We start from the raw sequence: 57,671 nt of genomic DNA on the forward strand, positions 1-57,671 counted from the left end.
AGTTCGGAATCTACGCTAATCTGATATTGAGTCATACCAAAATCCCTCCAATGAATGTTGTCTCGACAACTCCATTCTAAACGAGGATTCTGGCTATGGCTCCCTTTTTTTGAGATCCTAGCTTTTTACACAAGTATACGGACTCAACTCCAACCTTACTCAAGATGAGCAAAGTTAGTGCAGAAATCCAATATAGCTCATATCAAAAAGGCCGGAACCGCAGCAAGCGCGATTTCCGGCCTTCGTTTCGACCTATTCTTCGATCATTGGCATCGGCAATGTCTCCGGGCCGCCCGGATAAGCCGTATTCGGATAGGATGACTTCGGATAGGTTAAGCTTCCGCGCTCCTTTAAGCTGTCGAGGTTGTTCGCCTTCAGCATGCTGTCCGACAACGTGTACAGGGTGTCGCCTGCATAAAGGATGCGTTTGACCGCTTTGCTGTAATCAAAGCCGTATTGACCGCTCTTAAGCAGATCTTCATCGGACAGATGCGTGATGGTTCCGCGAAGGGTGAAGCCTTGCTTCAAGTCAACCTTATACACGTATGCGCCTTGATAAGTGAACTCGCCATAAGCCGGGAATTGGCCGGGCGCGAGATTTTCTTTGTTCTTAATCTCATGAAGCTGTACCGGGAAAGCCATAAACCCTTTATCCTTGGCAAATAGCAACGCTTTATGGTCGCTCAGCAGCTCGGAGTCTGTACCTCGATCGCCGATGATTTCCTTGAACTGCTCGATAGGCTTATTGACGTTGGTAACGTCGAACATGGCGATCTTCATCCCTTGGTAGAAGGCGGTCGCTGAATCCGGACTCATACCTTCGCCGGTTGTTACGAGAACGGTCTCCTTGCCGAAGCCGATCAAATGATTCTCGTCGTACGGGTGTAAATAATTGCTGTAGCCCGGTATTTTCAACTGGCCGAGCACGGCAGGTTTGGCTGGATTGCGCAGGTCGATAGCGAAGAGCGGATCGACGTTGCGGAACGTCACCATATAGGCGCGATTGCCCATGAAGCGAACGGAATAGATACGCTCGCCGGGAGCGAGTCCTTCCAGCTTGCCGGCTATCGTCAAATTTTCATCCAGCACATATAGATTGTTCGTTGCCGTGTCCGCACCGCTAGCCCACATATTTCCTTTCGTGACGGCGACTCGGAAATAACCGTTATGCTCATCCATGGAATATTGGTTAAGCAAGGTGCCCGGTACTGAACCGTTGCCGATATAGACAATATGGCCTTGATCCAAGCGGAACTTGTAAATTTGCGTCTGCTCCGTGCCCAAATTGCCTGATTGTTGTACATACTTCGTCGTCGTGACATAGAGATGTTTCTCCGAAGCGTATACCGTCTGGCCAGCCCCAAGATAAGCCGATAACTGCAGCTTCTGTTCGGGTTGATCCAGATCGAGCGAGCCGATGAGAAGCATGCTGCTGTCCTGCGAGCCAGGGAAATAACGAATGTCTGATAACGGCAGCGACTGCTGCTTATCGGATATTACGGAGTCCCCGTATACAGGCTCGAAGGATTGAACGGCCTCAGGACTGACTGTGTTGCGGTCATCGAGTACCGGGTAATAATAACTGAATTTATTGCTTATAACATAGAGCGAGCTGCCGACCTTGCGAGAGTCGACATAGCTGCCTTCTTGTTCAATCCTTCTTACTTGCTTTGGCATGCCGGAATCATCCATCTCGTAAACGAATGTTTGGACGAGGCTGCGAGTAGGAATAGAAGGCATAATCGCTCTCTTGTCTACCAACGAAGGGGAATCTTTGGTGTCGATAGCTTCGTTGCTGGCCTCGGCCACGGGGTCAGCTGTATCGACAAGCCCTTTATCATACAAATAGTAGCCATACGTACTCTTCCCGCCTATGACGATGAGTCTCTTGCCGTCCGCATATAGCTCCTGCGGAACGAAGCCTTTCTCGGACGTATAATCAAGCTGTGTAATCAGCTTAGGCTTAGCCGGGTCGGCGATGGATATGACAAGCACCTGCGAGCCGCTGATCTGATAAATGAACCGTCCGTCAGTCTTGGCATAATCGGCCTCATCGACGCCTGCGACTTGCACGTTCGTCTGAGAGTAGTCATTACTTGCGCTTCCCTCTGCTTCAGGGGCGGCCGAGCCTCCGTCCGCCTGCGCTGAATCCTTGGAATCTTCTAGTACTCCACCTTCCAAGTAATAAATGTTGTCGTTCGGGGAGACGGACTGCATAATCTCCTTCAACTTCTCCGCTGTTCCGATAACCGGAAGCTCTTCGGGCTCGTTAATCGTAACGAGCTTGTTCCGAGCGTCCCACGCGACGACAGTTCCGAGCGCTTCCGATAGCGCGCGCAGCGGTACGATCGTTACCTTGCCCAGCAGACGGGGGGCAACGGCTAGCTTAACCGATTTGCCATTCGCAATCATCGTTGTCGAGCCAATCGTTAATGCAGCCGTCTGTTCACCTCGTATAAGCGTTGCTTCCTTTGCTCCGTTATCGCTCGTCCTGTAACCAACGTCAGCTCCGAGCGCCTCGGCGATCTCCCGAAGCGGGACGAGCACGCTGCCGTTCTCAATGAATGCAGCTGTCGACAAGCTTAGAGGGACTCCGTTCACTTTAATGGCAATCTCCGCCTGTGCTGCAGCTTCGCTGCTCCATAATCCTGCGCCTCCCGGCGAAATCAGCAGCAGGATGGCGAGCAACGCGGCTAATAAGCCTTTTCTTCGCATCTTTATGACCCTCCTCTTATATAGCAACCAATAGCAGCAATCAAGTAAGTCCAGTTACTTCCATAAACGAGTCAAGAGGCGCATTGGTTGCGCCTCTTGAAGCGAGTTAAGGAAATAATTTCTTATTCTTCGTCTAGCAATTGGAGGTCTTGTATGGCGAGCAGAGCTTGTGTTCTTGAGGATACGCCAAGCTTGCCGTAAATACGGGAGAGATACACCTTAACCGTTCCCTCGGAAAGAGTGAGAGCGGCGGCAATCTGCTTATTGGAGGCCCCTTTCCGAAGCAGCAACAGAAGCTGAAGCTCGCCGCGGCTTAGCGGTTCGGGCAGAGCGGAGGCAGCATCGTGCTCTTGGGGCTTCGTTGGGAAAGCCGCAAGCAACGCGGTCATATACTCGTCCGATACACCGGTTATGAGCGCAGGCTCCAGCTTATTCGCCTCCCGCTGCTTCGCGTAGGCGCGGATCAAGGAGGCGAGCTTGTCGCCTTCATCGAGATAGCTGCGCATATAACCGAACGGCGCTGTCATAACAAGCGCCGCATGGAGCGAGTGGAGCGCTTTGACCCGTTGCCCGCGCTGCTCTTCGATGCACGCTGTCAGTATGGATATTTCTACAAGGCTTACTAAACAAGCCTCTCGTTCTGCCTGCGGTCTCAGCAAGCGAAGCAATCGCAGCGCGTCTAGCTCCTTGCGCTGGGCAGCAAGCACACGGACATAGGTCGTATATTTGTAAAAGCTGCTGAATAGCGGACGATCCTTAGGTGCGACACCTAGCCCCGGCAATTCCTTCTTCGCAGATGCAAGCTTGCCTTCACTCAAGTACAGGCGGATTTTGCAAGCGATTAAGGTATGGCGCCAGTGCATATCAAAGCCTGTCCAACTGCTGGATAACTGCAAAGCTTCGTCGATCGTGAGATGAGCAAGCTCCGGATCTTCTTCAGCCATATGGATATACGCCTGCGTAATTCGATTAGGGATGAACAGGCCGAGCGTTCTCTTGGCGCGGGCTGCGCGGTCGATGGCGGGGATCTGCGCTGTTGCACGATCAAGTCGATTCCATTCGTAATAGCCTTCGCATAATGACTGCATGACATAAAGGTTAATAAGCGATTCATTCCAGTTGTGGGCTGCGAGCAGGCCGGTGAATAAGTGCGCGATACTTTCCGTATCAGCGGTAAGGACGCCTTTCATGCCGAAGGAGGTGCGTCTGACGAGCGGCTCCGATAAATTGTAATTGAAATTGTAGTAGATCGAGTCCTGCGGCAGCATCAGCATCGAATCTGTCTTGGCGAAGGATAGCCACTGCTCGAACAATCCGCTCGTGAAGAGCAGATTGGACTTCACGAACAGCAAGCCGCTATGCAGCTGGCCGCGTCGTTCACCAGCTTCTATATTAGCGAATTGGCTCTCAATGTGGCCCATCATCGCTTCAGCGCGTGGTGCTTGTCCTGTCACGATTAGTATGAAAGCATTCAGCAAACCCATCTCGGGCGTACGTCGCTCGGATTCGGCGGGAAAGCTGTCGAACCACCTAGCCAGCGTAGCGAATTCGCCTTTCTGCAGCATTATCGGCGCTTGCTTCTCCAGCAGTTGTTCCGTCAGCAGGAAATCGCCTGAAGCTACCGCATAATCGATTGCTTCCTCCATGAACCCTCGCGCTGCGAAGCTTATGCTTGCATTACGGTTATGGGCGAGCCAATGGTCCATATGAAGCTTCTTCGATTGGTTCTGAAGAAATTCGGCGAACAAGTGATGATAACGGAACCAAACGTTATTCTCATCGAGCGGAACGAGAAACAGGTTGCGGGCTTTCAGCTCTTCGAGCATCTTGCTGCCGCCGAACGTTCCAGCTAAAGCGTCGCATAGCTCGGCATCCATTCGAGTCAGCATTGACGTCCTGTATAGAAACTGAGCAACGGGTTCGGGAAGACGCGCAAGCACCTCTTGGAACAAATAATTGCCAATCATACGATGCTCGCCTGAGAAGCTATCGATAATCGATTCGATAACAGAGGCACCTTCAAGCGAGATCGATATGAGCTGCAAGGCGGTGATCCAACCTTCCGTTCGCTGATGCAGCGATTCTACATGCAGTCGTGTCAGCGCTACAGCGGTGCTCGTTGCATAATAGGATTCAGCCTCATCCAGCGAAAATTGCAATTGACGGGCATCGACCTCGGTATGCTCACCGCGCGACGTCCACTTGGCCACCCGGAACGGCAGCTCGCTGCGGCTGGCGAGAAGCACATGGACATGCTTAGGCAGCCAGTCGATGAAGTAGACGACGCTCGTATGTATATCCTCAAGGTGAATGAACTGATAGTCATCCCAGACGAGCGCAAGCGGCTCAAGGGCAAGGAACAGCTCATTGATAAGCACATCGATAAACATCGTTATAGACAGATTGGGCAGATGAAGCAGCAGCTCTGTTAGCCGCTCCGCTTGGACGGCATCTGCCGCTTCAATTAATGACTGAGTCACATATCGCCAAAATCGTATCGTATCGTTGTCGTATTCATCCAGCGCGACCCAAGCTACGGAATAATCGCATTGGCTAATCCATTGGCTGAGCAGCGTCGTCTTACCGTATCCGGCAGGGGCGCATACCGCCGTTAGCCGACCTTGCATGCTGCGGTTTATTCCGGCAACCAATCTTTCACGCGAAATGAGCCCGCTTTTGACGGCGGGCGGCGTAGTTTTCGTTTTTAACAGGATGTATCCAGCTGTTGGAATCATAGCTCCTCCGCATCATTCGACAGACTTCTAATTTCTTTCTATTATATAAGACTTTTTATTTGAAAATCGATAGATGATTAACTTTTGTTAATCGTTTTTCGACTTTTTTCGAGGTATCCTTATACCCACCTAATAGAGTTGTAACGAAAGGGAAGTGATTATCGTGAAATCATACTTACGACACACATTGGTTCAACGATTTGGGAAGCTTATGTTTGCCGCTGCTGTTGTCGGCTCGACCGTGCTTGCAGGGACGTCTGGAACGGCAAACGCCGCCGGGGGGAACGATGATTACGTATTTGAGCGGAGGGCGCCGGAGTCCAATATCTACTTTAATGGGGCGACTGACGTTGCCGTGAACGGAGAAGGTACGGTATTCGTTGCCGATTCCGGCAACGAGCAGATTCGTGTGTTTGATCCAACGGGGCAGGAGCTTGCTGAGTGGGATTGGGTTGGGGATGGGAATCCCGAGTTAGTTACGATAAGCGCTGACGGGTACTTGTATGTTGTGTATGACAATCATAGGGTACACAAGGTATCCGTTGACGAGGAATACAATTTCACTGTAGTCAATGAATGGGATGGGGCGGAACAGTTCGACAGCATAAGCGGGATTGCCGTGCATGATGAAAGCGGCGACGTACTGCTGACGGATTCTTCATTGAACCGTATTTGGGTGCTCCTTGATGTAGAGGTGGACGATCCTAACCGGATTCAGTTCACAAGCAGTTATTTGGGCTCGGATGGGGCGCAAAGCTTTGAATCACCAGAGGATATCGTTTTTGGCAATGGCGGACAATTATACATAGCAGAGAGCAACAGCCGTATTCTCGTCATCGATATGGATGGTATGTTAGTCGACGAGTGGGAGAACGGGCAGGAGGGCAGTACGGTCGAGATCGATTCTATAAAAAATATAGCGTTCGGTCGAGAAGGTCATCTGTATGTGACCGACGAGGATGGGGACCAGCTTATTCGTTTCGGTGAGGATTGGGAAAGCATTGCGGTCGGTTCGGAAGGAGTAGCGAGCGGTCAATTTGACAGCCCAAGGGGGGTTGCCGTATCGAGCGATGGACTTGTATATGTCGTCGACAGCTATAATGCCCGTATTCAACAATTCAATGCTGAGCTTGAGTCCCTTGACAGCTGGGGAAGCTTCGGAGACGAGCTTGGCAAGTTCTATTATCCAGATCATGTCGCTATCGACAAGGACGGGTTTGTTTATGTAGCCGACATTGGCAATCAGCGGGTTCAGAAGTTTGATTCCGATCTGAACTTTGTTCAAGCTCAAGGCGGGGGGAACAATTTCTATCCTACGGGAGTTGCCGTGGATTCCGATAGCAACGTATATATATCGGACTTTTACAATCTTTATAAATACGCCGCCGCTAGCGGTGATCTGCTTCCCTTCTATACGTATCTTAACGATCCTAGAGATATCGAGATAGACAGGAATAACAACGTATACGTGGCGGACAATGTAGGTCATAGAGTCCTCGTGCTGGATCCAAGCGGGAATGAGCTTCGCGAATTCGAGGGGATTGCAGTAGATTCCTATTATTTCAATCCAACTGCTATTGCCGTAGACAATGAAAGAGAGCTTGTGTATGCTTCTACCTCCAGTGTTATTCAAGTTTTTTCATTCGAAGGGGAACAGGTGTCGGTGGATTGGCTTGAGGGTGATTGGAGTATAGGCTCTATTAATGATATTGACGTAGACGAAGCGGGAAATGTGTATGTGGCGGATTCAAGCAGCGGATCTATTCTCAAATTCAGTCCCGAAGGGTTGTTGGTGGATGAAATTTGGGGAACGGACGAAGGATCATTCCATGGTTTGGGCAAAGTTGGCGTAGACGGCAACGGTGACGTCTACGCAACCGACTTCTATGGCAGCACGCTGAATAAGTTTGCTTTTACGGCTAACCGTCTTGCTGGATTAACTTCATCCAAAGGGACATGGAATACGCCGTTCGAATCAGGTACGCAGGTGTATTCGATTACGCTTGGCGCGGGCGACAGCAAGTTCACGTTAACGCCGGAGGCATTTGATGAGGATGCTCAGATTATCGTTAACGGCGCCGTTGTCGATAGCGGGGAGGCCTCGGCTGCCATCTCCATCGCGGCTGGCGCATCAAAAACGATCTTGGTCGAGGTAACGTCCGAAGATAGTGTGAAGCGGGAATATACGTTGTCCGTAAGCCGTTCAGGCTCAGGCGGCAATAATAGCGGACCTGAAGAGGCAGTGACGGAACCGGAAGCAGCGCCTCCGATTAACGTTGTAGTTGACGGTCAGGAGGATGAAGCGGCGCAAGGTCTTCTGAAGGATGCTATAGTTACAGCTGGCGCAGGCGGAGTTAATGTTGACATTAGCGAGGCGGGCGTGGAACAGCTGCTAGGCAGCGAGGATGCTCCGGATTCCATCGTATTGCGTTTCGACGCGAACAGCAATTGGATCGACCTCGGTCTTCCGCAGTCGCTTATCCAGCTGGCATTAACGAGTCCCAATGCCGTTATCGAGCTGCGGACGGGCTTCGGCACGCTGAAGCTGAAGCTTGCCGATCTATTGCGAGAATTGGACGGAGATGTTGCATCGATACGGATTCGTGTGTCCAAGGAAACACTCATTCCGTCAAGCGACGGTGGAGCTGTTCAGCCAATCGGGGCTTCGACTGTACGGTTCGGACTTACAGCAATATCGAAGTCAGGCCAAAGTAAGCCGGTCGTATTCAAGCGTGGTTATGCGCAATTCTTGTTGCCTGTATCGAATGTTTCCGGCAATCCAATCGGCCGCGAACATATGGGCGTAGCGCTTGACTCTAGCGGTGCGGTATCGTATCCGTTGCCTACGTTGTTCGGCGTCAATCAGACTGCAGTTCTCCATTTGAAGGGCGATGCTGTGTTTACAGTGATTCGTCATACGAATACATTCTCGGACGGAACGGCAGCTCCATATGCAGCKAATGCGATCGGAGTGCTTAGCAACAAATTTATCGTAAATGGTATGACGGACGAGCTGTTCCAGCCATTCGGAGAGCTGAACCGGGCACAGTTCGCGACGTTGATCTTAAGGTCGCTGGGCATTCAGGAAGCTTCCTCTGCATCCAGCCAGTCGCCAAGCTTCACGGATGTGGCGGCAGAGCAGTGGTATGGCGGAGCGATTGCAACGGCAAGCGAGCTCGGCATCATAAGCGGATTCACCGACGGTTCGTTCAGACCAAACCAAAAGGTGAACCGTCAGGAGCTCTTAACCATCGTCTATAATGCGCTTAAGCTTACAGGTGCGGCAGTCGAGCTGTCGGATGAGGAAACGACGCAGCTATTGGCCTCGTTCACAGACAAGGACAACATTGCACCGTGGGCGAAGAAGGCAATAGCCTACGCGGTGAAGCACGGTATCGTGCAAGGACAACCGAACGGCAGCTTCGCTCCAACGGCAGCGGCTAACCGCGCGCAAGGCACAGTCGTGATATACAATATGCTGCAAGCAGCAGGCTTGTTGGATAAATAACAAAAGAGGCAGGCAAGGACTCTAGCAATAGATGTCCTTGCCTGCCTTTGTTTTGCTTCGGTGTGCCCTTCGACCTTGGTCAAATAGGTATTGAACGAAATAACTGGAATTTCTCCTTTTATTGCTGACCTTCCTGTCAACTTTTATCAAATAGATGGAATTTCTCCCGTTAAGAATTCTGTTTCTCAGTCGAATGGGTGATATTGGTGAAATTAACATGAGGAAATCCCGTTATTCTATACTTCCTGCGGTATTTGCCAATAAATAACTGGAGGAATTCCCTTTATTTCAAATGCTATTCAAACCACTCCGAATAATGCGCTCGAACGAACGCCAGCTTTTTCTCCAAATGACCTGAGCCGCCGCCCTCGTGACCGTTGAAAGGATAGAGGACGATTTCTTTCTCGCTAGTGATTCGGTTATAAGTGGCAAAGTACATTTGCGCAGGACATACCTCGTCTTTCAGCGCTGCCGAGGCGAAGACGCGGCATTTAATCCGGTCCGCCATATTCATCGTGTCAAAATAGCTCAGGTTATCGAATACGAGATCGGTTTGCTCTGGGTGTCTCTTCAAATAATCGGTAACGCTCGCGAACGCGCCGTGATTGCCTTCGACGCGGCTTACGATATTGCTGTTGCTTGGCACGTCGACGAGCGCCAGAACGGGTCTGTCGTCCAGCGCGCATACCGCCATGCCGAGCGCGCCGCCTTGGCTGCCGCCTTCGATGACGATCCGGGCCGGATCCACTTCCGGTTGCTGGCAAGCAAAGTCGATCGCCTTCAAGCAGTCCATGTAGGCGTGACGGAAATAATATTCGTCTTTGTTATGTACGCCTTTGCAGATCACGTTCGTCATGTGTCCGCTCGTATAGACGGCGCTGTCGCCCGTGCTGCCGCCTTGGTCTCGGACATCAATTGATAGAACGGCGAAGCCCATCGTTATCCAGTGCATAAAGTTTGATGGCGTGCCGCGGCTGCCGGTGAATCCATGATAATGAATGATGCATGGATAGTTGTCTTTACCTAAGAACGTAGGCACGATAAACCAACCATTGATCCTCGTCTCGTCCATTCCGCAATAGGAAATATCGTACACGCTGACAAGCGGGCTCGGATAATCGATTTGCTGTTTTGCGGATTGAAGCGGTACCGATTTTGCCTGACGGAGGGTGTCCGACCAAAATTGGTCGAAATCTTCTTTTTTCGTTAAAGCGGGAGAATAGTCGTACAATTGCCTCGATACCTCGGAAACATACCCCATACTCTATAATCCTCCTAATCACTTTCTAGTCGTTATTATAAATCCATTTACAAACTTTTCATAGAACGTTAACGCCTCTCATACATAAGGTCTGTAAAATGCACTACTGAGCCTACGTGCGAACTAACCTAGAAAATAGAATGGAAGAGGTGCTTTACGTTTTGAACAAGTTGAGAAAAAGAATGGCAATGCTGCTGCTGGGCAGCATGACGCTAGGATTAATCCCTGCTCCGGCAGGCGCGGTACCCGTACCGTACGATTCAATACCGAAGCTGTTGATTACAGAGGTGGTGCCTGATAGCGAAAATATATCACCTACGATTGCAACCGATGCCTATGAATTTATTGAAGTTTATAACAATACAGATGAGAATATTGATTTTGATGGCAACTACTCGATCGTCTATCGGAATGGCGGGACAGATACGCCTTGGAATGCTACGGATGCCGATGGGGATATCGTGATTCCGGCGCATCAGTCGGTGGCGTTCTGGATTATGAATGCTTCGAACACCGCGTTTACTGAGGCTGATTTTAACACTAACTACGGAACAAGCTTAGTTGAGGGCGTATCCTTGTTCCGCTTGAACGGCGGCGGAGGGTTGCACAACTCCTCACCTCGCGACATCTTAATCAAGGACGCAGGTGGCGCAATCATCGCGATGGCATCCTACGAGAATGATGCACAGACGGTGAAGAACAAAGGCATTCTGTACAAATATCCGATCGACGGATCGGTTCAGATGCGAATGATGACGAATCCGGGGTCGAAGGCCGCTACTCCTGGTCTCGCCGAAGCGGGGCAAGTGCCTGACGAGTCTTCAGGCTCTGGCGCTTCGTATGAATCTTCACTCGCTATCGTTCATGCGCCTGCTGCAGAGACGGGACTTGCCGATTATACGATCACGGCCGAGCTGACCGATTATATCGGAACCGTAACGTCATCGGTGTACTATAAGACTGACGAGCAATCCGAGTACACGCAGCTAGGCGGAGAAACTATAGTTAGAGCTAGCGGTACGGACTACAGTTTGACGGCGATGATTCCGCACGAAGCGTTCGCGGACAATAGCGTACTCTCTTACTACATCGAGGCGCAGGACGAATCTGGCGATCCGTCTGTTGTCTCCGAGACGTACGATGTGAACGTCACGCCGGAAGGGGAGGAGCCTGCTAATGAGCCGGAGGAACTCTCCTTGCTCATCACGGAGCTTGTTCCCGATTCAACGAATGTAGGAGCATCGGATGGTTATGAGTTTATTGAGCTTTATAATCCTTCATCCGAAGCGGTGAGTTTGAATGATTACGAACTCTACTACCGCAATGGCGGCACGGATACGCGTTGGCCGCTGCAGACGGCGGATGAAGTGACCATTCCTGCACGCGATGCGATCGTCTTATGGGTTATAAATGCGGATAACGGCGCAGCAACCGCAGATATGTTCAATGCGAATTATGGAGGAGCGGCGCTCGCGGAGGGCGTGGATTTGTTCCGTTTGGCTCAAACGGGAGGCATGGCAAATGGCGGCCCGAGGACGCTCGTTGTTAAGAGCAAGAGCGGCAAAGAAATCGTGTCCGCCGCGTATGAGAACGACGCTCAGACCGTACCTGACAAAGGGATTTTCTATAGCGTCCCAATTAGCGGGACAAGCATGCTGATGATGGCCGGCGCGGGCACGGCTGCAGCGACGCCGGGCCGCGTCGCTGCGGAGCAATTGGTTCCGCCGGGCGGCAATATGCCGCCGGTCATTACGCATACGCCTTCGGCAGGCGTTCAACTAGGCAGCGATGCCGCGATTACGGTTGCGATCGCCAATGCGGAGAGCGACCAAGGAAAGACCGACGACCCGGTATCGGCTGCGCTCTATTATAAGTCGGAATCGCAGCAATATTATACGGCTGCCGCAATGACGACGACTGGCGGCGGCGTATACAAGGCATCTATTCCAAGGGCGGCTCAAGTCGAATCCAAGCTCGAGTATTACGTGCAAGCCAAGGATAGCGTCCACACGGTTGAATCGGAGCATTACGAGCTGCCGGTTACCGGCTTCCCTGTATTTAATGCGAACAAAGTACCTCCGCTTCTTATAACGGAGCTGCTGCCGAACAGCGTGAACGTAGGCAGCGCGGACGGCTACGAGTTTATCGAGATTTATAACAATACCACGGAAGATATCAACTTCCAAGATTATAAGCTCTACTACCGGTATACGGACTCCGGTCCTTCGGCGGACGTCATCTGGCCAACGGATCGCGAGGACATTACGATTCCAGCAGAAAGCTCCGTCGTGTTCTGGGTCATTAACAGCGCCAATACGGCTAAAACGGCAGCGGATTTCAACGCGCAGTTCGGCGTTGACCTTGTGGAAGGCGAGTCGCTATTCAAGGTGTATTCCGACGGGATGGCGAACGGCTCCAGACGTGGCGTTGTCATTGGGACAAATACGCATAAGGAAGTATCAGCGGTCTATTATGACGGGGCGCTTCCTGGCGAAACGTCGGACAGCAAAGGCATCTATTATGCATACCCGAGGAACGGATCCGTCGAATCGTTCAAATATAGCATAGGCACGAAAGCGGCTACGCCAGGTTCGTTAGAGGTCATCCAGAAGCCTGCCGACCCTATCCGTTTGACGGCGGATACAAATGCTCCAGTCATCGATGATGTAACGGCTTTAACGGAGGTCGCGGAGTCCGAGACGCTTAAACTGGTTGCCGACGTTCGGGACGACCGCGAAGTTCGGACAGTGACGGTGTATGTGAAAACGAACGCCGATGCGGGTTATACGAAGCATTACTTGTACGAGGATTACGATGATAAAATGTTCCATTTCACCGTGGCTTCGCCGGAAATGGTAGGCAAAGCCTACGTCGAATATTACTTCGAGGCTTCCGATGGTACCCATAAGGAGCAATCTGCTCCTGTACGCGTCAACATTACGGGCGGATCCGATCGTTCGGAGTTGCGCTTGAATGCAAAGGACGGCAAGCTCGTGTCCGGCATATTCGAGCTGAAAGCGACTTCCGAGAGCGAGGATGCGGACGCACTGACGCTTACCGTGGACGAAGCCGTTCAAAGCGATACGTACCGTGCGCTTGAGCATGACGCGTACTTTGCCTTCGAAGCGGCCGAGGTCAATTATTATTTCAAAAACGCGGTTACGATGGGTGAGGAAATCCTCTATACGTTCATGGATCCAATCAACACCTATACGACGCTTAATTATCTAATCGCCAGCGACAGGCTGAAGCTGGGCGATAATAAGATCGCTATCCGCGCAGGAACGAAGACCGGACCATTCGATAACCGTCCGGAGGAGAACAAGGACGACTTCAAGGTGCGCAATGTGCGGCTGGTTCTGTCGGACGGCACAGTTATCTATGATTCGTTGTATGCCGATAAGTCAAAGGATATCAAGATGGGTGACAGCGCGGGCAAATTCCCGGCGATCGAGTTCAACTTGACGCTTGAAGAAGACATGCTTCGCTCCAAAGCGCTCGCTTGGGATACGACAAAGCTTACCGACGGTAAGCATACGGTAACGGTATCCGCCGGCGGGGCAAGCAGCGTATCGGCTGAAGTAACGGTCGACAACACGGCTCCTACGATTACGCCTTCGCTGCAAGACGGAGAGACTTACCGCGGTCAACTGACTATCGATGCTGTTGTGAGCGATGCTCTGGCTGGCGTCAAGTCGGTAACGGCTGCTCTTGACGGAGAAGCGATCGAGCTTCCGTACGCGACATCTTCCGGAAAGCTGACGAGCGGAGAGCATACGCTAACCGTCAAAGCGACAGATCAAGCAGGCAACGCCAGCGAGCGTACGATTACGTTCAACGTGCCGAATGAAAATCCGGATAAGCCGGAGCTTATCGCGCCGCTGAACGGTTCCAGCCTGACGGCGAATCGCGTCAACCTGACGGTAAAGGCAACCGATCCGATGGGCGATATGCTTAAGCTGACGTTTTATAAAGGCTTTAACTTTGATGCACTGAGCAAGCAGGGCTTCACGGCCTATTCGGGCGCTTCCGATACAGAGCCGCCGAAGCAGCTTCAGCCAGGCGGGGAGCAGCTGTTCACAAAGGAAGATTATGCGAAGATTGCGAAAGCCGATGGCGAGTATCTCGTCAACGATTCCGTTAACCAGTTCCCGTATCATCGCTTCGACATGAAGCTGGATTCGTCGGTGAAGGCGAGCGATCTCGTCGATATCGAGTGGAGCGGCAAGTCGCTGGAGGGGCGCAAAGTCAGCCTTTATGCATGGGATCAGAAGGCAGGCAAATGGGCACTGCTGGATTATAAAATAGCCGGTGAAGAAGACTTTACGCTTAGCGCGCAAGTAAAGGCCGGCGATTACAACGCTGGCGGCGTCATTCATGCGATGGTGCAGGATGAGCTGCCTGTCACGCAGGACGAATATGATTTCTCGTTCGTATGGATGTCGGATACGCAATATTATTCCGAGAGCTATCCGGAGATTTATGAGGGCAACGTTAATTGGATCGTCGACAGCCAAGACGAGATGAACATCAAATATGTCATCCATACGGGCGACATTGTTGACGACGCCGATCAGGCTTATCAATGGACGGAAGCGAACAAAAGCATGAAAGTACTCGAGGATGCGAACATGCCTTACGGCGTTCTTGCCGGTAACCATGACGTGTCGCATCAAACCGGGGATTACAGCTACTATTGGAAGCATTACGGGGAAGACCGCTTTAAGGATGAACCGCACTACGGCGGCTCGTATCAAAATAACCGCGGCCATTACGACCTGATTTCCGCTGGCGGCGTCGATTTCATCATCGTGTATATGGGCTGGAATATCGGCGACGACGAGATTCAATGGGTCAACGATGCTGTCGCGGCGTATCCGGATCGGAAGGCGATCCTGGCCTTCCATGAATACATGCTCGTATCGAACAATCGCGCACCGATTGCGGATAAAATCTATGAGCGCGTCGTCGTACCGAATCCGAACGTCATCGCTACGCTCTCCGGCCATTACCATGACGCCGAGACGCTCGTGGACGAGATTGACGACAACGGGGACGGAACGCCGGACCGCAAAGTGTATCAAATGTTGGCCGATTATCAAGGCGCAGAGATGGGCGGACTCGGATATATTCGCTTGATGCAGTTTGATCTGAAGAACAACCAAATCCATATGAAGACGTATTCGCCTTACTTGGACGACTATAACTACTACGATCCGACTGAGTATCCAGGCAAGGATGAGTTCGATATGGACGTTGATCTCAGAGAGATGAACAAACGGGTAGCGACGGACTATTTTGGCGTCAAAGTGTATACGGATCAGAAGATCGGTACGGTTCAAAATGCAGCAAGCGGCTCGGAAGCTACCGTTACTTGGAGCGGCTTGAAAGAGAATCGCTACTATGAATGGTATGTAGCTGCCGAAGACGCGAACAGCGGTTATACGCTTTCGGATATTTGGGGCTTCGCCGTAGGCGATCTCCCGAATAGCGGCAATGGCAACGGCAATGGGGAGACGGAAATACCGACAGAACCCGAAGAACCGACAGAACCGGAAATTCCGGTAGATCCGACGGATCCTACTGAACCTTCGCAGCCGCAATCACCATTCACGGATACGAAAAATCATTGGGCTAGTGAAGCAATCGATAAACTGTCCGGAAAGAAGATATTAAGCGGTTATCCGGATGGCAGCTTCAAGCCGGATGCGCGCATGACCCGTGCCGAATATGCGGCGGTCATGTTCCGTTTACTCGGTTTGGCAGCACCAACAAGCCCATCGTTATCGTTCACCGATACGGTAGCCAATGCTTGGTACGGCTCATATGTTCAAGCTTTGACAGAAGCGGGTATCGTGAAGGGATTCGAGGATGGCAGCTTCAGGCCAAGACAGCAAATGACGAGAGAGGAAGCATTCGTCATTCTATATCGCGCAGTGAAGGATCGTCTTCCTGCACCATCAACGGGTGGTACGAAGATCGCCGATTTGGAAGGCGTCTCGCCTTGGGCAAGGGAAGCGTTGACGGCTCTCGTTGAAGCAGGTATTATCAAAGGCTATGAAGACGGTACACTACGACCTAAGAAAACGATCACAAGAGCAGAAATCGCGACGATAATCGCGTATTTCGCGAAATAAATAGGATGGATGGCGAATGAGGGGATACCTCGTTCGCCATCTTCTTTTTGGGGCCGACTGTCGAGAATTAGCGAATGATCAAACGTTTGCACATTGATGGAGATGAGTTTTGCTAAAAGAGAATTTGAATCGGAATGATTTGAGCTTTATGAAAATGATAATTAAAGGAAAACGAAGATAACAAGTGATTGGTTGAAATTGTAAACGGTTACTTTATGAATTTGGCGGATTTCGATAGAATATCACCATTTAATAACAATCCATCTTGTTGTACACTAGCTTCAGGAAATAAAAGCGCTTACTTTATCTTTGGATGGATGAGGTTGGCGTTATTTTCAAGAAGTTGCACAAACGTTTGCACAACTGTGGGGGAACATAGAAGTTATCACATGAGGAGGTAAGCGTGGGATGAAACGAATGCTTAAGAAAAGTGCTGCCAGGTTTATGGTGCTGGTCATGTTTGTAAGCGCTATCACAGGGGCGGCCCCGGCGGTCTACGCGCAAGATCCGCCAGAAGCGCAGACGCTGCAAAGCCCGGTTATCGGCACGACGTCGGATACGGGGGCGGAGGTTACCTTTTATTTTGATGGAACAGCGAGCGGGATTCCAGGCAAAGAGCGCATTATCGTGAAGGGGGAGTTCAGCGGCTGGAACGAGCGCGAGCTCACGAAGGGTAACAACGATATATGGTCTTACACGGCAGAGCTCCCTGCTGGATGGTATGCCTATGGACTTGCGTCGTATCCAGGAAATACCTGGCATGGAGATCCGCTTAATACGACGATTATTAAGGGTGGCAATCCAGGCGTTGCCGTGCCTGGCATTGTGTTTGATGCACCGTTCGAAGTACTGACAGACAGTACGACAACGTTAACCGGCGTCTATTTTACAGGCAATGAGGATGATACGGAGGAGCTTGACTATTCGCTGGCAGCACCTAAGGATGGCGTAACGATTAGTGATGGCACGTTAATCGTTGATGAAACGGCGACTGCGGGAACGGTGGATGTGATTGGTGAATCGGGCGGCGGCAAGTCGGTCACGCGTACGATTCGAATCGTTGACGAGCTGCTGTCGAGTCCGGTCATTAACGGGGACGGCACGGTAACGTTCAATGTTGTATACGACGGTCCGTCCCTTTACTTAGTAGGCGCGATGAACGGATGGGATATTGATCATGCGATTCCGCTGGCGAAGACGGATGGTGTATTCAGTGTAACGATACCGCTTGCTGCCGGCATGTATGAATACAAATTCGTGCCGAATAATGGCAGCTGGACAGGAGATCTGCTGGATTCGCTTAACCCGCTTACGAGCGGAGGCAATTCCAAAGCTGTCGTTCCTGGCCTTATTTTAAATAATCCGAGTGCGATTGAGCAAGGAGCAGAGCTTCCGCTTACGGCTAATCTGCAGAGCATCGACAATACGCCAGCAACGGCCGTAACACCTGTCTGGAGCTTGGAGCAGCCCGTTGATGGAATATCTATCGTAGGCAATAGCCTGGTTGCGGCTGCGGATGCAGAGGCAGGCGGTACAGTCACCGTTGTTGCAGAGTATGATGGCTATATGGAGAAACAAATCATTTCGATCGTCGAGAAGATGAACACATTCACGATTCATTATTATCGGTTMGATGGCACGGCTAATGATTGGAATCTATGGCTGTGGCCTCAAGGGGTGAACGGCCAAGGGTATTCGTTTACGGATTCGACAGATGAAGGCTATGCGACAGGAGCGTACAAGTTCCAACAATCGGAGATTAATGTGATTCCGAGGTTGTCTGTGCAAAACAATGATTGGTCCCAGCAAGACTCGACTCGCAAAGTAGCGATTCAAAGCGGCAATTCCGTAGAGGCATGGATCGTTGAAGGGATATCGACCGTTTTTTACGAAAAGCCGGTTATTGAAGATTTAATCCCGCTTCAGCGGAAAGTACGGTTCCAATATATTCGTGAGGATGCGGACTACACCGATTGGAACATTTGGACATGGGATACGGGTAAGACGAACGGGACTGTATTGTTCACGAAATTCGATAATGGCAAGGCAGTTGCCGATATAGCGATTGGCGAGCAGACGAAGCAAATGGGCTTCAAGCTGCGCAAAGGCTTTGATTGGGAGACCGCTGTCATCGATCAGAATTTTGACTGAGTAATTGTTACCGGCACGGAGCCGCTGACGAAGGTCATCGTAACCGGCGGACAAGGTGCATTCCGCACACTGCCGGCAAGCTCTGCGCCTGTATTGGCGGATGGCGGGGCTACCTTCTACTACAGGGACGATGCGTTGTTCGAGACTGAAGAGATGCATTTGATCGATGGCGTGAAGCTGAAGATTGGCGATAGCGAATACCMGATGGTTTACGATGCGGAGGATGAAAGATTCAGCTATAGGTTAAATGCCCTTACTGAAGGGACGCTAACCTATACTTATCTTGTTACGAAGGATGATGTTACGACGGAAGTAACGGATCCTCGCAACACGGTAGATGGCGTATCTACGTTGACGTATAAGAGGCCAACTGTAAGCATGACGTCGGAAGTAGGCCCTTCTACGATTTCGTACAATGAAAATGCGGTATTGAAGATAGCGTTGACCGCCGAAGATGATACCCCTATGACGGGTCTCTATGCAGATCTAAGATCGATTGGCGGCAATGCGGTGACCTTCATTGACCCTCAGCTTAATGAGCTGACGATTGCAGTGAAGGACACGGTAACGACCGGTCTGAAGAACATTCCGATTACAGCCATTGATATCTATGGAAATAAGCATATGCATACCGCCAAAGTACGTGTGGCAACAAGAAAAACGGTTGGCGGAGCAGACGACTTCGATTGGGATGAGGCACGCATTTATTTCATGCTGACGGATCGCTTCTTCAATGGAGATCCATCGAATGATGACCCGAACGGGGAGAACTATGATACGTCGCATCTCGAAACCTATCATGGCGGGGACTTCAAAGGCATTACCGAGAAGCTCGGCTATCTGGATGAGCTCGGTATCAATACGATCTGGATTACGCCGATTGTCGATAATATCGACTTTAACAAGGGCGTCGATTTCGACGGTCAACAGTATGGCTACCATGGCTACTGGGCGAAAGGTTTTACATCGATTGACGAGCATCTGGGCGAGCTGGAAGACTTCAAGGAACTGATCGACGCGGCTCATGAGCGCGGCATCAAGATTATGGTAGACGTTGTGCTTAACCATACCGGCTACGGACTGGACGCATTAGCAAGCGGATGGTCTGGATTAACGAACTTGCCGACAGCCGAGGAGCAGCAGGTGTTCGCAGGCATGCTGCGCGATGAGGATGAGGATCCTGTCGTTCGCTACTCGTTAGCTGAGCTCCCAGACTTGAAGACCGAGCTTGCTGAAGTGCGCGAGCAGATCGTAGCATGGCAGACGGATTGGATTGAGAAGTCGATGACGGCGAAGGGCAATACGATTGACTACTTCCGTGTCGACACGGTGAAGCATGTCGAGAATACGACGTGGATGGCTTTCAAAAACGCGCTGACGAAGATCAAGCCGGACTTCAAGCTTATTGGTGAAAATTTCGGCGCAAGCGTGAACAACGATGGCGGTTATTTGCGGAGCGGCATGCTCGATTCCGAGCTTGATTTCCAATTCAAGGTCATTGCGCGAGATTTCGTCGATGGCCGAATAAACAGCGTAGAGCAGGAGCTAGCGCAACGCGACGAAATGATTGACAACACGGCGACCTTCGGCCAATTCCTTAGCAGCCACGATGAGGAGGGATTCCTCATCAGCTTGCTTGTCGATGAGGACAGGCAGAAGTTCCGCGATGGAACGCTTGAGCCTTCGATGCTCGCGGCTGTGCAAGCTAAGCAGAAGATTGCAGCCTCGCTGCAAATTACGGCCAAGGGCCAACCGGTCATTTATTACGGTGAAGAGCTTGGGCAATCGGGCGTGAAGGCTGAAGATATGGGGGCGGGCGACGTGAACGAGAACCGTTACGATCTGAATTGGGACGGTTTGGACGACCCGGCTTACAATCATATTTTCGACCATTATAAGAAAATGCTCAATATCCGCGCGCAATACTCGAAGGTGTTCTCCAAGGGAACGAGAACGCAGGTAGCGGGAAGCGATGAAGCTGGTTTCACTTTGTTCGAGCGGGCGTATAAGGGTCAAAGCGTATACGTGGGCATTTCGACCAAGACGGATGAGAAGCAGGTGACGTTCTCCGTACCTTACAAGGCAGGGTCAACGGTTCAGGAGTTATACAGCGGACAGCCGCTAGTGGTTGCGAGCGACAAGACGGTTACTGTGACGCTACCAAGTATATTAGATGGCGGAACTTTCGTTATAGCCGGCCCAGCTAAAGTGTCGGGAGATAATAGCGGTGTTGTGCCGGAAGTGCCGGTTGGTTCGACGGTTGAGGTAATCGCTGAGGTAAGCGGAGATGCAGGCTTGCGGACGGCAACGGTGGCAGCCGATCAGCTTGGAGCTGCGATTGATGCGGCCGCGCGCGGCGAAGGCAAGGTGCAGGTCCATATACCTGCGGTCGCTGCTGGCGAAGCAGTTGATGTGCGCATTCCGGCAGCGATGCTTGAGAAAGCGCGTGAGGCTGGCGTGGATTTGGAGCTCGTATACGAGGGCATGACGATTAAGATAGCCGCAGGAGCGCTAAGCGGAGCCGAGTTAAATAGGGCTGAATATGCGGTTATATCGCGCAGCTTGTTGGAAGAGACAGCGGAAGCGCGCTTGAAATCGGCTATTGCGGCCAAGGATAGCGGTTATGCGGCAATTAGCGAAATCTATAGCTTTGGCGTCAAGCTCGTCAATAGAGCTGGCGAGACAGCTTACGTGAACAGCTTCGGTACAGATGTGCAGATCAGCATAACGCTTAGCGCGGATGAGCTGGCGCTCATTACGAATAAGCTGAAGACAGGCGTTTACTACGTGAAGGAAGACGGCACATTGGAGTTTAAAGGCGGAACGCTAATAGGCAGTATTCTTACGTTTAGCACGGAACATTTCAGTGAGTATGTCATTATGCAATATAACAAGAGCTTCTCGGACGTGAAGGAAGGGTGGGCGAAAGCTTATATCGAGCTGTTGGCTGCCCGCCATATTACGAGCGGAGTCGGTGGAGACCGCTTTGATCCGAAGGGAACGGTAACTCGCGGCCAATTCGCTGCTTTGTTAGGGCGAGCGCTCGGCTTGAAGCCGGCTGCTGCTGTTGGAGGCAAGTTCAACGACGTGTCTGACAATGCCTACTATGCCGGTTATGTGGAGGAGCTTAACAAGCTTGGTATTATTCAAGGATATGAGGACGGCAGCTTCAAGCCAGATGAGGTCATTTCTCGTGAGCAATTGGCAGTAATGGTCATTCGGGCTTACTACTTTGTAGTTGGATCGGCTTCGCCCGCGGTTTCTGCAGGCGCAGCTGAATTCAAGTTCAAGGACATACACGAAGCATCACCATACGCAGTCGCAAGCATTGAAGCAGCTTATAAGCTTGGTATCATTAACGGTGTAGGCGATGATCGCTTCGCTCCGAATGCTGCCGCTACCCGCGAGCAAGTCGCGAAAATGTTGATCGAGCTGCTGAACAAGTCAGGCAAGCTCTCGTAATACGTAAAGCCCCGAACCAAGCTCGCAGGAGCTGGGTTCGGGGCTTCTTATTGTTTATGCTGAGGTATCCAGATGACTTAAGTAATCTAGTGCCTCGTCCAAAGTGCTGACGGGCACGATCGTAATATCGTAACCCCGCTTCTGAGCTTCGTCCAAAATATCTTTTTCGTTGCTGTCGGTCGGATTCACGTCAGCAGGGCTGAAAAATAGATCCACGCCAGCACGCTCGGCTGCGATGATCTTATCGCGAATGCCTCCGATCTGACCGACATGGCCGGCTGTATCGATTGTACCGGTACCTGCAATCTTTCGTCCATGTGTCAGTTCAGCGGGATCTAGTTGATCCGCAATTTCGAGCGCGAACATGAGTCCCGCGGAAGGTCCGCCTATGTTCGCTACAGTGAATTCGACCTTAATAGGCGGAGTGATCTTGAACTGGTCCTCCGTTACAAGTCCTATTCGCGGATACGCCTTGCTAGATGTCACTTCGCTTCCAGGGAGGCCGTAAAGTTCAACATCGAGCTTGAGCTGCTGATCTCCGCGCAGTATGCCTAGCGTGATCGTGTCGCCAGGGTTCTTCCCGGCATCAAGTAAAGCAAGCATATCGTCTAGCTTCGTAATAGGCTTGCTGTCTGCCTCGTTAATAATATCTCCCGGGAACAGAATTCCCTTCGCCTTGGAGCCGGCATAGATCGATTGTACGAATATGCCCGTATACTTCAAAGGAACTTGCTTGCCCGAAGCTTCGAGCGCCGCTACAACGGCGCTATTTTGCGATTGCTTCATCATATGCTCGAGCAGCGCTTTGTATTGTGAAGTCGTGAGGTTGCCTCGGACCTGGCTTGCCTTGCGGACTTCCGTATCCGGGGCGAGCAGCCCATACAGCAGCGTGAAGGTGTTGCTGACTTTAGAACTGAAGACGGTCGTCAGGTTGAAGCTGCCTTCCTGCGAAGCCGCACCGTTCTCCACTTTGACGTAATCCGCAATATTCTCTACGGTGCCCGGTTGATAGATATAATAAGGAAGCGGTATGAACAGCATGCATGCAAGAAGCAGCAGCGCGATAGAATAAATAATTCCTGCTCGCGATCGTGAGTTGTTGGTTTTGTAGCTCATTGGTTGCTCCTTCCTGCCTAGATATCTATTTATACTCTTTATTATCCCACAATAGAGAAACGTTTTACAAAAAGATGAAGCCACATACAACTTTTCTGCAATCCTATCCGTTCTACTAGCCGAGGTGAACAAATTGCCGACAGACGAACAGTTAATTGAGGAGATTCAAGGCGGCGGACAAGCTGCCATGGAGGTGCTCGTAAGGCGATACTACAAGCAAATATACGCCTATATGTATCGTAAGACGAGCAGCAGCCATACGGCTTATGATCTGACCCAGGATGTATTCGTGAAGATGGTGAACAGCATTCAGGCGTATGCAAGCAAAGGCAGCTTCAACAGTTGGTTGTTCACGATTGCGGTCAATCATTGCCGTGATTATTACAGATCCGCGTCCTACCGGCATGGTGCCAATAGCATGATGTATGATGAGCGGCTCGATTCGAAGCAGAGCGAGTCAATTGCTTATATTTTTGAGAAGAAGGAATCGAGAAAGCGCTTGAAGCAGGCGATTGGCACGCTTCCGGATATGCAGAGCGAAGCGATATTGCTTAAATACTATCATGATTTGAGAATCCGCGAGATCGCTGACATTACTGGAGCGAATGAATCGACGGTTAAGGCGAGGCTCAAGCAAGGCGTGGACAAGCTGAAGAAAATGCTTAGGAGGGAAGATTATGAGCAAACGCACCATACCTGAGCGGCAGGCAAAGGATGAGCTGTTGGAGCTGGATGAGGAAATGAAGCTGCTGCTGGACGATTATTCCGTTGAATACCCAAGCGAGGATGCCATTGTCCGTACGATTGATACACTAAGGCCCTATGTGATTTCGCCTGAACTGCGACATTCAACGAAGGGACGCCTGCCGATTAAGCGGGACCTTTTCACGATGCTGCATATTCGGTTCGGTTTTTGGCTTATCAATGTGCTGTTTTTCTTAGCTGGCCTGTATTTTTGGGGCTACAAGGACGGCGATCCATACACGATTTTGATGCTGCTTGCTCCAGTCCCCTTCCTCATCGGCTTGCTGGAAATTTTCAGAGGACGAGATGACGGGCTAATCGAGCTCGAAATGAGCTGCAAGTATTCGGCGCAACAATTGCTGCTTGCGAAGATGGTTGTTATTGGCGGCTACAACGTGCTGCTTAGCTCATTGCTGATTACAGCATTCGGCATGTTCGGCGAACCGATCGTACTCACGAAGCTGCTCATGTACTGGGTCGCGCCGTTCACCGTCGTGTCGAGCATCGGTTTCAGCGTAGCCTGCCGGGTTCGCGGGGCTGTCAGCACTGCAGTCATGCTAACGTTATGGCTATTCAGTATCATCGGAATCATGAGCAGCGAAGAGCTGTATAACGTTATGAATGGGCTTCATCCATCGCTCTATGCCACAGTATCGGCGGCAGCTATAGTCGTATTTGCATGGCAGACGAAACGCTTTAGAAGAGGTGATTATTTTGAAATTATCCATTGAAAGAATATCGAAACAATTCGGTCGGAAGAGAGCGCTCGAGAACGTAACCTGCGAATTAACCGAAGGGCTGTACGGCTTTTTAGGAGCGAACGGATCTGGCAAAACAACGCTGATGCGTATTCTGGCATCGGTCTCACGACCAAGCTCCGGGCGAGTTCTGCTGGACGGCGTCGATATAAGTATCATGAATGAGCGTTACCGCGATCTGCTCGGTTACTTGCCGCAGCATATGGGGCTGTACAGAAATTTCACCGTACAAAAGTTCCTATTCTACATTGCAGCGCTGAAAGGATTGGACAAAAAGCAGGCAGAGCTGAAAATAGACGAGCTGCTTGAGGCTGTGCATCTTACAGAGGAGAAGCGGAAGAAAGTCGGTAAGCTGTCCGGCGGCATGAAGCAGCGGGTGGGAATCGCCCAAGCGCTCCTTAACGACCCGAAGATTCTTATTGTCGATGAGCCGACGGCAGGATTAGATCCGAAGGAACGCATCCGCTTCCGCAACTTGCTCCAGACGATAGCGGCAGACCGCATTGTGCTGCTCTCTACGCATATCGTGTCGGACATTGAATATGTGGCCAAGGAAATTCTCGTCATGAAGAATGGGATGCTTATCCAGAAGGCACAGCTGCAAAAGCTGCTAGACCGTTTGCATGGCAAGGTATGGACGATCGAAGCAAGCGTTGGCGAGGTTGGCGCGCTTCAGGCTCGCCATAAGGTGAGCAGCCTCATTAACGCCGGCGATCGGATCTCTGTACGCATTTTGTCCGAGCATAAGCCGGATGAGCGGGCGGCAGAAGCGATCCCTGATTTGGAAGACCTGTACTTGTACTATTTTGACGAGGAGGCCCCGAAATGATAGCGCTGGTGAAGTTCGAACTTTATAAAATCTTCCGTCAGAAAAGCATCTATATCGTATTGGTCGTTATGCTCTTTCTTATTACGCTCAGCATGGGCGGCCAGTTCGGCGGTTCCTCCACGTCTTATTACCAATCGTGGGAGGGCGAGTTGACGGAGGAGAAAGTCGAAAGCGCTGATGCTGCCTGGCAGGCTATTTCTGCTAAATACGACGGAGAGGATATTCAGTGGAGCGAGGAGGATCGGATGAATGCGGGAGTGCTCGAGGCGATAAGCAATTTGCATTTCAGAGAGATGCAGCGTGCCGAGCAGACCGAAGCGCTGAAGGAGTATCTGTATACGGCGGAGCAAAATGGCGGGCGAGGTTATGAGCAAAGAAAGGCGGAGCTCCATCTGAGCATGCTGGAGAGCTTCCGGATCAACCAATTTTATTATAGCCGCGGAGCGGGCGAAGTGATCGATTTCGTGAATACGTTCGGACTTGTCATAAGCGGAGCGCTGCTGCTCGTTGGTTTGGCTTCGATTTTTTCAAATGAATACGCAACGGGCATGGACCAGTTTCAACTCAGCTCCAAGCTGGGAAGAAAACAGCTCGTCAGTGCAAAAATCATTGCATCGTTGATGTATCTAGCTCTTGTCGTCTTCATCTGGGAAGTCTTTAGCATCATTTATCAAATCAATAAATACGGAGGCGGCGGTTGGCAATCCCCTGTGCAAAAGCTATTTAAGTACAGCCATTCACCTTACGCTATGGACCTTGCAACGTATGGCTTCGTACAGCTTGGCATGCATCTGTTAGGCGCTGTCGGCCTAGTCACGGTTATCCTGCTCGTATCGGCGCTGTGCCGGCACACGATGTTGTCATTTTTGATATCCGGCACCTTGTTCGCACTGCCCATCGTTATTGTGAACATTTTAAAAATCGATATATCATGGTTAACCTCCATCCTGCAACTCAGCATGACGAAAGTAATGGCGGTAGAGGTACTATTCATGGACTTCTCGACGATAAATGTATTCGGTCTCCCGGTCCTTTATCCGTTTGTTGCGATTGCGGTTATGGTTGCATTAATCGCATTATGTCTGTCGTTGTTATACGGAACGATGCGCCGTAAAGAGGTTATATAATTGTTCGACAGAGGCTGTTTCCAATGAAATAAGGGGAACGGCCTCTTTTTCGTTGGAGGAGTTGGACGAGTTCTGCAAAATTGGGTTTGACAAGGAATCGGAATGGTTGTATGGTTAGTTACATAACTAATGAACCACATAAGCAAAGAGGTGATAGCGTGTTCGACGACCGTAGCCCCATCTATCAACAAATCGCGGATAAGATCAAAGAAGATATTATAAGCGGCATTCTGCAAGCAGACGAACAAGTCATGTCTACTAACCAATACGCCTCGTTTTATCGAATTAACCCTGCAACGGCAGCGAAAGGCTTTCAATTGCTTACTGACGAAGGTATTTTGTATAAGAAGAGAGGGATTGGGATGTTCGTAAGCGGAGAGGCAAGACAATCGCTGCTCGCGCAGAGAAGAGATGTGTTCTTTGAGGAAGTAGTAGATAAAATGTTAATCGAAGCGGATAAGCTTGGCGTACCGCTCAGCGATATTATTAGACGGATCGAAACTGCGAAAGGGAGGGATGAAGCATGACACTTAGGATAGATGTGAATAAGCTTCATTTGCGGTATGGGAGCTTCATTGCGTTGCACGAGCTGACTTTCAAACTAGACGGTGGCAAAATATACGGCTTACTGGGGCGCAATGGCTCGGGGAAAACAAGTCTGCTGTCCATTCTCGCCTCCTTCCGTCTCCAAACGGCCGGTTCGGTTGCGATCGGCGGCGAGGCGCCTTTCGAAAACGCGAAAATAATGGAGCAGGTCTGCTTCATTCAAGAAAGCGGCCATATGAGTGACGGATTAAGCGTACGCGACGCACTTGCGCTTGCGGCAAGCTGCTGGCCGAATTGGGATGATGAGTACGCGCGTAAGCTCGTCAAGCTGTACGATCTGCCGATGAAGAAGAAGTTCATGGAACTTTCGCGCGGAATGAAGTCGGCTTTGGGCGTTACGATCGGCCTTGCCAGCCGCGCTCCGGTTACGATTTTCGACGAATCCTACTTGGGAATGGATGCGCCGTCCCGTTACGTGTTCTATGAGCAGCTACTGAACGACTACATGGCTCATCCGCGCACGATTATTATATCCACGCACTTAATAGAAGAAGTGGCATCCTTATTCGAAGAGGTACTGATTCTCGACCGAGGAAAGCTGATCGTTCACGAAGAGACCGAATCGCTGCGGGCGAAGGGAACGGCTGTGACGGGACCGGCTGAACGCGTGGACCGATTCGTGCAGGGGATGACTGTGCTTGGCGAACAGAAGCTAGGCGGCACGAAATCCGTGACGGTGTTCGGAGCGTTAAGCGAGGCTGCAAGGGGGCGGGCTATTAATGAGGGACTAGAGCTCGGACCGGTATCGTTGCAGGATTTGTTTGTCCATATGACGAAACGAAGGGGCGATGAGCAATGAATCGGAAGAGAAGGCATCCAGCGATGAACGTTGCGCTTAAGTTAATGCATGCGTACCGATGGTCGCTTAGCATCTATTGGGTTATTTTCATATGCATGTATGTGATCATTGAGATTATTAATAATGCTTCAGCGCTTGCCGGCAACGATATTGATGCAAAAGCCATATGGGAGGGAGCATCCACCTCGCCTCGCATATTTCTACTCGTCATTGGCATTATGTTGACGCCGTTATCGATTGCGGGCTTTGTCGCGAATGGCGTGACGAGAAAATATTTTATATGGGGAGCAAGTGGCTTGATTGCGGTTTATTCGGCTATCTCGGCGCTCATCATGACACTGGGGTATCCTATTGAGAAATGGATTTACGATCGGTATGACTGGGTGGTCACATATAAAAATCCGCATTTGTTCATCGATGCCTCGCAGCCGTGGTGGATGTTCTTKGAGTACTTTTTCAATTTCATTGCCTACTTCGGCAGCGGCTGGTTAATCGGATCATGCTTCTATCGGTTTAATTGGAAGCTCGCAACCGTGTTATGTTTGTTTGCCTTGTTACCTGTGCTCGCAATGGAAGCAGTGCTTTCCTCCGACTGGGTAGGCTCGCTTTTGCAGTCCACCTTCGATATCGAGCGTGCAAGTATTTTCGTTGTTGTCCTACTCGCGTTATGCGTGATTGCTCTTCTATACGGCGCCGGTTACTTGATGCTTCGTAAGGTGACGATTAAGCGCAAACTCATTTCATAGGGATTTGAATGAGCGGCTTCTTCAGAAATTATTTCTGAAGAAGCTGTTTTTTTTTGGAGTTCGTGACACCCTGTTGTCAATTCGAACGTTTATAATTGAGAAAAAGTGGAATGACAGTAGGAGGTCGAAGCATAGCGATGACAGCGGGCCTACAGCTTGAGCAGCTATACGGGTGCATAGGGAGCAATCCGCTCCAAAGGAAAATCTTGCTCGTTCAGAGTCATGCGGAAGGTCACATGCTAATCGAGAGAGTCGTTCGTGATTACGGGGCCGCTTTGCATACGGACATTCGGACGATGACATCATGGGTGCTTCAACTGACTGAATTGACGCTGGCCCAGCATCGCATTCGATATATAGGCCGCGAAGAGGTTTACTGGATTGTTCATAAGCTGCTTGTACAGGCGAACGCTGCGGGAGATGCCTATCTGCGCGGAATTAATATTACCCCGGGTGTCGTGCGTGTATTCGCGGACGGTATTGCAGAACTGCGCGATGCGGGTTTGCAAGCACGCGACGTATGGCCTTCGCACTTCGAATCCAAGGCGAAGGGGGACTGCGTTCAAAGGCTGCTTGATCGCTATGAGCAATATTTAATCGTGCATCGACTTAGCGACTTTGCTGGTCTGTTGCCTTATGTACGCAAGCTGCCGAAGCGTCAAGAGTGGATTGTGACGGGTCCTACTGACGGATGGCCTGCCGTACATCGTGAGATGCTTGAAAGTCTGACGGAGGCTGATCGACTATGTAGGGTAGATCGGGCAATTGGATGGCTGGAAGGCGATCAGTCGTTGCCAATGGCTTCAGTCGCTTTCCGGCATGCAGCCGGACCGCTGGCAGAGGTAAGAGGCGTGTTCCGAACGATGGCGCAGAAGCAGGCGGCTTGGGATCAGACAGAAATTATATTGTCTGATGTCGAGGCATTTACCGGCGCGATCTATTCGATCTCACGCTTGTATGGCGTGAAGTGTACGTTCTCTGGAGGTCTGCCGATCTCTTTTTGCAATATCGGTAAAGCGGCAGAGACTTATCTTGGCTTTCTAGAATCGAACTATAACGTCGATTTTATCGTTAAGGCATTGAAGCGGCGAATTATTTCAATTGGGGTTGATGATGCGAGTGATATTTCATCGGCACCCATCATACGCCAGCTAGAAGGCGCAGGAATCGGCTGGGGTCGCGATCGTTATCAGCTCGCAGCGAAGTTCGCCAAGGGTTATGCAGATCGATGCAGTGAGATGGATGAAGCTGACGATAGCTTGGAGAGTATGAAGGAGACTGCCGCTATTTGGGGGCAGTTGGACGTTTTCTTCGGTAAGCTGTTCAAAGGGCTGCCTGATACGCCGCATGTAGCGCCTGCCGTTCTCCTTAAGGAATTAATTGCTTTTGCGGATAGCTATGCAATCGCTAGGAATGGGGACGATAGGGAAGCACTCGGCGGAATGAAACAATTGCTAACGTTTATGCAGGGCGCGGGCGACCAGCAGACTGTGCTCCCGCTTCAACTAGCAATTTCATTCATCAGAGATGGTTTAGGCGGGCTGCGAACTTCTGTAACGTCCATTCATGAGCCGGGAGCGGTGCATGTGACGTCGCTATCCGATGGGGGACAAAGCGGCCGGAGGCATACGTTCATCGTTGGAATGACAGAGAAGAGCTGGGCGATAAAGAGTCGACAGCACCCCATCCTCCTCGACCTCGAGCGCGAGCGTATAGGAGGAAGCCTGATGACTAGCGACCTTCGAACGAAGCTTAAGCTTTCTGATAGGAACAGCCGCTTTGGCTTCATGAAGGGGAACTGCTATTGCAGCTACAGTTCCTATGATATAACGGGGAACACGGAGCAATACCCGGCGTTCGAGCTCCTGCAGATCTACCGGTTATTCAGCGGCGAGAGGGAAGCTGACTATGATTCGCTGCATCAATATATGGGCGAGCTGGATCGTTATTTCGGATCTTCGGCAGCCCCATATTCTTTGGATGGTATAGATGCGATGCTGACACATCTGATTGCGCCGAACGGGCAGCTCAGAGATGGGGTCGAAGCGCTGCTGCGACTATACCCTAACTTGTCTGATGGGGCTCGCGCTAATGCAGCGAGACAGACAGGGCTGTCGTTGTCGGCATACGACGGCATGATTAACATAGCAGGCGGCGAGGCCATCGCAGCATATGACGAGGCAAGACCGCATTTGAGTGCAAGCCGGCTAGAGCTGTTCGCTCGTTGTCCTCTTCAATACTTTTATCAAGAGGTGTTAGGAATCCGTGCGAGTCAGGTATTCGAGTTCGATCGCTCGCAATGGCTCGATACGATGCAGAGGGGAACTCTCCTTCACGCCATCTATGATCGTTACTTGCAGGCCGCTTCTTCTGGGGGGCTGGCAGAGGGGATGTCTACGCCAAAGCATGATAGATTGCTTCTTGCGCGCATAACAGATGAAACGCTTCTTGAATATGCAGAGCTAATCCCGGCACCAAGCACTTCGGTGTATAACAAGGAATGCGAAAGTATTCGGCAGGATACCGAAATTTTCTATGCGAGTGAGCTTGAACGATCCTCGATGCCTATATGGTTCGAGCTTCCGCTTCATGAGGACGGTGAGCCTCTGCAGGTAGAATTGTCAGACGGATTGCGGATGCCTGTGAAAGGGTTCATCGATAGAGTCGATCAGATCGCTCCGCATCAATATAAGATTTACGACTATAAGACAGGAAGTCCGAAGAAGTACAAGGAAGACGTATACTTTGCAGGAGGCACGCAGGTGCAGCTAGCTTTGTACGGCGTAGCCGCACAACAATTGCTGCGGCAATCAGGACTGGATAAGGACGCTGTTGTCGTCACCTCCTCCTATTATTTTCCGACGGTCAAGGGCTTGGGAGAGGAAGCGATTCGTGAACAAACCGACAACCGCAGAGAGGAACTGTCGGCGCTCGTCAGCTCTGTCATAGAAGCAATCAGCCAAGGCGTGTTTCCGCCTACCGATAACCCTGAACATTGCAAGTGGTGCGATTATCGTGAGGTATGCGGGAATCATGCGGTAGTATTCAAGGATAAGAGGCTGCATGAGGCGAATGAAGAGCGCCTAAGATCGATTACGGAGGTGAACGGTCATGCTTAAGCAGCAGGTGGATGACGATGGGCGCGCACGCGAGCGTATAGCTAGCGACCTGGACGTTAATATGCTCATTGAGGCGGGTGCCGGATCAGGGAAGACGACATCTGTCGTCGGCCGTATGCTTGCGCTCATCAAGTCAGGCAGCGCTGAAGTGCAACAGATTGCTGCAATAACGTTCACGAACAAGGCGGCATCGGAGCTGGCCAGCCGCTTCCGAATGAAGCTGGAGCAGGAGCTCCGAGCAAGCAAGGATGAAGCGGAGAAGCAACGGCTGGAGCAGGCAATGGTTCGACTTCATGAGGGATTTATCGGCACGATTCACGCCTTTTGCGGGAAGCTGCTTCGGGAGCGGCCGATTGAAGCGAAGCTTGACCCCTCCTTCCGCGAGATGGAGCAGGAGGAGGACCAACAGTTCAGAGACAACTGCTGGGACGATTATTTGGTTATGCTGCGGGAGCAAGGGAATGAGCGGTTAATCGATGAGCTCGCAGAGCACTTGGTTCATGTAGAGGATCTGCGCGCTGCTTATCATCGAGTGTCTCAATACGAGGATATTCACATTCATGTTCAACCTGTACGGCGACCGGACTTTGATCTGATTCGTCTCTCTCTATTCCCTCTGCTGGATGAGGCRTACCAACATATCCCTTCTAACGCACCGGTCGGCGGTTATGATGAGCTGCAGAAGCTAATCCAGCAAGCAACCAAGTTGCGACTGCTAAGCTCAATGGATCAAGAAATGAACGTATTGACGCTCGCCAAGCAGTTCGATAAGGAGCTCAAGATTACCCAGAAGAAGTGGCATGATAAGGATACTGCGAAGATGCTGCTGGGGCAGTTCCATGATTGGCAGATCAAAGTGCTGTGGCCATTTCTTGGCCGCTGGAGATCGTATATGCACCCGAAGCTCATCTCTTTCGTTCAACCGGCTGTGAAGTATTGCGGGGAGAGACGCGCTGCCGAAGGAAAGCTGAACTTTCAGGACTTGCTGATGCAGACCTCTGCCTTGTTGCGTGAGCATAACGAGGTGCGGGCGTACTTTGCGGCAAGATATACACGGTTGTTCGTGGACGAATTCCAAGATACCGATCCCATCCAAGCTGAGATGATGCTTCTACTAACAGGAAGCGATCCGAAGGAGTCGGATTGGAGACGTCAGTTGCCCCGTCCCGGCTCCTTATTCATTGTCGGCGATCCGAAGCAGTCAATCTATCGGTTCCGGAGAGCAGATATATCAACCTATAACTTCGTGAAGGAAAGAGTAGCCTTGTGCGGAGAGGTGCTGCAGCTAACGCGCAATTTCCGTTCCGTACAAAGTATTGGTAACTATGTGAACTATGCGTTCGAGAGCAAGTTCGCCAAGGTCCAGCAGCCTTCCGATAGTCAGGCTGCCTTCGCTCCAATGCTAACGCAGCAGCCTAATCCAAAGGGCAAAGGGGCAGCTCATGGCGTATACACAATTACGATTCCGAAGGTTGATTATGACCGCAAAGCGGTTATAGCGGAAGAGGACGCTGACCGTATCGCTAGATATATTGCAAGAGCTTGTACTGGAGAGCTTACCATTCAAGAGAAGGATAGCAATGGAAATCCGCTGCTGCGGCCTGCTGTCCCAGGCGACTTCATGATTTTACTGAAGCATAAGCAGTTTATTAATCTATACGCAGCGAAGCTAGAGCAATACGGAGTGGCTGCCTATACTTCGGGCAGCGAGGTTCTCTATGAAGAAATCTATATGCTATATCAGCTTGTGCAAGCAGTCGGCGATAGCTCGAACCGCATTCCGCTGCTAGCTGTCTTGAGAGGGATGTTGTATGGAGTGAGTGACAACAGCTTGTACCATTTTCGCAAGGAAGCGGGCTTAATCTCGATCTACACGAAGGCGGTGGAAGATCAGTTGAGTGATGATGCAAAGCCGGTTCTAGCTGCTTTGATTAAGCTGCGTGAATACACTGCTGTTGTTCGCGAACTGCCTGCGTTAGCAGCATTGACCCATATTGTTCATGATCTAGGATTGTTGCCGCTATCTGCAATTGGTCAGACAGGGGCACTGCGAAGCGGCACACTTCTTAAGCTGCTTGAGACGGTAAGGGCTGATTCGGAGACGGCATCGGATTGGAGTTCACTGACAAGCTACCTGCAGAGGTTAACGGAATCGCGCGGGATGGAAGGAACGAGCTTATTCGCAGGTAGCGGAGAAGCAGTACGTATTATGAATGTGCACCGTGCGAAGGGGCTTGAAGCTCCGGTCGTCTTTCTCGCATCGCCTTGCGGGGACAATAGCCACGACGCGAAGGAGCATATTGATCGTCTGTCTGAGCCTCCGCAAGGCTACTTCACGATATCTCGTCCGAAGGACAGCAATCACATGGAAGTAATCGGTGAACCGGCAGATTGGGAACGGCTTTCCGAGCGTGAGCGGACGTTCATGCATGCCGAGACTGACCGCCTATTGTATGTAGCTGCGACGAGGGCGAAGCAGCTGCTTATTATAAGCCGTTATCCTGTACGTCCTGCCATTGATCCATGGAGTCTGCTTGGCAGTTCGCTTAGCGGCCAGCAAGAGCTGGAGGATGAACCGTTGAAGCTGGTTACTGCTCCCTCACTTGTATCCATTCCTGATGAACACGTAATGGGTGCTGCCGCGAAGTGGAAAGCGTATGCTGCTGTTGCATCAGAGGCGACCTATGAATTAACGAGTGTTACTGCACTTGCCAAAGGAGAGGGCGCAGGTTCTCTGCCTAGGCCTACAGATGGCGGGGGCGTGGCATTTGGCAGCACGGTTCACCGCTGCTTACAAGCGATTGGTGAAGGACTACAGGCTGAGCTGCTGCCAGATTACTGCGAGCTCGTTGCCGAGCAAGAGGGGCTTAAGCTTGAATGGCGCGGACGTGCAATGGCAGCTATAGAAAGAGTAATCACTAGTGACCTGTGGAAACGCAGTGAGCGAGCTATTCAAAGGCACTTCGAATATTCATTCATGATTAAGCGGGAGCAAGACGGCCGGGAGAGGCTGATCCGTGGAGTGATTGATCTTGTCTTCGAGGAACAAGACGGTTGGGTTATTGTGGATTTTAAGACTGACCAGTTCGCTTTAGAGAATGAGAGGCAATTTGTCGAATTTTATCGAAACCAAGTGAATGCCTATGAGACCGAATGGACGGAAACCTTCGGCTTTACGGCCAAGGAAGCGGGACTTTACTTCATTCATCATGACAAATACGTGGAGCTATAATTAAATATTTTTCATAAATTAAGGAATTGCTAGAAGGTCATTGCCGAAGATTGTCGAACTCTAGTAGAGAAGTAGCAATCTATTATCGACTTTCTGAGGTGTATGTATGAAGGGTTTGCTCAAATATGCTGTATTTATCGCATTCGTGTTCACAATATTCTCATCCATTCTAGTTCAACCGACCCATGCGCAAGCCAACTCAGAAGACAACGACACCATCTACATTAACGAATGGGAAATGAAATGGGAAATCAACCCCGACGCTACCATAGAGGACATTATGTCCGACGAACAGGCAGAGGGGTGGTTTCCTGTTTCATATGAAGATGATTTGCCTGATTTACCCGAAGGAATCAAGACTGCATGGTTAAAGTTTGGTTTGCCGGAAAATAATCTTATTAGACCTGCGTTGTTAATGAATAAAATTGGAGCAAGAAGTATCAATGTATACATTGATAAGACGCTTATTTACAATACAGAAAGAGAGTATGCTTATAATAAAAACGAGATCTTACTCCCGCTTAACTCTAATGAAGAGAATAAGGTAGTATACATAAAATTTCAGACGGGTGCAGAATGGATCGGTTTGCAAGATCATATTCGAATAGCAGAATATCAAAAATTGACTCAATATTATATGAAACAAGGATTACTAGATGTAATATTAGGGGCTTCTCTTATTTTTGTTTCTCTTGCAATGTTCTTAAGTGCATTTTTTATCACTAGAGCACATGCAATAGGTTGGAACTCATTAAGCACAGTAATTCTATCTGTTGGATTAATGATTTTAACGTATTCCCCATTGGTACATTCAGGAACAGGTTTATTTGGGGAAGTATGTTACTATTTGTTTGATGTTGCTTCCACGTTTCTAATGCCCTCTTTATTTTTCTTTTTTGAACGAGTTTTTGGAAAAGGTCCATATAACATTATTACAATCTTCAAGAAAATTCATATTATCTTGGCGATTATAAATCTTGCATTCTTTTTCTCAGGATTTATATCGTCAGATATTCGTAATTGGTACTTGATGGTCGGGTTTGTGATATTCGGTGGGTTTATTATCATTAGTTCATTATTGCTTATTATTTTAGTTATTTATTACTGTAAACAAAGAAATAAGGATGCAATTATATTAACAGTTGGCGCTTCCATCTTTACTTTCATTGCGTCTATAGAAGTCATATGGTATCTATCCGTCGGAGGTTACTTTTTATTTTTTTGGAAGTGGGGTATTCTTTGTTTTATTGCTTCATTAATTGTAATTATAGTAAGGAAAATTATGATGAATTACGAGCAAGTGGTAAAGTATTCAAAGCAGCTAGAAATATTTAATAATGAGTTGCAACGTTCAGAAAAGATGGAAATGATAAGTCAATTGGCCGCTTCGGTGGCTCACGAAGTTCGAAACCCATTGCAAGTTACTAGAGGTTTTTTGCAAATATTAGGCGGTAAATCAAAAGATGATAAAGATAAAGGTTATATGCAACTTGCGATTGATGAACTTGATAGAGCATCAGAAATAATAACTGACTTTTTAACATTCGCAAAACCACAGTTAGAGAACACTAATGTGTTAAATTTAGCCGATGAGTTACAACAAATTGAGGGGATATTAGTTCCTTTAGCAACCATGCAAGGTGGGATTATCAGGACAAATCTCTCCGCTGACATGTTTGTGAAAGGAAACTCTTCGAAGTTTAAACAAGCTCTTATTAATATAATAAAAAACAGTATTGAAGCGCTAGGAGAAGATGGTTTGATTGAGATATCTGCTCATAAGTCTGAGAATTCAAATGAGGTCATTATTAGAGTTAAAGACAATGGAGAGGGGATAAGTGAAGCCGATCTGAAGAGACTTGGGGAACCGTATTATTCCAAGAAAACGAAGGGAACGGGACTTGGGTTAATGGTAACATTTAGAATTATTGAGCTTATGGAGGGCAGAGTGGAGTACATTAGTACGAAGGGATTAGGAACAGAAGCTGTTATTCATCTGCCTGTCACAAATAAATAAAGCCGAATGCCTGAGCGTTCGGCTTTTTTTACTTATTAGTACCAAGCGGGGAAGTCAAGGTTGTCAGAAGAAGTAACGCTTTTCGCTGGGCTTTGTGGAAGGATGAAGTACTTTTTAGAATCAGTTTCTTCCAACACCTCGACTTCGAGCGAGTCAGGAATTTCAGTTCCGAAGGCTTCTTTGACCGCTGCTTTCGGATCTGCTAGAAGTTTCTTTTTAAACTCTGCGTCTTCCCAAGCTTTTTGAATAATTTGATCTTGCAAGGACTTATCTGCGGACATACTGATCACCMTTCCGAATATGTATAAGATTACCATAATAAGTCTATCATGAAGGGTCGACAAAATCTACATCAACAATTGTATTTTTCGACAAAAATAGCTTTTATTCATCTTGATTTTTGATATTATCGCCCTTGTTTTTCGAAAAAGTAGTTCAAACCGCCTTTTTTCATCCGTTCGCGATTCGATTCTATTGATTCAGCTGTTTGGGTCAAATGGTCTAGTATATATTGGTTGTAATTTTCCAATTCAGGAAGTTGTGAATTTAGTGAAATTAAGCGCATGTGTTGACTGCGTGCAACTTCGACGTATTCATTCATACAGCAGCGCACGTATATGTAAGTACTAACAATATCTTCAGTTATGGGGGCGTCTGGCTGCAGACTTGCCTCGATCATGGCAATAAGGCTGTTGTAGCTGCATTCTTGCATATCTTTTTTCCAATCTACCCAGTCGTCGGCCATCTGCAAGGTCATAAGAGCGATGTCGACAGCTTCATCAGTTGTTGGAATAAGCTTCTCTTTCCCACCTAGAAGAAGAGCTCCTGAACTTGCTATTTTAACTGGACCTGCTTTGTGGGCAATCTGAATCGGATCCGCAAGAAAGTAGTTGTTAGACGATTCATTGACTACGCTGCTGGCCCATACTCTCTTATATTTAGCGTAATACTCCCAATATGAAGAATGTGATGGAAAGAGTGTCCTTGATATAGAAAGCATCTCTGAGTAAAGGAGGTTGCCAAGTGCAAGCTTCTCCTTCACATCGGAGGCGGGACCGTCATCCATGACGTCATCCTGAATGAAGTAATAGAGCATCAAATAAACATTCGTCAGAGCCAGCTTGTCGCATTGCTCATCCGTAATGCCAGCTACATCCTTCATCCAATAAGGCAATAGCATACAAATGAAGTTTTGCCCCTTGTCATGCTTAACAGGGTGGAATTTGTCCGCATAGGCAAGTCCAACCTGGTCCAAAGTCGTTGGGAAACCAGCAATTTTCCGTTCAGCCGCAGCATAGACATGAGTGAGTCTTTCCTTATAATTTTCGTACCAATCCATCTCTACGCCCTCCGATTCGCAACTTTCATCAGTCCGAAGCTAATAAAAACTTAATATACGCATATGTATGAAACAAGGGTATTCTGAATCCACTCTACTATATCAATATTTGCCAATATGCGACAGTATTCTACACGAAAAAGAGAGTACGGAAATAGGTGAACTGCCAGTTGAGGAAATAGGGTTTTTCCAGTAAAATAGAGACAGGCTTTCCAATTGAAACGTTTGCTAACGCAAGTCCGCCGATGTTATCGAATGACACTGACAAAACTGGACTAAGGTCGAGGGTGCTTCTATTACCTGAGCAGGTTTAGGATTTGTTGCTCCTGCATTAAAGTTAATACCAGGATAAGAGTTCTTTAATGTGGAGGTTGTACGGCATGAATAGAGATTATGAAATTTACGTACTATTGACGGATACAGGCACGTTATTTACGAAGACCATTAAGCTGTTTACGAGGGATCCTTTGAATCACGCCTCTCTAGCATTTGACAGCAACTTGGACGAGGTATATAGTTTCGGTAGGAAAAATCCGAACAATCCTTTTTTTGCCGGATTCGTGAAAGAAGATGTGCGGGCCGATTTCTTCGAACAGACCACCTGCGCATTATATAAATGTACGATTAGCCAGCACGCCTATCAAAGCATTCGCACGCAGATCAGCGTCATGGAGCAGAACCGGGATCAGTACAAGTACAATCTGCTTGGAATGTTCGGCGTCATGTTCAATATTGAGATGAAGAGGGAATATGCTTACTTCTGTTCCCAATTCGTAGCTTCCGTCTTCGAGCAAGGCGGCGTGAATCTGGTCAACAAATCGCCGCTGCTCGTTACGCCAGGCGACTTGGTCAACACACCGATGCTGGAACTCGTATATCACGGCAAGCTGCATAACTATACAGGCTGCCAGCAACGGCAGGCAGCCGCAACCTTTAGAACCGCGTGACGAAGACCTCTGTCCATGAGGTCTTTTTTTTCTGTTGACCCACATTTGAGGAGGTATAAATATGTCTTTGATTACGTTCGGAATTATTGGAGCTGGTTGGAGGGCTGAATTTTATTTGCGAATCGCACAGGCGCTTCCGCAGCAGTTCCGTGTACATACCATGCTCGTTAGAGATAAGGACAAGGCGCTGGCAATGGAGCAAAAATGGGGCGTTCGTACGGTAAGCACGGTTCAGCAATTCGCAGCATTGGCGAAACCGCATATCCAGTTTGCAGTCGTATCTGTTCCCCGTTCGGCTGCGCCAGCCATTACCCTAGAGCTTGCGGCTGAACATATTCCGGTGCTGGCGGAGACGCCTCCCGCTTCCGATCTGCAATCGCTGACGGCACTAATCGAGTCCATACCGCAATCCGCTAAAGTTCAGGTAGCGGAGCAGTATCTATACCAGCCGATGCACGCCGCGCGAATTACGCTTGCCCGCTCAGGGAAGCTTGGGGAAGTGAATCACGTACAAGTATCGGCAGCCCACGATTATCATGGGATCAGCTTGATCAGACAATTGCTCGGCGTTACCTTCGAGCAAGCAATCATCCGAGGCGAGAGATTCACGGCTCCATTGATAAGAAGCGGAGGCAGAGAAGGCGACCCTACGGACGGCGAGATTATTTCGTCGGAACAGACCATTGCCACACTTCGCTTTGGGGACAAGCTTGGGGTGTATGATTTTACGAGGGAGCAATATTTCTCATKGGTTCGTCGTGACCGCATTCTCGTTCGCGGCAGTCATGGCGAGATTGTTGGCACAGAAGCGGCTTATATGGTTGATTATGCGACGCCAGTCTACTCAGAGCTTCGACGGATAGATACGGGGCATAATGGCAATCTAGAAGGTTACTTTCATCGCGGCATTACGAACGGGGAAGAGTGGCTTTATCGCAATCCTTTCGCGCCGGCTAGACTAACCGATGATGAGATCGCGATTGCCACATCCCTGCTGCATATGGGCGAATATGCCCTTGATGAACGACCTTCTTTCTATAGCTTGGCTGAAGCTTCGCAAGATCATTACTTGGCCCTAATGATGCAGCAGGCAATCGCAACGGGGGAGACGGTGAACACACAGCCTCAAATATGGGCAAAGGCAAGTATGGCCAAGGGCAGTAACTTGCAAGATAATAGGTAACAGATCTACGACCATTACGACCCCAGAATGGAGCTGCGACGTTGAAAAAAATTCTCGTCATATACGGACTTCTCATTATTACTTTCATGTTGTTCATGTTCTATAGCCAGAACAACGGATTTCGCAACACTGCTGCCAATCCGTGGGACGAGATGGATGAAGGACTTCGCGGCTCAATCGATGAGAAATATGTCATGGTGACATTCCTCTCCGGTATCGAATATTGGAAAACGGCAATCAAAGGGTTCGAGGATGCAGCGGAAGCGTTGAATGTATCGGTGGAGTATAGAGGCGCTACGCAATATGACGTCAATGAGCAGATAACGGTGCTGGAGCAGATCATCGCGAAGAAGCCGGCTGGTATCGCATTGACTTCTATGAATGCCGAGGCGCTTACCGGTTCAATTAATAAAGCCGTAGAGGCCGGTATTCCGATTGTATTGTTCGATTCGGGAGCAGAGCTTAGCAATGCCTATTCCTTCCTCGCGACAGACAACTATAACGCGGGTGTAACGGCTGCGAACAAGATGGCTGAGCTAATCGGAGGCAAAGGCAAGGTTGGGATCATTACACTTCCAAAGCAGTTGAACCATCAGGAGCGGACGATCGGCTTCCAAGAGACGATTAATAAGGAATACCCGGAGATGGAGGTCATTGCGATTAAGGACGGCAAAGGCGATCAGCTTATATCCGGTGCAATGGCTGAGGAGATGTACAAAGAGCATCCCGATCTGAAAGGGATATTCATCACGGAGGCTAACGGCGGCGTAGGCGTAGGCAAGTTGTTCGGAGCCGACCGCAAGGTAAAGATTATTAGCTTTGATACCGATAAGGGGACGCTCGATATGGTGCGTAACGGAACGATAGCCGCTACAATGGCGCAGGGTACATGGAATATGGGCTATTGGTCGATGCAATTCCTGTTCCACCTGCATCATAACATGACGGAGCAGAGCGCAACGGACGTACCTGGAGGCATGCCATTGCCTAAATATGTGGATACGGGCATTACGGTCGTGACGAAGGAAAATGTGGACAGCTTCTATGCGAAATAACGGACCGCGTCTGTGGAAATGAGTGGATGGCGATTAAGCAGCTGAAATTTTTTCAAATGAATAACCTGCCGATCCGTTACAAGCTGATCATTATGTTCCTGCTTATTAGCATATTGCCCTCTATCGGCCTTGGATTGCTGATTGACTATACGGTAGAGCGGATCATCGGCAGGCAGGTGAACGAAAATACGATTCAGCTTATCGGCAAAGTGAATCGGTCGCTCGAGTTTTATGTCAGCAATATGCAAAATATGACCTATTTGATTGCGTTTGATCCCGGGATTAAGCGTTTTTTGGAGCAGCAAGCGACCGATGAATACGCGATGCGCAAATTTCTGCAAGGGTACACGACGCTTTATTCTGAAATTGCGGGTATTATGGTCGTTAACGCCAAAGGTGAATACATAAGCAATGAGCTTTATGCGCGAAGCGAGAAGCCGTTGACGGAGGAAAGCTGGTACCAGGCGGCTGCAACGGATAAAGGGATTTTCAAGATCGTCGGCAAGCCGAGCGGCCGCAACATTACGAGCCATGCGAGCTATACGGAGGATGAAGTCATATCGGTGGCGCGGGCAATATTGAATCCCGATACGCAGCAAGTGGAGGGCGTCGTGCTGATTGATCTGAAGCTGCGTGTGATCGCAGAAGCCGTCAAGGACGTACGTCTAGGAAAGACGGGATACTTGCTCGTGATCGATAAGGACGGCAGCCACATCTATTCCCCGACGAAACCGATTATTCGCGATATTCCGAAGGAATGGGCGCTGGAGGGGAATGTCGGCTCTTTCGCGAAAACGGTGCAAGGAGAGGAACTTCAGTTTATTTACCGCAAGTCCACCTTCACGGACTGGACGACGGTAGGTGTCTTCTCCACGAAGGAATCGGCGCTTGAGGTGCAGGAGATACGCTTCTATGTCATTAGCTTCGTGTTCTTCCTATCGCTGCTGAGCATAGCGGCTGCCATTTATCTCGCTTATTCGATGTCCAGACCGATCAATCAATTAATGTCGTTCATGCAAAAAGCGGAATCCGGCGATATGACGATTCGTTATTGGGGCGAGCGGGAGGATGAGGTTGGTCAGCTCGGCCGAAGCTTCAATACGATGCTGGCACAGGTGAATAGGCTGCTGCTGTTAACGGAGCTGCAAGGGAAACAGAAACGGGAGGCGGAGCTGAGAAGTCTGCAAGCCCATATTAAGCCGCATTTCCTGTACAATACGCTGGATACGATTCATTGGATGGCTCGCAAGAAAGGGGCGGAGGATGTAGCGGAGGTGGTTCAATCGTTGTCGCGGCTTTTCCGCATCGGGCTTAGCAAAGGCAATGATATTATTCCGTTAGCGGACGAGATTGAGCATATCCAAAGCTACTTAACGATACAGAAGACGAGGTACAAGGATAAGCTGAACTATACGCTTGATGTGGAGGATGACGTTCAGTCTCTTTACGTGCTTAAGCTGCTTCTTCAACCCATAGTGGAAAATGCGATCTACCACGGCATCAAGGAGCGCCGAGGACCGGGACATATTACAATAACGGCAAAATCCGAGGAGGGTGCGCTGCTGCTAAGCATCACCGACGATGGCAAGGGCATGTCGCAGGCCAAGCTGGCCAGCCTCAGGCAAGCGCTGGCCGGATCGGTCATCTCGGAGGTTGACGGCCTTGATACGGCGGCAATGACTGCAGAAACGATGGAAACGCGTGAAGGGAAGGAATTGCAAGGACAAGGTTACGGTATTCAAAATGTACAGGCTAGAATTAGGCTGACGTTCGGCGAGCGATACGGYTTGGTCATCGACAGCGAAGAAGGTGTCGGCACAACGGTAACGATCGTACATCCGATCTTGAAGGATATTACGGGTTAGGCAGGGGACGGAAAATGGATCATTTGTTGCGAGTATTAATTGCGGATGACGAACCAATCATTCGCGAAGGAGTTCGCGATTCCGTTGATTGGGAATCGCTTGGCATGCGCGTCTGCGCTGAAGCAGAGGATGGAGAAGAGGCGCTCGAGCTGGCGCTGAATCTGAATATTCAGATCGCGCTCGTTGACCTTAACATGCCGATTATGAATGGCATAGAGCTGATGAAGGAGCTGAGGCAGAAGCTTCCGCAATGCCGCATCATCATTATTACCGGGCATGACGAGTTCGCTTATGCGCAGGAAGCTATAAGGCTTAGCGTGGACGATTACATTCTCAAGCCCGCTAATTCGGAGCAGCTCCGTCAGGTGCTTGGCCGAATTCGTCATGAACTGGAGGCGACACAGAAGCAGGAGATCCATCTGCAGCAGGCGTCGAAGCAAATTGCCAAAAACTTTCCGCTCATGCGCGAGCGCTTCTGCTTGGAATGGATCGAAGGGACGATGACCGAGGCTGAGCTGCGGGAGCAGCTCGAATTTCTTCAATTGCCTGCGGCCTCTCCTGATATGCTCTGCGTCATCAGATGGCCGGAAGTCGTTACAAGCGTTCAGCTTCGAAAGGAAAATGACCGCCAGCTGTTCATGTTCGCCATCGAGAACATCATCGGGGAGATGCTGGTAAGCTATGAGAAGACGATATTCCGTGATCATTCCGGCTTGATTGTCGCTATTGTCTGGGGCGCAGTCCCAGAGACGTTGATATCTGATATGCAGCATGCCGTGCAAGCGTACTTAAAAATATCGATTCATGTCCACGCGCAGCCGATCGATAATGGTCTCTTATCGATTCCGGCAGTGTATCGCCAGTGCAAATCGAGTATTTTCAAGGAAGCTCAGATGTCTCCGCTCGTTCGCAAGGCGAAGGATTATATTCGGGAATCGTACATGGAGGCGGATATGAGCTTAGAAGCATTCGCACAGCTCATGCAAGTGTCCCCTGTATACTTAAGCCGCATCATTAAGCAGGAGCTTGGCGCCTCGTTCGTGAGTCTCGTGACGCAGACGCGAATCGCGAAGGCGATGCAGCTGTTGAATGCAACGGATATGCCAATCAATGAGATTGCCGAAAAAGCAGGTTACGACACGCAGCATTATTTCAGCACCGCCTTCAAGAAAGCGGTCGGCGTCTCGCCGAACCAATACCGTAAGGGCGCGGCATTCCAGGAAGACGAAACCTAATAAAATAAGGAGCTATCCCCGACGAAGATTCCAAGAGTTGACGCAGGGACAGCTTCTTTTTTTTGCGCTCAAAGTACTAAACGCCCCACAGCACATACCCGAATGTCATGTACAGAAACAGGAACAGCAGCATGCCCCCGTTGCCGATGACGGCCGTCCAAGCGATCGTTTTGCCGTGGCGCCAGCGTCCTTCCATAGGAAAACGAGCTCCTAACCCCGCTATACCGACAAAAAAACCTACCGGCCCTCCGAGCAGAATGGAGGCAAACCAAAGCCCCTGCGTAGGATGTCCGGCCTCAAAAGGGAATACGAAGCTGTACATTGTCAGCAATCCCGTCCCGATCAGAAGAAGAAACGAAAGATAGGCCGATATTTTTTTGATCATGCGCAAGCACCGCCCCGAAATGGATTCCCTCCCATCATAAGTAAGATCGCAAACGGAAGGAAGTACTAACATTTTGTAGTACCTGGAAATCAGGGACCAGGTTTATTTTTTATAAAAAAGGTTGTTTTATTGCAAAGACGATCCTTTCCACTCGGTTGTATATTGATTGTGCACCAGCAATCTTAGTAGAGGTGAGAGGGGATTGTCACAATGAAAAAAGGGTTAACTTTATTAGTCGTAGCAGCGCTCGTATTCGTACTTGCGGCATGCGGAGGCACGAATAACGGAAGCGGCGGCAGCGGCGAGAGCGGCTATGTCGGCATCTCGATGCCTACCAAATCGTCCGAGCGTTGGGTTGGCGACGGAGCGAATATGGTGAAGGAATTCGAGGCACTCGGTTACAAGACGGACCTTCAATATGCGGAAGACGTTATCGAGAATCAAGTATCCCAGATCGAGAACATGATTACGAAAGGCGTAGGCATTCTCGTTATCGCAGCAATCGACGGCGAATCGCTGTCTGACGTTCTTGCGAAAGCAGATAAGGAAGGAATTAAAGTTATCGCGTATGACCGCTTGATCAAGAAGACGGAGCATGTAGCTTACTACGCGACATTCGATAACTTCAAGGTTGGCGTTCAACAAGGCTCGTACATCGAGCAAGCGCTCGGCCTCAAAGACGGCAAAGGTCCTTTCAACATCGAGCTGTTCGCCGGATCGCCGGACGACAATAACGCTTACTTCTTCTACGACGGCGCAATGTCCGTTCTGCAGCCATACATCGACAGCGGCAAGCTTGTTGTACGCAGTAAGCAAACGACTATGGATCAAGTAGCGACACTAAGATGGGATGGCTCACTCGCTCAATCCCGAATGGATAATCTGCTTAGCGCGAACTATGCTTCTGAGCGTGTAGACGCTGTATTGTCGCCGTATGACGGCATCAGCATCGGGATTCTGTCCTCCTTGAAAGGCGTAGGCTACGGCACGGCAAGCAATCCGCTTCCTGTTGTAACCGGTCAAGACGCTGAGCTTGCTTCGGTCAAATCGATCATTGCCGGCGAACAAACGCAAACGGTGTTCAAGGATACCCGCGAACTTGCGAAGATCGCTGTATCGATGGTAGACAGCGTGCTCAAAGGTACGGAAGTGAAAGTAAATGACACAGAAACGTATGACAATGGCGTAAAGGTTGTTCCTTCGTACCTGCTTGAGCCGGTATCGGTGGATAAATCCAACTACAAAGAAGCGGTTGTCGACACAGGCTATTACACCGAAGATCAACTGAAGTAAGGGCCGGCAGCGTAACTCTCCTGATTTAGTGGCGGCCCTGCGGGGTTGTCACTAAATCATTTTCAATAACAGTAAGGGCGTGATCCTAAGATGGCGACTAACAACATTCTCGAAATGAGAGGCATTACGAAAACGTTCCCAGGCGTCAAAGCGCTCGAAGATGTGAATCTGCAAGTCAAGGAAGGAGAGATTCACGCGCTTATGGGCGAGAACGGAGCGGGCAAGTCGACGCTGATGAAGGTGCTGAGCGGCGTATATCCGCACGGCTCGTATACGGGCGATATTTTGTACAAAGGCAACGTCTGCGAGTTCAAAGATATTACGCAGAGCGAGCAGCTCGGCATTGTCATTATCCATCAGGAGCTGGCTCTTATCCCGCAGCTGTCGATCTCGGAGAATATCTTCCTCGGCAATGAACAGACGAAGCGCGGCGTCATTAATTGGAATGAAACGATCGTCAAGACCAAGGAGCTACTGAAGACCGTCGGTCTGAATGAGTCGCCGAATACGCTTATCTCCTCCATCGGTGTAGGGAAGCAGCAGCTTGTGGAAATCGCCAAGGCGCTCTCTAAGAAAGTGAAGCTGCTTATTCTGGACGAGCCGACTGCTGCGCTTAATGAGGAGGACAGCGAGAATTTGCTTAATCTGCTGCTCGCCTTCAAGAAGCAAGGGATTTCGTCGATTATGATCTCCCATAAGCTGAACGAAATTACGAAGGTTGCCGATTCGATTACGATTCTGCGTGATGGCAAGACGATTGAAACGCTTGATATGGTGAAGGACAACATCAATGAAGATCGGATTATTAAAGGGATGGTTGGACGCGATCTGACGCAGCGTTATCCGGCTCGCGAGCCGCAGATCGGCGACACGATTCTGGAAGTGAAGAACTGGAACGTTTATCACGAGACGCAGCAAGACCGCAAGGTCATTGACGATGTGAACATGTACATTCGTAAGGGTGAGATTGTCGGCATTGCCGGACTTATGGGGGCAGGCCGAACGGAGCTGGCGATGAGCCTCTTCGGCAAGTCATACGGTAAACGCATTAGCGGCGAGACGATGCTGAACGGCAAGCAAGTGCAGTTKAACACGATTAATCAAGCGATAGACCATGGCCTGGCCTATGTTACGGAAGACCGCAAGCATTATGGTTTGATTCTAATGGACGATATTAAGCGCAACATTACGTTAACCGGCTTGAACAAAATATCGCGGAACACGGTCGTTAACGCCAATCAGGAAATCATCGAGGCGGAGCGATTCCGCGCGAAGTTAAATATAAAGACGCCAAGCATATTGCAGAAGACGGGCAACTTAAGCGGCGGCAATCAGCAGAAGGTCGTTCTGAGCAAGTGGATCTTCTCGGAGCCGGAGGTGCTCATTCTCGATGAGCCGACACGCGGCATTGACGTAGGCGCCAAGTACGAAATCTATACGATTATTATTCAGCTTGCCTTGGAAGGCAAAGGCGTGCTCATTATTTCATCGGAGCTTCCTGAGCTGCTTGGCATGTGCGATCGCATCTATGTCATGAATGAAGGAAGATTTACAGGCGAAGTAACCCGCGAGGAAGCTTCGCAAGAGAAGCTGATGAAATATATGACGAAGAGCAGGGGGTAACTGAATATGGAATCATTAAGCAAGCTGTTCAAAAGCAATATTCGCCAATACGGCATGATCGTTGCCTTAGTTCTTATTATGGTCCTGTTCCAAATCTTGACCGACGGCATCTTACTGAAGCCGCTTAACATTACGAATTTGATCCTGCAAAATAGTTATATTCTCGTCCTTGCAATCGGCATGCTGCTCGTCATTATTACCGGGCATATTGATCTATCGGTTGGTTCGGTTGCCGCTTTCGTAGGAGCCATATCAGCCATATTAATGGTTGATATGCATATGCCTTATCCGGTAGCGATTATCGTATCGCTCTTGATCGGCGGTCTTGTCGGCGCATGGCAAGGGTTCTGGGTCGCTTACGTCCGAATACCGTCGTTTATCGTAACGCTCGCCGGCATGTTATTGTTCCGAGGCCTTACAATGGTTGTGTTGGGCGGCCAATCGATCTCGCCGTTCCCTAGCGGTTTCCAACGGATCAGCTCCGGCTTCATTCCTGACTGGCTCGGCGGCGGCGATATTCATGCGCTTACGATCGTTATCGGTCTTGCGCTATCAATCATTCTTATCTTCACGGAATGGCGTAATCGGTTAACGCAGCAGCGTTACCAGTTCGACGTTGTGTCTGCTCCATTATTCGTGCTTAAGCTAGTTGCTATCGTAGCGATTATCAATGTATTTACTTATGTTTTGGCTGCTTATGAAGGCATTCCGAACATCTTGGTTATTTTGTTTATACTCGTTGTTGTATACACCTTCGTGATGAACAAGACGGTTATGGGACGTCACATCTATGCCCTTGGAGGCAATGAGAAGGCAGCTAAGCTGTCCGGGGTCAAGACGAAACGGATGACGTTCTGGGTATTCGTCAACATGGGCGTGCTTGCTGCGCTATCGGGTTTATTGTTCGCTGCGCGTCTGAATGCGGCAACGCCGAAGGCCGGCGTAAACTTCGAGCTCGATGCGATTGCGGCGGTATTCATCGGCGGCGCTTCGGCGACAGGCGGTATCGGCACAGTTATTGGCGCAATTATCGGCGGTCTCGTTATGGGCGTTATGAATAACGGGATGTCGCTCGTAGGCCTTGGTATCGACTGGCAGCAAGGCATCAAAGGTCTTGTATTGCTGGCTGCAGTAGCCTTCGACATTTACAACAAAAACAAAGCTTCATAAATGGTATGAAAAAAGCGGCGCTGCCCTCCCAAGGTGAATTTACCCTGGTGGACAGCGCCGCTTTTTATGCTAAGCCTGGTATTCGTCTAATGAATTTAGATGAGCTTTGTCTTCCTCGTTGTCTCTGATCGTCTTCTGAAGCACGAGGCAGGCCACGATAAGGAAGGCGCCGGCAATTGCGTAGTAGCCTTTCACATAGAGCGGCTCTTCCAAGTTGAATATGCCGATATATTGAGCAAGAATGGCGATGATGAAGCCGGCCCATGCCAGGAACGAGAACGCCGCCGTATTTCTGTTTCTGTGGTATGGATTTTGCTCCTTCAAAAATTTATCCTCGTCATTGTCGCGTGCAACCTTCTGTAGAAGGAACGAAGTTATGATGAGCAGGACACCAGTTACTGCGTAATAACCTTGCACGGATAGCGTCTGATTAAGCGTGTAGATGCCGATGAATTCGAAGCCACAGGCGATAATGAATGCGCCCCATGCCATGAATGTGTAAGTCGGCGTATTGCGGCGGCGGTAGAAGTTGTTAGCCGGCTTGCGGATGTGATTGCCGCTTGCAGTTGCATTTGTGTTTACGTTATTGTTAGCGTTCATTTGAAAAGATTCCATTTGGTTAGCCTCCCGGATAGTTGCTTATTCGTTCAAACTTGCTTGCTTCGATATCTGTATTATCCCAACATATTCCTCTACCCGATAGTACCAACTTCCTATAGTACCGCTTCAGTTTGGGGCGTATCGTTCAGCAACATCGTTAAATGGAAGATGCGCGTAAAAATGACGAAAGTTCACAAAACATCAATTGACAATGATTATCAACCGCGATTATACTTTGGCTTAGTACTAAAGTAATTTATTCGTTTGAATCAGAGGAGATTATTATAATGAAGATGAAGTTAGTTGCTTTTCTATGTGCTTGCTCGCTAGTCATGGCAGGCTGCGGAGCAAATGGAGAAGAGAATAATGAAACGGTGAATGCAGGAGCAAACAATGGCGGCGGCACGGAGGCAGCCGATGCAAGCTGGGAGCCAATCTTGAACAGCTATCGCACATTCACGATAGAGCAGGCGGATACTTTTATTATCGAGACGGAGAAATTCGTTAACGCCGTGAAAGGCGGAGACCTTGAGCTCGCCAAGTCGTTGTATGCTCCGACGCGGATGTACTTCGAACGGATCGAACCCATTGCCGAAGCGCTAGGCGATCTCGATCCTAATATTGACGCTCGCGAGAACGACGTCGAGGAGAAGGACTGGCGTGGATTCCACCGTATCGAGCAAGCATTGTGGGCGAACAACACGACAGACGGCATGACGGAATATGCTGATCGTCTACTTGAAGATACGAAGCTGCTGCGGGCGCTTATGGAAACCGTCGAGGTTGAGCCAAGCTTGCTGTTAACCGGTGCGGTTGAGCTGCTTAACGAAGTGTCTTCTTCTAAAGTAACAGGCGAAGAAGAAAGATATTCGCATACGGATTTGTACGACTTCGCTGCTAATGTGGAAGGCGCGAGAAAGATCTACGATCTTGTGAAGCCGGAGCTTAACAAGAAGGATGCGGAGCTAGAGGAATCTATCGGCAAAGCGTTCACGGAGCTGGAGCAAGCGCTGACGGAATACAAATCAGGCGATGGCTATGTTTCGTATGAAGCACTTAAAGAAGAAGATACGAAGAAGCTGAGCCAACTGATCGATGCTCTGGCTGAGCCGTTGTCGCAGATGGGCACGATTTTGGAGGCATAGTTCATATGGATGAAAAGAAGCGTCCTGACCAACCAGATAAGCAGCAAGTGGATAACTTCAAACAGGACGGCATGCTGAAAAAGCCCATAAGCCGAAGAGACTTGCTGCGCATGGCAGGCGTAGGAGGCGCCGGACTTCTATTCGGCGCATCGGGCATGGGGGGCGTGTGGGCGGCTGCCGAGAAGAGCGTCTCAGCTAGCGTTGCTAAGGAAACAGGTAAGTCGAGCAATGGCGATTTCGTTGATTTCTACGGCAAGCATCAGGCGGGCATTACCACGCCGGCACAAGACTTTCTCGTATTCGCAGCGTTCGACTTGACGACGGATTCGCTGGCCGACGTGAAGAAGCTGTTCCAAACATGGACGAAAGCATCCGCAGCAATGGCTGAGGGGCATATGATCGGCGAAGCGAACGACAATGTGAATATGCCTCCTTCCGATACGGGTGAGGCGGCAGGCTTAACGCCATCGCGTACAACGATAACGTTCGGCGTTGGTGCTTCCTTTTTCGATTCAAGATACGGGCTGGCAGCGAAGAAGCCAGCGCCGCTTGCAGATCTTCCGCCTTTCGGAGGGGATGAACTGCGCGAGGAATGGTCGGGCGGAGACATTGGCGTACAAGTGAACGCGAATGATCTGCAGATCGCCTTCCACGCGATTCGCAATCTGGCAAGACTAGCTAGAGGCAAAGCAGTCCTTCGCTGGACACAGGAAGGCTTTCAAAGAACAGGTGGTGCAGATCCGTCTGGCGCTACGCCGCGTAATTTGATGGGGTTCAAGGATGGCACGAACAATCCCGACACGAGCGATGATTCTGTAATGAACAAGGTTGTATGGGCGAATGCTTCCGACGGCGCAGGCTGGATGGAAGGCGGCACCTATATGGTCGTGCGGAGAATCCGAATTCGCGTTGAAGTATGGGATCGCTCCACGCTTGGTGATCAAGAAGCAACCTTCGGTCGTCATCGTGCAAGCGGAGCGCCGCTTGGCGGCTCGCAGGAACATGACGCGCCTGACTTCGATAAGCTCGATGAGAAAGGCAAGCCCGTTATTCCGGTCAACGCGCATATGAGGCTTGCTCGCGGTGATGGCTCGGTACAAATTTTAAGGCGCTCTTACTCGTATTCTAGCGGCATGGATCACAAGATGGGTCAGCTCGATGCAGGTTTGTTATTCATCTGCTTCAACCGCGATACKAGCAAGCAGTTCACGCCAATGCAGAAAAAGCTGGGGCAGAACGACCTTCTGAACGAATATATCGTTCATGTCGGAAGCGCACAGTTTGCTTGTTTTCCCGGGGTTCGCGAAGGCGGGTATATCGGTGAAACGCTATTCTAAGCAGGACAAGAATTATTAAGCACCATGGGAAGGGGCGAACCGCTTATGTTCGCACGAAATGGCAGCAGTATGAAACGAATAACGATTCGTTTCTGCTTGGCTGCTTTTCTTATTGTAACGATCATTCAATGGAGTACGGTTACAGTTGTGTCTGCAGGCAGCACGGATACAGCAGAGCTGGATCGGCTGCTGCCGCTTGTCGGCGGCGCTCTTGTTGAAGCCGGCCAAGGCAAGTGGGAAGAGGCCAAAGGTCATGTCGTGAAGGCGGCAGACGGCTGGGCAAAGCTGCAGCCCGAAAAGACCAAAGAGGCCGAGACGGTTGATGCAGCATTGGAAGCTGCGATTACTGCTTTAACGGTCGGAGAGCAAGAGCAGGATGCAGCAGAAGCGAAGTCATCTCTTTCCACGCTTGCCAAGGCGATAAACAGCTATGCAAAAAGCGTAAAGGGTGAACCGGACTCTTCGGGCAAGCTTTCAGGAACGGAAGCGGCTCTTACAATTAAGCCAATCGTTCAGCAATTGCTTGATGCCGTCCAACAGTCGGACTGGACGAAAGCCGGTGAAACGTATAAGCAAATTAACGGCGGATGGCCGCAGGTAGAGTCTGCCGTACGCAAAGATAACTTCAAAGTATACGGCCTATTGGAAACAAAGATGAGTATGCTGCGCATTGCGATTCAAGCTGAACCGCCGCGCGACGAGCAGGCTAAGACAGAAGCAGAAGCCCTCATCCAGCTTATCGAGCAATATGCCGCGGGAAGCATTGCTGACGATTCAGGAAGCGCAGGAACGGAGTTGTCCGTTGCCGGAGCGATAGCTCTGCTAGACTTAGCGCTTAAGGAATCCCAATCCGAGCGCTATGCAGAAGCTGCTGCTCAGATGGAGTTGTTCATCGCGCAATGGCCTTCGGTAGAGGGAGAGGTTCAGCTCCGATCTGCCGCGGTGTATACGAATGTCGAGGTGAGAATGGCTGAGATTGCAGGCTACCTATTGTCTAATCCGCCTCAAGGCGATAAAGCGAACAAGCTCATTGGAGAGCTTCAAGAGCAACTGCGTCCGATGACCGGTGATGCGCGCTATACGGCTTGGGACGCGGGAATGATTTTGCTACGTGAAGGGTTGGAAGCGATCCTTGTGCTAGCGGCGCTCCTCGCATACTTGAAGCGTACGGGCAACGGGAGCAAAAGCAAGTGGATTTGGTCAGGGGTATGGACAGGACTCGCGCTTAGCGGGGTAATGGCATTCGTCCTTACGTACGCCATTGCCAAGCTGGCGGCTGGCAGTGCCCGCGAAGCGATTGAAGGCGTTGCAGGTCTGCTGTCGGTCGTCTTAATGTTGACGGTCGGCAATTGGCTTCATAGCAAGTCCAATATGAAGAGCTGGACTCAATATATCGATAACAAAATGGGCAGCGCGCTGGCGAAAGGCAGTCTATGGTCGTTGTTCGCGGTTTCTGCGCTTGCGATATTCCGCGAAGGTGCGGAGACGACGATTTTCTATATCGGAATGGCTCCATCGATCGAGCCTTTGCAGCTTGCACTAGGATTCGGAGTGACCTTCGTTCTCTTAATCGGACTAGGCTTTGCCATTATACGTTTCAGCGCTAAGCTGCCGATAAAGCCTTTCTTCTTGCTTGCATCGGCGCTGATCTACTATTTGGTCGTTCGTTTTCTTGGCGAAAGCATTCACTCTTTACAGGTTGCGGGCTGGTTGCCGTCGCATACGCTATCCGGATTTCCGACTATTGGCTTCCTTGGGGCGTATCCGACTTGGGAGACGACTACTGTTCAGTCATTCGTACTCGCATATATTATTACTAAATGGCTGCTTTCAGCCAAGAAGAAGAGTGTACCGAGTTCCGGCGTTTTGAGAGAAAGTTAATATTATGTCTTGGGAAGCGAATGCTCGCAGACGAGCATTCGCTTCTTTTTTGTCAATTGTAAGAAATGAATTCGATTTTGTGGTACGATTTGGAGAAAAGGGAGGGAATGAGATGAAGGGACAAGGCATGCTGATCTCAGCGTTCGTATTTGCTCTGGTTATTGCGATATTCGCCGTCATCAATGTGGATTCCGTTCAAGTGAATTTCCTGTTCGCGAAGACGACGACACCGCTTATTCTCGTGATCCTTGTGTCGACCCTCTTGGGCGGTCTGACAGTTGGTTCGTTCGGACTAATCCGTCAATATCGGCTTCAACGGACGATTAAATCGTTGGAGAAACAGCTGCATGAGCTGACAGGTGAGCATGAGACAAGCGGTTCCGGACACCGAAAGGCGAAGGGCACGGAGACTTCCGCGGCTGCACATGCAGAGGAGCGCCCATCAAGCGCAACAAGCACAGATTCGGAGCCGATGAACGATTAAAGGGAAAGAAAGGCGAGGCGCACCATGTTCATATACACCTATGCTTGCCACGAGGACGAGACGGAGTTATGTCAGCTGGAGCTAAGCTTGCTGCTTGCTCAGCCCTGTGCCGGCGGCGGCATTGCCCAGAGTGATATTGAGATTGCCGCCAATCGCAGTCCGTTCATTCGAAGAAAGATTCACGTCCAGCTGTCTGCGGGAAGCATGGAGGAGCTAGTCGAGCTGCTTCCTGAAGTCGGGTTGGGTGAAGGCGAGACCTTCAAGGTCGTATTTACGCAAGCATCTGGCGATTCATCAATTACTTATGAGGAACGCAGACAACTAGAGCGGCTGGCAGGGGCTGCAATACGCGGAAAAGCCGAGATGCGAACGCCGGATCGATTATTCGGACTTATTCGGCTGAACGGCCGCTGGCTGTTCGGCCTCTGCGAGGACAATGACGCGATTTGGCTGGAGCATCAGAAGAAGCCGCAGAACTATTCCACTGCGCTTCCTGTCCGAGCGGCCAGAGCGATCGTTAATATTGCAGCGCCGGGACGTGCGGAAGCTGTGAAGCTTATCGATCCGTGCTGCGGCATCGGAACGGTGTTGATTGAAGCGATGTCGATGGGGATCGACATCGAAGGCGTTGACCTCAATCCGCTGGCCGTGCGCGGAGCAAGAATGAACCTCGCGCATTTCGGCTATGCTGATCGGGTGAAGCTTGCCGATATGCGCGGGCTGACGGGTCATTACGATGCCGCCATTATCGATATGCCCTATAATTTATGCTCGGTTCTCCCCGAGGACGAGCAGCTAGAAATGCTGCAAAGCATGAGGCGTTTTGCCGCGCGGGCTGTCATTGTGACGACGGAACCAATCGAACGGCTGGCCGAAAACGTGAATTGGTCGGTACAAGCTGTCGCCCGACTTCGCAAAGGATCTTTTACCAGATTTATAACTGTAGTAGAATAAGAATGATGTGGAGCATAAAGCGAGGTGAACCTATGTCTACGAACGAACAAAACGGATCGGCTGAAGAGCCGAAGAAGCTGACTCAAGCTGAACGTGCCAAGCAACTGCTTGCACAGAAGAAACAAGCGCAAGGTGGGCTGCCTGGTCAGAAGAATCATACGACCGGCACGCAAGAATTGAAGAGCCAGAACACGAAGAAGGTTAACAATCAGCGCAAAAAAATGGGTGTGTAATGCCAGCATAGCCAGCATAGCAGTGCCAATAGAGCGAAGGGCCATTAAGCGAGGCGGCCTTATCGCTCTTTTTGTTTTCCAAAATTCCCGAATAACGAGTCATCGGACTGCAAAACCTTTGAAAAAGGAAGTCGGAGGTGACCGTTATTGAATCTTAACAGGAGGACATTATATAGCCTCGTAGCAGCTCTCTTCCTTCTTCTTTCTTCCGTTCAATCTGTAATGGCTGCCGGGAATGTACCGATTGTGGAGAAGCAGGATTGGACGATTCATGTCAACTGGGCAGAGGCGTGGTACAAATTGGCGAAGGCAGAGCCTGAAACGGGCACTTATCTAGGCGCGTATGTACTACAAGATGAAGCGATTGCGAGTAGCATGAATTCTTTTAACAAGTTAACGGGGCGTACGCATGCGAGCTTCTTCAAATATGTTGGTTATGGACAACCCTTCCCGAAGGAATGGGTGGAGCACGTGAAGTCGGTTGGGGCCTTCCCCCATATCGCCTGGGAACCGAATAAGGGGCTTGCTCAGGTGCAGGACGATACATATTTGAGACAATTCGCCAAGGACGCAAGCGAGGCGGGAGTACCTATATTTCTGCGCTATGCATCGGAGATGAACGGTACTTGGACTGCTTATGGCGGTGATCCCGCTATGTATAAGGCGAAGTGGCAGCTCGTACACGATCGATTCGCGCAGCTGGCACCGAATGTTGCCATGGTATGGACGGTGCTGACGGTGCCGGAGAAGCCAATGGAGCGTTTCTATCCCGGGGATGCTTACGTTGATTGGGTAGGAGTCAACGTATACAATGTGAAGTATCATAACGGCAACGAAGATGAACCTGCTGCGTTCGAAGATCCGCTAGATCTGATCAACACCGTCTACAATCGATTCAGCGCTAGGAAGCCGATTCAATTATCGGAGTATGGCGTTACGCACTATAATACGACTGATCATGCGCATGATATCGGTTTCGCGGCAGCGAAGATCAAGCGGCTGTACGGAAGCTTGGAGCGCAAATATCCGCGTGTCAAAGCTGTATTTTATTTCGACGTTAACAATGTAACGGCATACAATAAATCACGAAGAGTGAATGATTATTCTATTGCAAACGAACCGGTTCTACGAGAGGCTTATCGAACGGCGACATCAATGGGCATAGAGGCTGCACGCATAACCGATACCTCGCTCGAGGGCAAGCCGGTTCGCCAGCGATTCACGTATAGGGGAGCTGTGTTCGCTGAACGAGGCCGCTTGTACGCGGACGAGCAATTTTACCGTGAGCTGCTTCATTTGGACGTTCGTATCCAGCAGAACGCTGCCGGGGATTTAGTCGCGGTCATGAAGCGGAGTACGGCAGACGCAGGGAAAGCTGTGCAGTTGCCTATCCTGGAACGCAAAGTATGGAGCGGAATGGAAGCGAGGGGCAGACAGCGCGTTTATCGGTACATGAAGGCGATACCGCTTCGAGACGCGGCAGCTTTATTCGGCCTTAAGCTTAGAATAGAAGGAACTGACATTTACATCGAAGCATGATTTACCGCAAGCTCCCGCATAATGTAATTACAACTTCTTCTGAATTCGGAGGGATCTGTTATGACGGCGAACAATTCTGCATCATCGCTTAGCATATATTTGCTTGCCGGCGTGGCAACAACGACTTGTGCTTTCAACGAATGCCGCAAAAAACTGGATAAGCTGTTTCGAGAAGACGGCATTGAGCCTCACATTCATGTGCTCTTTCCTTATGGTGATGCGAGCCAAAGTCTGGTCAGGCAAGTAATCGAGGTGCGGACCGATCTGTCGAATCGTATGACTGCCGGACGGATAGGCGGACGCCGGGCGTTCCAACATATTAAACAGTTGAATGAGAATGG

The 57,671-nt window shown here is 50.0% G+C and carries 38 protein-coding genes and 1 pseudogene (1 of these 39 running past the window's edge); 30 read left to right on the forward strand and 9 right to left on the reverse strand.

Translation table 11 applies throughout. The annotated features are described in order from the left end of the window. Positions 1-252 precede the first annotated feature (252 nt). Both AC1DF0_RS24305 and AC1DF0_RS24310 read right to left on the reverse strand, forming a co-directional pair. Positions 253-2,715 carry a beta-propeller domain-containing protein gene (locus AC1DF0_RS24305; RefSeq protein WP_442052255.1) on the reverse strand — a complete coding sequence of 821 codons (2,463 nt, stop codon included), beginning with the start codon at positions 2,713-2,715 and terminating at the stop codon, positions 253-255. A 122-nt stretch (positions 2,716-2,837) separates the two neighbouring features. Next, the gene (locus AC1DF0_RS24310) at positions 2,838-5,450 is read right to left on the reverse strand and encodes a winged helix-turn-helix domain-containing protein (protein ID WP_477575631.1); all 2,613 of its coding nucleotides are present in this window, start codon (positions 5,448-5,450) and stop codon (positions 2,838-2,840) included. 163 nt (positions 5,451-5,613) lie between these two features. Between AC1DF0_RS24310 and AC1DF0_RS24315 the strand changes: the two genes are divergently transcribed. After that, positions 5,614-8,958 (forward strand): S-layer homology domain-containing protein, encoded by a 3,345-nt coding sequence (locus tag AC1DF0_RS24315; RefSeq protein WP_477575633.1) that lies wholly within the window; start codon positions 5,614-5,616, stop codon positions 8,956-8,958. Between the two features lie 295 nt (positions 8,959-9,253). On the opposite strand, the gene AC1DF0_RS24320 is transcribed toward AC1DF0_RS24315, so the two are convergent. Beyond that, positions 9,254-10,219, reverse strand: a complete 966-nt coding sequence (locus AC1DF0_RS24320) for an acetylxylan esterase (RefSeq protein WP_442052252.1) — start codon at positions 10,217-10,219, stop codon at positions 9,254-9,256. Between the two features lie 161 nt (positions 10,220-10,380). On the opposite strand from AC1DF0_RS24320, the gene AC1DF0_RS24325 reads away from it, so the two are divergent. The 3 genes from AC1DF0_RS24325 (at position 10,381) to AC1DF0_RS24335 (ending at position 21,969) form a co-directional block, all read left to right on the forward strand. Continuing rightward, entirely contained in the window at positions 10,381-16,356 is a 5,976-nt protein-coding gene (locus tag AC1DF0_RS24325; RefSeq protein ID WP_477575636.1) for an S-layer homology domain-containing protein, read from the forward strand. Positions 16,357-16,764: 408 nt separating this feature from the next. After that, on the forward strand, positions 16,765-18,507 hold the full coding sequence (locus tag AC1DF0_RS24330; protein ID WP_477575638.1) for a pullulanase-associated domain-containing protein: 1,743 nt from the start codon (positions 16,765-16,767) through the stop codon (positions 18,505-18,507). Between the two features lie 93 nt (positions 18,508-18,600). Further along, the gene (locus AC1DF0_RS24335) at positions 18,601-21,969 is read left to right on the forward strand and encodes an alpha-amylase family glycosyl hydrolase (RefSeq protein WP_477575640.1); all 3,369 of its coding nucleotides are present in this window, start codon (positions 18,601-18,603) and stop codon (positions 21,967-21,969) included. 54 nt (positions 21,970-22,023) lie between these two features. Here AC1DF0_RS24335 and AC1DF0_RS24340 read toward each other — a convergent pair whose 3' ends face one another. Further along, the gene (locus AC1DF0_RS24340; protein ID WP_477575642.1) at positions 22,024-23,085 is read right to left on the reverse strand and encodes a SepM family pheromone-processing serine protease; all 1,062 of its coding nucleotides are present in this window, start codon (positions 23,083-23,085) and stop codon (positions 22,024-22,026) included. A gap of 133 nt (positions 23,086-23,218) precedes the next feature. On the opposite strand from AC1DF0_RS24340, the gene AC1DF0_RS24345 reads away from it, so the two are divergent. From AC1DF0_RS24345 to AC1DF0_RS24390, 10 genes are all read left to right on the forward strand, one after another. Further along, the gene (locus tag AC1DF0_RS24345; RefSeq protein WP_477575644.1) at positions 23,219-23,785 is read left to right on the forward strand and encodes an RNA polymerase sigma factor; all 567 of its coding nucleotides are present in this window, start codon (positions 23,219-23,221) and stop codon (positions 23,783-23,785) included. Next, entirely contained in the window at positions 23,763-24,560 is a 798-nt protein-coding gene (locus tag AC1DF0_RS24350) for a hypothetical protein (RefSeq protein WP_477575646.1), read from the forward strand. The genes AC1DF0_RS24345 and AC1DF0_RS24350 overlap by 23 nt, the downstream gene beginning before the upstream one ends. Further along, positions 24,544-25,416: an ABC transporter ATP-binding protein gene (locus tag AC1DF0_RS24355; RefSeq protein WP_477575648.1), complete on the forward strand. Its 873-nt coding sequence runs from the start codon at positions 24,544-24,546 to the stop codon at positions 25,414-25,416. Before AC1DF0_RS24350 ends, AC1DF0_RS24355 begins: the two co-directional genes overlap by 17 nt. Next, entirely contained in the window at positions 25,413-26,543 is a 1,131-nt protein-coding gene (locus AC1DF0_RS24360) for a hypothetical protein (protein ID WP_477575650.1), read from the forward strand. Before AC1DF0_RS24355 ends, AC1DF0_RS24360 begins: the two co-directional genes overlap by 4 nt. A 158-nt stretch (positions 26,544-26,701) precedes the next feature. Then, entirely contained in the window at positions 26,702-27,070 is a 369-nt protein-coding gene (locus AC1DF0_RS24365) for a GntR family transcriptional regulator (RefSeq protein WP_477575652.1), read from the forward strand. Beyond that, a complete protein-coding gene (locus AC1DF0_RS24370) occupies positions 27,067-27,948 on the forward strand; it encodes an ATP-binding cassette domain-containing protein (protein WP_477575654.1) in 882 nt (293 codons plus the stop codon). Before AC1DF0_RS24365 ends, AC1DF0_RS24370 begins: the two co-directional genes overlap by 4 nt. Continuing rightward, positions 27,945-28,694: a hypothetical protein gene (locus tag AC1DF0_RS24375; RefSeq protein WP_477575656.1), complete on the forward strand. Its 750-nt coding sequence runs from the start codon at positions 27,945-27,947 to the stop codon at positions 28,692-28,694. Before AC1DF0_RS24370 ends, AC1DF0_RS24375 begins: the two co-directional genes overlap by 4 nt. Before the next feature lie 137 nt (positions 28,695-28,831). Next, complete coding sequence (locus tag AC1DF0_RS24380; RefSeq protein ID WP_477575658.1) at positions 28,832-31,813, forward strand: PD-(D/E)XK nuclease family protein; 2,982 nt, start codon at positions 28,832-28,834, stop codon at positions 31,811-31,813. After that, positions 31,806-35,045 carry a UvrD-helicase domain-containing protein gene (locus AC1DF0_RS24385; RefSeq protein ID WP_477575660.1) on the forward strand — a complete coding sequence of 1,080 codons (3,240 nt, stop codon included), beginning with the start codon at positions 31,806-31,808 and terminating at the stop codon, positions 35,043-35,045. Before AC1DF0_RS24380 ends, AC1DF0_RS24385 begins: the two co-directional genes overlap by 8 nt. 106 nt (positions 35,046-35,151) lie before the next feature. Beyond that, positions 35,152-37,062, forward strand: coding sequence for an ATP-binding protein (locus tag AC1DF0_RS24390; protein ID WP_477575662.1), 1,911 nt, complete (start codon positions 35,152-35,154; stop codon positions 37,060-37,062). A 35-nt stretch (positions 37,063-37,097) separates the two neighbouring features. Here AC1DF0_RS24390 and AC1DF0_RS24395 read toward each other — a convergent pair whose 3' ends face one another. Further along, positions 37,098-37,343 (reverse strand): NHLP leader peptide family RiPP precursor, encoded by a 246-nt coding sequence (locus tag AC1DF0_RS24395; protein WP_477575664.1) that lies wholly within the window; start codon positions 37,341-37,343, stop codon positions 37,098-37,100. A 125-nt stretch (positions 37,344-37,468) separates the two neighbouring features. Next, positions 37,469-38,401 carry a hypothetical protein gene (locus AC1DF0_RS24400; protein ID WP_477575666.1) on the reverse strand — a complete coding sequence of 311 codons (933 nt, stop codon included), beginning with the start codon at positions 38,399-38,401 and terminating at the stop codon, positions 37,469-37,471. Between the two features lie 380 nt (positions 38,402-38,781). Between AC1DF0_RS24400 and AC1DF0_RS24405 the strand changes: the two genes are divergently transcribed. The 5 genes from AC1DF0_RS24405 (at position 38,782) to AC1DF0_RS24425 (ending at position 44,686) form a co-directional block, all read left to right on the forward strand. Further along, positions 38,782-39,348, forward strand: coding sequence for a hypothetical protein (locus AC1DF0_RS24405; protein ID WP_477575668.1), 567 nt, complete (start codon positions 38,782-38,784; stop codon positions 39,346-39,348). A 61-nt stretch (positions 39,349-39,409) separates the two neighbouring features. Beyond that, on the forward strand, positions 39,410-40,531 hold the full coding sequence (locus AC1DF0_RS24410) for a Gfo/Idh/MocA family protein (RefSeq protein WP_477575669.1): 1,122 nt from the start codon (positions 39,410-39,412) through the stop codon (positions 40,529-40,531). 41 nt (positions 40,532-40,572) lie between these two features. Continuing rightward, on the forward strand, positions 40,573-41,586 hold the full coding sequence (locus tag AC1DF0_RS24415; RefSeq protein ID WP_477575670.1) for a substrate-binding domain-containing protein: 1,014 nt from the start codon (positions 40,573-40,575) through the stop codon (positions 41,584-41,586). A 26-nt stretch (positions 41,587-41,612) separates the two neighbouring features. After that, the gene (locus AC1DF0_RS24420; RefSeq protein ID WP_477575671.1) at positions 41,613-43,451 is read left to right on the forward strand and encodes a cache domain-containing sensor histidine kinase; all 1,839 of its coding nucleotides are present in this window, start codon (positions 41,613-41,615) and stop codon (positions 43,449-43,451) included. Positions 43,452-43,465: 14 nt separating this feature from the next. After that, a complete protein-coding gene (locus AC1DF0_RS24425) occupies positions 43,466-44,686 on the forward strand; it encodes a response regulator transcription factor (protein WP_477575672.1) in 1,221 nt (406 codons plus the stop codon). A gap of 76 nt (positions 44,687-44,762) precedes the next feature. Here AC1DF0_RS24425 and AC1DF0_RS24430 read toward each other — a convergent pair whose 3' ends face one another. Beyond that, on the reverse strand, positions 44,763-45,071 hold the full coding sequence (locus AC1DF0_RS24430) for a hypothetical protein (protein WP_442051385.1): 309 nt from the start codon (positions 45,069-45,071) through the stop codon (positions 44,763-44,765). Between the two features lie 210 nt (positions 45,072-45,281). On the opposite strand from AC1DF0_RS24430, the gene chvE reads away from it, so the two are divergent. The 3 genes from chvE to mmsB all read left to right on the forward strand — a co-directional run bounded on the left by chvE (position 45,282) and on the right by mmsB (position 49,157). Then, complete coding sequence (gene chvE, locus AC1DF0_RS24435) at positions 45,282-46,364, forward strand: multiple monosaccharide ABC transporter substrate-binding protein (RefSeq protein ID WP_477575673.1); 1,083 nt, start codon at positions 45,282-45,284, stop codon at positions 46,362-46,364. Between the two features lie 90 nt (positions 46,365-46,454). Further along, entirely contained in the window at positions 46,455-47,987 is a 1,533-nt protein-coding gene (gene mmsA / locus AC1DF0_RS24440; protein WP_477575674.1) for a multiple monosaccharide ABC transporter ATP-binding protein, read from the forward strand. A gap of 6 nt (positions 47,988-47,993) precedes the next feature. After that, positions 47,994-49,157, forward strand: a complete 1,164-nt coding sequence (gene mmsB, locus AC1DF0_RS24445; protein ID WP_477575675.1) for a multiple monosaccharide ABC transporter permease — start codon at positions 47,994-47,996, stop codon at positions 49,155-49,157. Positions 49,158-49,226: 69 nt separating this feature from the next. Here the strand turns inward: mmsB and AC1DF0_RS24450 are convergent, their stop codons facing one another. Both AC1DF0_RS24450 and AC1DF0_RS24455 read right to left on the reverse strand, forming a co-directional pair. After that, positions 49,227-49,481, reverse strand: coding sequence for a YiaA/YiaB family inner membrane protein (locus tag AC1DF0_RS24450; RefSeq protein ID WP_477575924.1), 255 nt, complete (start codon positions 49,479-49,481; stop codon positions 49,227-49,229). Positions 49,482-49,511: 30 nt separating this feature from the next. After that, a pseudogene (locus AC1DF0_RS24455) lies at positions 49,512-49,772 on the reverse strand (YiaA/YiaB family inner membrane protein); the annotation flags it as partial. 272 nt (positions 49,773-50,044) lie between these two features. Here AC1DF0_RS24455 and efeO point away from each other — a divergent pair. The 8 genes from efeO to AC1DF0_RS24495 all read left to right on the forward strand — a co-directional run. Beyond that, the gene (efeO, locus tag AC1DF0_RS24460) at positions 50,045-50,902 is read left to right on the forward strand and encodes an iron uptake system protein EfeO (RefSeq protein WP_477575676.1); all 858 of its coding nucleotides are present in this window, start codon (positions 50,045-50,047) and stop codon (positions 50,900-50,902) included. A gap of 71 nt (positions 50,903-50,973) precedes the next feature. Further along, on the forward strand, positions 50,974-52,239 hold the full coding sequence (efeB, locus tag AC1DF0_RS24465; RefSeq protein ID WP_477575926.1) for an iron uptake transporter deferrochelatase/peroxidase subunit: 1,266 nt from the start codon (positions 50,974-50,976) through the stop codon (positions 52,237-52,239). Between the two features lie 45 nt (positions 52,240-52,284). After that, a complete protein-coding gene (locus AC1DF0_RS24470; RefSeq protein WP_477575677.1) occupies positions 52,285-54,120 on the forward strand; it encodes an FTR1 family iron permease in 1,836 nt (611 codons plus the stop codon). 112 nt (positions 54,121-54,232) lie between these two features. Then, positions 54,233-54,604 (forward strand): LapA family protein, encoded by a 372-nt coding sequence (locus AC1DF0_RS24475; RefSeq protein ID WP_477575678.1) that lies wholly within the window; start codon positions 54,233-54,235, stop codon positions 54,602-54,604. Positions 54,605-54,628: 24 nt separating this feature from the next. Beyond that, complete coding sequence (locus AC1DF0_RS24480; RefSeq protein ID WP_477575679.1) at positions 54,629-55,558, forward strand: TRM11 family SAM-dependent methyltransferase; 930 nt, start codon at positions 54,629-54,631, stop codon at positions 55,556-55,558. Between the two features lie 32 nt (positions 55,559-55,590). After that, positions 55,591-55,791, forward strand: a complete 201-nt coding sequence (locus tag AC1DF0_RS24485) for a hypothetical protein (protein WP_442051378.1) — start codon at positions 55,591-55,593, stop codon at positions 55,789-55,791. 147 nt (positions 55,792-55,938) lie between these two features. Continuing rightward, a complete protein-coding gene (locus AC1DF0_RS24490; RefSeq protein WP_477575680.1) occupies positions 55,939-57,330 on the forward strand; it encodes a glycoside hydrolase family 26 protein in 1,392 nt (463 codons plus the stop codon). Between the two features lie 60 nt (positions 57,331-57,390). After that, positions 57,391-57,671, forward strand: the 5' end (the start) of a protein-coding gene (locus tag AC1DF0_RS24495; RefSeq protein ID WP_477575681.1) for a hypothetical protein. It continues 421 nt past the right edge of the window; 281 of the gene's 702 nt are visible here — the first part of the coding sequence; it begins with the start codon at positions 57,391-57,393; its stop codon lies beyond the right edge, outside the window.

It is taken from the genome of Paenibacillus sp. 05T425 (genome assembly GCF_056396205.1).

Excerpts from the sequence above, each read along its gene's own strand:
- AC1DF0_RS24305 (WP_442052255.1), bottom strand. The coding sequence starts at position 2,715 with ATGCGAAGAAAAGGCTTATTAGCCGCGTTGCTCGCCATCCTGCTGCTG.
- AC1DF0_RS24310 (WP_477575631.1), bottom strand. The coding sequence starts at position 5,450 with ATGATTCCAACAGCTGGATACATCCTGTTAAAAACGAAAACTACGCCG.
- AC1DF0_RS24320 (WP_442052252.1), bottom strand. The coding sequence starts at position 10,219 with ATGGGGTATGTTTCCGAGGTATCGAGGCAATTGTACGACTATTCTCCC.
- AC1DF0_RS24340 (WP_477575642.1), bottom strand. The coding sequence starts at position 23,085 with ATGAGCTACAAAACCAACAACTCACGATCGCGAGCAGGAATTATTTAT.
- AC1DF0_RS24350 (WP_477575646.1), top strand. The coding sequence starts at position 23,763 with ATGAGCAAACGCACCATACCTGAGCGGCAGGCAAAGGATGAGCTGTTG.
- AC1DF0_RS24360 (WP_477575650.1), top strand. The coding sequence starts at position 25,413 with ATGATAGCGCTGGTGAAGTTCGAACTTTATAAAATCTTCCGTCAGAAA.
- AC1DF0_RS24370 (WP_477575654.1), top strand. The coding sequence starts at position 27,067 with ATGACACTTAGGATAGATGTGAATAAGCTTCATTTGCGGTATGGGAGC.
- AC1DF0_RS24380 (WP_477575658.1), top strand. The coding sequence starts at position 28,832 with ATGACAGCGGGCCTACAGCTTGAGCAGCTATACGGGTGCATAGGGAGC.
- AC1DF0_RS24390 (WP_477575662.1), top strand. The coding sequence starts at position 35,152 with ATGAAGGGTTTGCTCAAATATGCTGTATTTATCGCATTCGTGTTCACA.
- AC1DF0_RS24395 (WP_477575664.1), bottom strand. The coding sequence starts at position 37,343 with ATGTCCGCAGATAAGTCCTTGCAAGATCAAATTATTCAAAAAGCTTGG.
- AC1DF0_RS24400 (WP_477575666.1), bottom strand. The coding sequence starts at position 38,401 with ATGGATTGGTACGAAAATTATAAGGAAAGACTCACTCATGTCTATGCT.
- AC1DF0_RS24405 (WP_477575668.1), top strand. The coding sequence starts at position 38,782 with ATGAATAGAGATTATGAAATTTACGTACTATTGACGGATACAGGCACG.
- AC1DF0_RS24425 (WP_477575672.1), top strand. The coding sequence starts at position 43,466 with ATGGATCATTTGTTGCGAGTATTAATTGCGGATGACGAACCAATCATT.
- AC1DF0_RS24430 (WP_442051385.1), bottom strand. The coding sequence starts at position 45,071 with ATGATCAAAAAAATATCGGCCTATCTTTCGTTTCTTCTTCTGATCGGG.
- chvE (WP_477575673.1), top strand. The coding sequence starts at position 45,282 with ATGAAAAAAGGGTTAACTTTATTAGTCGTAGCAGCGCTCGTATTCGTA.
- mmsB (WP_477575675.1), top strand. The coding sequence starts at position 47,994 with ATGGAATCATTAAGCAAGCTGTTCAAAAGCAATATTCGCCAATACGGC.
- efeO (WP_477575676.1), top strand. The coding sequence starts at position 50,045 with ATGAAGATGAAGTTAGTTGCTTTTCTATGTGCTTGCTCGCTAGTCATG.
- AC1DF0_RS24470 (WP_477575677.1), top strand. The coding sequence starts at position 52,285 with ATGTTCGCACGAAATGGCAGCAGTATGAAACGAATAACGATTCGTTTC.
- AC1DF0_RS24475 (WP_477575678.1), top strand. The coding sequence starts at position 54,233 with ATGAAGGGACAAGGCATGCTGATCTCAGCGTTCGTATTTGCTCTGGTT.
- AC1DF0_RS24480 (WP_477575679.1), top strand. The coding sequence starts at position 54,629 with ATGTTCATATACACCTATGCTTGCCACGAGGACGAGACGGAGTTATGT.
- AC1DF0_RS24485 (WP_442051378.1), top strand. The coding sequence starts at position 55,591 with ATGTCTACGAACGAACAAAACGGATCGGCTGAAGAGCCGAAGAAGCTG.